General features: G+C 36.6%; 50 protein-coding genes and 3 riboswitches. Of the genes, 8 read left to right on the top strand and 42 right to left on the bottom strand.

Annotation, left to right across the window (positions count from 1 at the left end; all coding sequences use genetic code 11):
- Window positions 1-190: 190 nt before the first annotated feature.
- The 4 genes from ACQKNC_RS20475 to ACQKNC_RS20460 form a co-directional block, all read right to left on the bottom strand.
- Window positions 191-892 carry an aspartate/glutamate racemase family protein gene (locus tag ACQKNC_RS20475; protein WP_427426567.1) on the bottom strand — a complete coding sequence of 234 codons (702 nt, stop codon included), beginning with the start codon at window positions 890-892 and terminating at the stop codon, window positions 191-193.
- Window positions 892-2121: an ATP-grasp domain-containing protein gene (locus tag ACQKNC_RS20470; protein ID WP_427426566.1), complete on the bottom strand. Its 1230-nt coding sequence runs from the start codon at window positions 2119-2121 to the stop codon at window positions 892-894. Before ACQKNC_RS20470 ends, ACQKNC_RS20475 begins: the two co-directional genes overlap by 1 nt.
- 122 nt (window positions 2122-2243) lie before the next feature.
- Complete coding sequence (locus ACQKNC_RS20465; protein WP_427426565.1) at window positions 2244-3230, bottom strand: C39 family peptidase; 987 nt, start codon at window positions 3228-3230, stop codon at window positions 2244-2246.
- A gap of 285 nt (window positions 3231-3515) precedes the next feature.
- Window positions 3516-5018, bottom strand: a complete 1503-nt coding sequence (locus ACQKNC_RS20460) for a class I adenylate-forming enzyme family protein (RefSeq protein WP_427426564.1) — start codon at window positions 5016-5018, stop codon at window positions 3516-3518.
- Between the two features lie 251 nt (window positions 5019-5269).
- On the opposite strand from ACQKNC_RS20460, the gene ACQKNC_RS20455 reads away from it, so the two are divergent.
- On the top strand, window positions 5270-5860 hold the full coding sequence (locus ACQKNC_RS20455; protein ID WP_427426563.1) for a metallophosphoesterase family protein: 591 nt from the start codon (window positions 5270-5272) through the stop codon (window positions 5858-5860).
- A gap of 83 nt (window positions 5861-5943) precedes the next feature.
- Here ACQKNC_RS20455 and ACQKNC_RS20450 read toward each other — a convergent pair whose 3' ends face one another.
- From ACQKNC_RS20450 to ACQKNC_RS20430, 5 genes are all read right to left on the bottom strand, one after another.
- Window positions 5944-6525, bottom strand: a complete 582-nt coding sequence (locus tag ACQKNC_RS20450; RefSeq protein WP_427426562.1) for a DUF305 domain-containing protein — start codon at window positions 6523-6525, stop codon at window positions 5944-5946.
- Window positions 6526-6647: 122 nt separating this feature from the next.
- Entirely contained in the window at window positions 6648-6818 is a 171-nt protein-coding gene (locus tag ACQKNC_RS20445; protein ID WP_427426561.1) for a cysteine-rich CWC family protein, read from the bottom strand.
- A 134-nt stretch (window positions 6819-6952) separates the two neighbouring features.
- Entirely contained in the window at window positions 6953-7150 is a 198-nt protein-coding gene (locus ACQKNC_RS20440) for a gamma-type small acid-soluble spore protein (RefSeq protein WP_427426560.1), read from the bottom strand.
- A gap of 15 nt (window positions 7151-7165) precedes the next feature.
- Entirely contained in the window at window positions 7166-7378 is a 213-nt protein-coding gene (locus ACQKNC_RS20435) for a hypothetical protein (protein ID WP_427426559.1), read from the bottom strand.
- A gap of 41 nt (window positions 7379-7419) precedes the next feature.
- The gene (locus ACQKNC_RS20430; protein WP_427426558.1) at window positions 7420-7653 is read right to left on the bottom strand and encodes a hypothetical protein; all 234 of its coding nucleotides are present in this window, start codon (window positions 7651-7653) and stop codon (window positions 7420-7422) included.
- Between the two features lie 216 nt (window positions 7654-7869).
- On the opposite strand from ACQKNC_RS20430, the gene ACQKNC_RS20425 reads away from it, so the two are divergent.
- Window positions 7870-8364 (top strand): L,D-transpeptidase family protein, encoded by a 495-nt coding sequence (locus ACQKNC_RS20425; RefSeq protein WP_427426557.1) that lies wholly within the window; start codon window positions 7870-7872, stop codon window positions 8362-8364.
- 456 nt (window positions 8365-8820) lie between these two features.
- Here the strand turns inward: ACQKNC_RS20425 and ACQKNC_RS20420 are convergent, their stop codons facing one another.
- The gene (locus ACQKNC_RS20420; protein WP_427426556.1) at window positions 8821-9585 is read right to left on the bottom strand and encodes a DUF2935 domain-containing protein; all 765 of its coding nucleotides are present in this window, start codon (window positions 9583-9585) and stop codon (window positions 8821-8823) included.
- Window positions 9586-9794: 209 nt separating this feature from the next.
- On the opposite strand from ACQKNC_RS20420, the gene ACQKNC_RS20415 reads away from it, so the two are divergent.
- Window positions 9795-11465, top strand: a complete 1671-nt coding sequence (locus ACQKNC_RS20415) for a ribonuclease J (protein ID WP_427426555.1) — start codon at window positions 9795-9797, stop codon at window positions 11463-11465.
- 82 nt (window positions 11466-11547) lie between these two features.
- On the opposite strand, the gene ACQKNC_RS20410 is transcribed toward ACQKNC_RS20415, so the two are convergent.
- Window positions 11548-12183, bottom strand: a complete 636-nt coding sequence (locus tag ACQKNC_RS20410; protein WP_427426554.1) for a restriction endonuclease subunit S — start codon at window positions 12181-12183, stop codon at window positions 11548-11550.
- Between the two features lie 213 nt (window positions 12184-12396).
- Here ACQKNC_RS20410 and ACQKNC_RS20405 point away from each other — a divergent pair, with 213 nt between their 5' ends.
- Window positions 12397-12786 carry a helix-turn-helix domain-containing protein gene (locus ACQKNC_RS20405; protein ID WP_427426553.1) on the top strand — a complete coding sequence of 130 codons (390 nt, stop codon included), beginning with the start codon at window positions 12397-12399 and terminating at the stop codon, window positions 12784-12786.
- 208 nt (window positions 12787-12994) lie between these two features.
- Here the strand turns inward: ACQKNC_RS20405 and ACQKNC_RS20400 are convergent, their stop codons facing one another.
- Window positions 12995-13873: a radical SAM/SPASM domain-containing protein gene (locus tag ACQKNC_RS20400; protein ID WP_427426578.1), complete on the bottom strand. Its 879-nt coding sequence runs from the start codon at window positions 13871-13873 to the stop codon at window positions 12995-12997.
- A gap of 187 nt (window positions 13874-14060) precedes the next feature.
- Between ACQKNC_RS20400 and ACQKNC_RS20395 the strand changes: the two genes are divergently transcribed.
- Window positions 14061-14330 carry a hypothetical protein gene (locus tag ACQKNC_RS20395; protein WP_427426552.1) on the top strand — a complete coding sequence of 90 codons (270 nt, stop codon included), beginning with the start codon at window positions 14061-14063 and terminating at the stop codon, window positions 14328-14330.
- Window positions 14331-14601: 271 nt separating this feature from the next.
- Here ACQKNC_RS20395 and ACQKNC_RS20390 read toward each other — a convergent pair whose 3' ends face one another.
- The 3 genes from ACQKNC_RS20390 to ACQKNC_RS20380 form a co-directional block, all read right to left on the bottom strand.
- Window positions 14602-16005, bottom strand: coding sequence for a SpoVR family protein (locus ACQKNC_RS20390; RefSeq protein ID WP_427426551.1), 1404 nt, complete (start codon window positions 16003-16005; stop codon window positions 14602-14604).
- A 27-nt stretch (window positions 16006-16032) separates the two neighbouring features.
- Window positions 16033-17190 (bottom strand): sporulation protein YhbH, encoded by a 1158-nt coding sequence (gene yhbH / locus ACQKNC_RS20385; protein WP_427426550.1) that lies wholly within the window; start codon window positions 17188-17190, stop codon window positions 16033-16035.
- Window positions 17191-17401: 211 nt separating this feature from the next.
- Complete coding sequence (locus tag ACQKNC_RS20380; protein ID WP_427426577.1) at window positions 17402-19297, bottom strand: PrkA family serine protein kinase; 1896 nt, start codon at window positions 19295-19297, stop codon at window positions 17402-17404.
- Between the two features lie 659 nt (window positions 19298-19956).
- Between ACQKNC_RS20380 and ACQKNC_RS20375 the strand changes: the two genes are divergently transcribed.
- Window positions 19957-20952, top strand: coding sequence for a M23 family metallopeptidase (locus ACQKNC_RS20375; protein WP_427426549.1), 996 nt, complete (start codon window positions 19957-19959; stop codon window positions 20950-20952).
- A 445-nt stretch (window positions 20953-21397) separates the two neighbouring features.
- Window positions 21398-23092: a methyl-accepting chemotaxis protein gene (locus ACQKNC_RS20370; protein ID WP_427426548.1), complete on the top strand. Its 1695-nt coding sequence runs from the start codon at window positions 21398-21400 to the stop codon at window positions 23090-23092.
- 146 nt (window positions 23093-23238) lie between these two features.
- Here ACQKNC_RS20370 and ACQKNC_RS20365 read toward each other — a convergent pair whose 3' ends face one another.
- The 5 genes from ACQKNC_RS20365 to ACQKNC_RS20345 form a co-directional block, all read right to left on the bottom strand.
- Window positions 23239-23922, bottom strand: coding sequence for a hypothetical protein (locus ACQKNC_RS20365; protein WP_427426547.1), 684 nt, complete (start codon window positions 23920-23922; stop codon window positions 23239-23241).
- Between the two features lie 86 nt (window positions 23923-24008).
- On the bottom strand, window positions 24009-25754 hold the full coding sequence (locus ACQKNC_RS20360; protein WP_427426546.1) for a methyl-accepting chemotaxis protein: 1746 nt from the start codon (window positions 25752-25754) through the stop codon (window positions 24009-24011).
- A 331-nt stretch (window positions 25755-26085) separates the two neighbouring features.
- The gene (locus ACQKNC_RS20355; protein ID WP_427426545.1) at window positions 26086-27825 is read right to left on the bottom strand and encodes a methyl-accepting chemotaxis protein; all 1740 of its coding nucleotides are present in this window, start codon (window positions 27823-27825) and stop codon (window positions 26086-26088) included.
- Between the two features lie 102 nt (window positions 27826-27927).
- Window positions 27928-28013, bottom strand: a riboswitch (cyclic di-GMP riboswitch).
- Between the two features lie 468 nt (window positions 28014-28481).
- Window positions 28482-28679 (bottom strand): hypothetical protein, encoded by a 198-nt coding sequence (locus ACQKNC_RS20350; RefSeq protein WP_427426544.1) that lies wholly within the window; start codon window positions 28677-28679, stop codon window positions 28482-28484.
- Between the two features lie 326 nt (window positions 28680-29005).
- Window positions 29006-29503 carry a DUF1456 family protein gene (locus ACQKNC_RS20345; protein ID WP_427426543.1) on the bottom strand — a complete coding sequence of 166 codons (498 nt, stop codon included), beginning with the start codon at window positions 29501-29503 and terminating at the stop codon, window positions 29006-29008.
- 205 nt (window positions 29504-29708) lie between these two features.
- On the opposite strand from ACQKNC_RS20345, the gene ACQKNC_RS20340 reads away from it, so the two are divergent.
- Window positions 29709-29906 (top strand): alpha/beta-type small acid-soluble spore protein, encoded by a 198-nt coding sequence (locus ACQKNC_RS20340; protein ID WP_049668804.1) that lies wholly within the window; start codon window positions 29709-29711, stop codon window positions 29904-29906.
- A 392-nt stretch (window positions 29907-30298) separates the two neighbouring features.
- On the opposite strand, the gene ACQKNC_RS20335 is transcribed toward ACQKNC_RS20340, so the two are convergent.
- The 22 genes from ACQKNC_RS20335 to ACQKNC_RS20230 form a co-directional block, all read right to left on the bottom strand.
- A complete protein-coding gene (locus ACQKNC_RS20335) occupies window positions 30299-31510 on the bottom strand; it encodes an MFS transporter (protein ID WP_427426542.1) in 1212 nt (403 codons plus the stop codon).
- A gap of 407 nt (window positions 31511-31917) precedes the next feature.
- A complete protein-coding gene (locus ACQKNC_RS20330) occupies window positions 31918-33519 on the bottom strand; it encodes an ABC transporter permease (RefSeq protein ID WP_427426541.1) in 1602 nt (533 codons plus the stop codon).
- Window positions 33519-34436 (bottom strand): ATP-binding cassette domain-containing protein, encoded by a 918-nt coding sequence (locus tag ACQKNC_RS20325; RefSeq protein WP_427426540.1) that lies wholly within the window; start codon window positions 34434-34436, stop codon window positions 33519-33521. The genes ACQKNC_RS20330 and ACQKNC_RS20325 overlap by 1 nt, the downstream gene beginning before the upstream one ends.
- A 12-nt stretch (window positions 34437-34448) precedes the next feature.
- Entirely contained in the window at window positions 34449-35012 is a 564-nt protein-coding gene (locus tag ACQKNC_RS20320) for a TetR/AcrR family transcriptional regulator (protein WP_427426576.1), read from the bottom strand.
- A 250-nt stretch (window positions 35013-35262) separates the two neighbouring features.
- The gene (locus ACQKNC_RS20315; RefSeq protein WP_427426539.1) at window positions 35263-36231 is read right to left on the bottom strand and encodes a tRNA dihydrouridine synthase; all 969 of its coding nucleotides are present in this window, start codon (window positions 36229-36231) and stop codon (window positions 35263-35265) included.
- Between the two features lie 508 nt (window positions 36232-36739).
- Window positions 36740-37819, bottom strand: coding sequence for a methyl-accepting chemotaxis protein (locus ACQKNC_RS20310; RefSeq protein WP_427426538.1), 1080 nt, complete (start codon window positions 37817-37819; stop codon window positions 36740-36742).
- 43 nt (window positions 37820-37862) lie between these two features.
- Window positions 37863-38576, bottom strand: a complete 714-nt coding sequence (locus tag ACQKNC_RS20305) for a hypothetical protein (protein WP_427426537.1) — start codon at window positions 38574-38576, stop codon at window positions 37863-37865.
- 42 nt (window positions 38577-38618) lie between these two features.
- Window positions 38619-38993 carry a hypothetical protein gene (locus ACQKNC_RS20300; protein WP_427426536.1) on the bottom strand — a complete coding sequence of 125 codons (375 nt, stop codon included), beginning with the start codon at window positions 38991-38993 and terminating at the stop codon, window positions 38619-38621.
- Between the two features lie 178 nt (window positions 38994-39171).
- Window positions 39172-39258, bottom strand: a riboswitch (cyclic di-GMP riboswitch).
- A gap of 450 nt (window positions 39259-39708) precedes the next feature.
- Window positions 39709-41052: an APC family permease gene (locus ACQKNC_RS20295; protein WP_427426535.1), complete on the bottom strand. Its 1344-nt coding sequence runs from the start codon at window positions 41050-41052 to the stop codon at window positions 39709-39711.
- 13 nt (window positions 41053-41065) lie between these two features.
- Window positions 41066-41782, bottom strand: a complete 717-nt coding sequence (locus ACQKNC_RS20290) for a cysteine hydrolase family protein (RefSeq protein ID WP_427426534.1) — start codon at window positions 41780-41782, stop codon at window positions 41066-41068.
- A 153-nt stretch (window positions 41783-41935) separates the two neighbouring features.
- Window positions 41936-42120: riboswitch (Lysine riboswitch) on the bottom strand.
- 696 nt (window positions 42121-42816) lie between these two features.
- Entirely contained in the window at window positions 42817-43113 is a 297-nt protein-coding gene (locus ACQKNC_RS20285) for a hypothetical protein (protein ID WP_427426533.1), read from the bottom strand.
- Window positions 43114-43506: 393 nt separating this feature from the next.
- A complete protein-coding gene (locus tag ACQKNC_RS20280) occupies window positions 43507-45714 on the bottom strand; it encodes a transglycosylase domain-containing protein (protein WP_427426532.1) in 2208 nt (735 codons plus the stop codon).
- Between the two features lie 334 nt (window positions 45715-46048).
- On the bottom strand, window positions 46049-47413 hold the full coding sequence (rlmD, locus tag ACQKNC_RS20275; RefSeq protein WP_427426531.1) for a 23S rRNA (uracil(1939)-C(5))-methyltransferase RlmD: 1365 nt from the start codon (window positions 47411-47413) through the stop codon (window positions 46049-46051).
- 212 nt (window positions 47414-47625) lie between these two features.
- Entirely contained in the window at window positions 47626-47748 is a 123-nt protein-coding gene (gene cydS, locus ACQKNC_RS20270; protein WP_427426530.1) for a cytochrome bd oxidase small subunit CydS, read from the bottom strand.
- 13 nt (window positions 47749-47761) lie between these two features.
- The gene (locus ACQKNC_RS20265) at window positions 47762-48787 is read right to left on the bottom strand and encodes a cytochrome d ubiquinol oxidase subunit II (RefSeq protein WP_427426529.1); all 1026 of its coding nucleotides are present in this window, start codon (window positions 48785-48787) and stop codon (window positions 47762-47764) included.
- Complete coding sequence (locus ACQKNC_RS20260; RefSeq protein WP_427426528.1) at window positions 48784-50130, bottom strand: cytochrome ubiquinol oxidase subunit I; 1347 nt, start codon at window positions 50128-50130, stop codon at window positions 48784-48786. Before ACQKNC_RS20260 ends, ACQKNC_RS20265 begins: the two co-directional genes overlap by 4 nt.
- A gap of 397 nt (window positions 50131-50527) precedes the next feature.
- Window positions 50528-51442, bottom strand: coding sequence for a diacylglycerol kinase (locus ACQKNC_RS20255; RefSeq protein ID WP_427426527.1), 915 nt, complete (start codon window positions 51440-51442; stop codon window positions 50528-50530).
- A gap of 130 nt (window positions 51443-51572) precedes the next feature.
- Window positions 51573-52133, bottom strand: a complete 561-nt coding sequence (locus ACQKNC_RS20250) for a thioredoxin family protein (RefSeq protein ID WP_427426526.1) — start codon at window positions 52131-52133, stop codon at window positions 51573-51575.
- Between the two features lie 481 nt (window positions 52134-52614).
- Window positions 52615-54042: an Asp-tRNA(Asn)/Glu-tRNA(Gln) amidotransferase subunit GatB gene (gene gatB, locus ACQKNC_RS20245; protein WP_427426525.1), complete on the bottom strand. Its 1428-nt coding sequence runs from the start codon at window positions 54040-54042 to the stop codon at window positions 52615-52617.
- Window position 54043: 1 nt separating this feature from the next.
- Window positions 54044-55507, bottom strand: coding sequence for an Asp-tRNA(Asn)/Glu-tRNA(Gln) amidotransferase subunit GatA (gene gatA, locus ACQKNC_RS20240; protein WP_427426524.1), 1464 nt, complete (start codon window positions 55505-55507; stop codon window positions 54044-54046).
- Between the two features lie 24 nt (window positions 55508-55531).
- Window positions 55532-55819 (bottom strand): Asp-tRNA(Asn)/Glu-tRNA(Gln) amidotransferase subunit GatC, encoded by a 288-nt coding sequence (gene gatC, locus ACQKNC_RS20235; RefSeq protein ID WP_010857153.1) that lies wholly within the window; start codon window positions 55817-55819, stop codon window positions 55532-55534.
- A 409-nt stretch (window positions 55820-56228) separates the two neighbouring features.
- Window positions 56229-57362 carry a CamS family sex pheromone protein gene (locus tag ACQKNC_RS20230; RefSeq protein WP_427426523.1) on the bottom strand — a complete coding sequence of 378 codons (1134 nt, stop codon included), beginning with the start codon at window positions 57360-57362 and terminating at the stop codon, window positions 56229-56231.
- Window positions 57363-57671 lie beyond the last annotated feature (309 nt).

Below are 57671 nucleotides of genomic sequence, written 5' to 3'. Positions count from 1 at the left end.
TATAATCGTTTCAAAAATGTCGTTTTCTTAATCTTCCCCTAACGAAATTTGAGTATGTAGATAAAAAAAATCTGCACGTCTCATCACGGGATTGGTCAGCCTTCAAGCCCTTATAGACACTTGAGCTTCTTTGAAGGTTTACAACTTACCTGCGATAAGCGAACAGATTTTTATTTCGTTCATTCAATTGTTAAACTACTATTTCATAGCCACATGCTAATATAGCACGTTCTGCTAACACGATTAATGAGTCGATATATCTGTCACTTAATTTTAAATCTCGATTGACGATAGATAATTCTGTACATCCTAATACGATACGATCACAATTAAGTGCGAGCATTGCTTCTTCTATCGGCTGCCAATCCTCCTGAGAGACATCCTTTCCAGCCTTTACATAATCATAAATAATAGACATCACTTTTTCTTTCATCATATCGTCTGGGACAACTGGTGTTATACCAAATTCCTCTAACGCATCTTGATACATGCGTGAGGTTAATGTACCAGTAGTCGCTAAAATGCCTACACGTTCTGCACCTAAATCAGAGGCACGCTTTGCTGTTTCTCTTATCATATGTAATACAGGAACTGGAGACCCTTCAACAATCTCATCATAAAAGGTATGTGCCGTATTACATGGAATAGCAATCATATCTGCTCCAACAGAAGCAAGCTTTTTTGCATCTGCGACTATCACTGGTACAGGGTTTTCTTTTGTACTATCTAAAATAAAGGCAGTACGATCTGGGATATTCGTATCATTATCAATGATTGTATGTAAATGTTCCTGATCCTTCGCTGCCTTCGTACGTCTTACAATCATTTCACCGATAAACATCGTTGCAAGTGGACCAACGCCACCAATTATACCTAAAGTTTGTTTTTTCATTAGTTTGACAGACCTTTGTTGTTAAAATATTTCTTATATTGGCGATAAAAGCTTAAATTATCAAGCGTTATATTCAACCAACGCTTCGCATTCATATCCTTATAATTAAAGATTGAATCCGTAGCCATTCCTTGGCGAATAAGGCTTTTCGCTTCTATCACAAGCTGTTCATTTTGTACATATTTAAAAAGGACACCATTCGGCACAATTGTCCAAAGATGCTTGTTCTGAACATATGTTAGCTGTTGCTTGCTTCCGCGGATAAAATCATCTGCAACATATTGCATTAAGTTATAGCCACTTGCAGTCACATAATAATTTGAAAGTTCATTATGTAATTCAATACTTAATAACTTATATTGACCGTCACGTTCATCATACTTCATATCAAACGTGGCAAAGCCTTGGAATCGAATTTCCTCTAGAAACAATTTCACGCGATCCATTAAGTCTTTATCGTATGCTGTCATGATGGCTACATAGCGACCAATTCCCTCTGGAGAATGCTCTTCTAAAATTGGGTTACCTACAGATAGCAGTTTTACCTTACTATCTTGCCCAACATAAGCATTTACGACACACATATGAGCATCTTCACCAGGAATATATTGCTGTATCATTAAGTCATCTCGGTATGCCGATTCCTTATAAATAGCGTGGAAAATAGCATCCTTTTCGTCGTTATCTTTTGCAATATACACTTTTTTCTTGCCTGGGAAAATACATGTAGCATACTTTGTCATATTCAAAGGTTTAATGACAACAGGGTATTCAAAAGGAATATCAAATTCCTCGTAATCATTGACGGTGCAAACATGCATTGCCGGATAGTGAAAGCCGAACTTCGCACAAAGTTCATACATGCTCTCACGTGTTAATAGCTCGTTAGCAAGGGTTGCATCCACATAAGGAATTACAAAATACTCTGCTAGCTCCTCTTTATGTTGCACAATTTTTTTCACGTAAAATTCATCGCAGGCTAATAACAGCAATTTTTTACCTGCAAATTCCTCTGCAATTGCCTTTAACGCAACGACAAAACGTTCTTCAATATGGAGTCTTGGAACTTCACGAAATGTTAATAAATCACTTTGCTGTATTTTCTCCATATTCGTATGATTTAATGCAAGTGGTTTAACGCCATAGGACTCGTAAAATGCTCTCGCCATGCCGTAAGCATTCATTTCATCTCCTAATAGTACCGGTAAAAAAGCGTGCTCAATGGCCATTCTACTCAACTCACTTTAGCTTTTATTTGGCTCTCACCATAACGAGGGGTCCATCCCCAGTGACGAGCCTTTTTTACAAGTGTAACATACTTTCCTTGTACGCCTTATAACTCTTCTTTGAATCATTTATGAACGGCTACAGCTTGTTTACCTAACTCTCTATAGCTTTTAAAAAACTGATCCACATTATAAGTGACAAAGCCTTTTAATGGGTCCATAACAACTACTTTATCGCCTAAATGCCCAGTTAAAACAACAGCATGCAAGTTCATATACGCGGCATGTGGCACTTTTTCACCTTCATAGATCCAGCCCTTAGCTAGCTTTCTTTGGGGCTCTGATAAATCTAATGTAACCCAAGTCACAACAGGAACTCCCTCTCGAACAAGCTGTAAAATTTCGTCCTGCGAGGCACCACTCTTATTTGTCACCTGTAAGTTTGCCTGTTTATCTGCTATTACTGCCTCTGCGGCTTTGACAATCGGAGCTGCAAAGACATACATACCATGTGCTTTATCACGAGGATTTCCTGCAAAAGCCTGTGCCGGATTTGGACCAAATCGTTGTCCGCCTACATTGCTTATTGTTTGCTTTGGTAAATAATTATCAGCCATTTCCAGCTTCGTAACATTCAACCCATAATAATTTAATACAGCTGTTAACGATGTAATTTCACAGCCATGCGGTAATTCAGGATTTTGCATAACAACTGGTACATCTAGCTCCTGCTCGTCCCTTGAAAAATGTGTTTGCAATCGATAATATGGCTTCGTCGCATCATATGTAAAATGTTCGATTGTAGTATAACCATCGTTTTTCGTACTATTTTCAAGCGTAGTTGCAGCAATAGCATATTCCCGTCCATCTATAAGTTTCGAAAATTTTGCTTCCCCCTCTTCAGAGCCAACCGCATCCTCTACTACCTCACCTTTCTTTACATCTGTAGCGGTTATATAAAGGTTAGGTATCGGTGCACCACTATTAAACTCTACTGTTAACACGGTTAATCCTTTGTGTTTCGTTTCCTCCTGCGAAAACGGATTGCAACTTGAAAGTAGCATGATTATCATAATACCTATTAGTAAAAGGCGTTTATACCTCGTCCACAAGACAAATTCCGCTCCTATCTTGTTTGAAGACAATAACTTCAATTCTATTATTTTATTTCAATTTGTCGCAGACTCTATTATACGCTAATTTCATAGACGTTCCTATTTTAACTTCTTTAAGCGGTTGTCCAAACACTTAGAAGTAAAAGCCTCGGACGCAATTGCGCAGAGGCCTAATGATCTTCAAAAACCCTCTATGGGGCGACACAATAGCATCTCTAAATTTGGTGTGCACTCGGTTATGGTATTACTCTGTTTGCTATTTTCAAGTTTCATCAAACCGTTTTATACGTTAGGCGTGCTTACTCTTGGTCGTAATGTATGCTTTAAAACTTTACCAGAAGCATTACGTGGCAATTCAGCTAAAAATTCAATTTCATGTGGCACTTTATATTTTGCAAGCTGAGTCCGACAATAAGCCAAAATCACCTCTTCATCGGAAGACTTCCCTTCCTTCAGTACGACAAACGCTTTCGGAACTTCGCCATATACTTCATGTGGTAAACCTACAACAGCTGCTTCTAAAATTTCTGGCAGTTGATACAAAACCTCTTCTATCTCGATAGGGTAAATATTTTCGCCACCTCGAATGATCATATCCTTTTTACGATCTACAATATAGAGATAGCCCTCTTTATCAAAACGTCCTAAATCTCCTGAATAAAGCCAGCCATCTTTAATTGCTCTAGCTGTTTCTTCAGGATTACGTAAATAACCTTTCATTACTTGTGGTCCTTTGACACAAATTTCTCCTACCTCACCCGCTGGCACAGTTTCTCCAAAGCTATCAACAACACGGACGTCTGTTTGTGCTAATGGTTTTCCTACTGATCCAATCTTTGTCAATGCATCAGCATCTAAAAGGGAAGTGGCCGCAGGAGAATTTTCAGTTTGTCCATACAAGTTTTGTACTTTCACATTAGGGAATGTCTCTTTCACTTGCTTAACAAGCTCATAAGGCATCGGTGCTGCCCCATAACATAATAAACGTAAATTTTTAAATGTATGTTCCTTAAAGTCAGGTGTATTTAAAATAATTGTATACATTGACGGAACTCCAAAGAAAATTGTCGCAGCTGTTGAGGCAAGCTGTTCTATTGTATTTGTTGAAGAAAAAGCCTCTTCTATAACAACAGTACCACCTTTATAAAACATCGGCATCGCAAATACATGAAGACCTGCACAATGAAATAAAGGTGTACAAATAAACATTCTATCCTCATTGGTCATATTCATTGATGACGACCATATATCCGCAGCTGATACAATATTTTGATGCGTTAACATAACTCCTTTTGGTTTACCTGTCGTACCAGAAGTATACATAACAACTGCTGTATCATGAGGCTCCAATTTAACAGCTTTTCTTTGGCCAGTATAGTTCTCAGTTACCTCTTTCATTTCTTTGAGCCCTATTATATGTTGAAATGGATATGCAATAGTTGCGAGTACATCCTCTAACCTTTCATCATAAATAAGTCCTCTAGCCTCTGAATGATTAAAAATAAATTCGACTTCTGGAGCTGCTAATTTTGTATTAATAGGCATAACAACATAGCCCGCTAATTGAACACCGATATAAGCGATTAAAAATAAATCTGAATTGAGCGTATATAATGCAATTACATCATTTTCTTCAAAGCCTTGCTTTTGTAAATATGCTGCGAATTTTTCTGCACTTTTATAAAATTCACTATAGGTTAGCTTTGTCCCATCGTATACCGTTGCAATCCCACTTGGTTGCTGCATAGCATAATTTTGTAGAATGTCTGTCATTAACATCGTCATCATAAGCCCCCCGATTTTTAATTTTCATAATCCTGATATCGTGTAGAATTATCACAAAAGACAAAACTATTAACTAATTTCAGAAAATTATGATTATATTTTATCAAGCTATAAATAAGTTGGCAATTTTTCTACACATTCGAAAATATGACCAATATGTAACTAAATATACTAATACATTTTACTTTTCTATCAATTTCTCTTAGGTGTATGATATTTACATAATGATTTTGAGGAAAGGCCGGATTAAAATGCTGTACGCACTTTTAGGTGATTTACATTCTAATATAGAAGATACTAAGGCAGTTCTTACCCATATTCAGCAAACCGCGAAGGATGCAAAGGTATTGGGATTAGGCGATTTATATGAATGTACTGTAAGTAAGAAAAAGGCACAAACAATGTCGGGTTTACCACTACAAAAAGCTGCAATAGTGGAAAATGATTTTGAAAAATTACTAACATTCCCCTCTATTCGTGGCAATCAAGAGGAGCGTATTACACGTGTAACTGGCATCGAACGGTTTACAGCGCTACCCGAAACAATGGAGATTGTTGGTGCAACACTTATGCATGGACATCAATTTCAATGGAGTGTGACATGGCAGCCAACATTTCCGCCATTCAAAAAAACGCTTCTTTTCTTCGGACATAGTCATGAATCAGGTCTTTATCATCACAATAAAAAATTATCTATTCGTATTCGCTTTGGACAACCAATCGCATTACAAGAAAAGCAATACTGCATCAATGTTGGATCAGTTGTTGATCACCGTGAGTGGTGTCTTTACGATAGTGATAAACGAACAGTAACATTTATGTGCGCTCCTTCTGTCAATTAAGGTCCGTTTTTAAGATTCATGCAAGTCTACATACGACAAAAAAACGCTAAAATCGATTTCGATTTTAGCGTTTTTTCACCAAACTAGCAATTTTCACAATCCTGTAAAGCATCAAGTAATTTTTCCATATTGCAAATTCGATCGCACATCGTTTGAATCATATTTTTAAGGATTGGTATTAACTCTTGGCAAATACAGAACCTTAAAACGTTTTGTGCAAGTCGAACTCCTCCCTGATGGTGAACAATCATCTCTCGAAGATAGTTTATATTAATGTTATTGGAAACTGGTGGTAAGCTCATTGCCTTGAACATAGCTTCAGTAATTTCTTTATATGCGCACATATATTCGTACAATTCATATTCTGAATTTTGCACAATACAGCATCTATTTTGTATCGCTTCTAGACATTCAACAGTCTCTGTACTTGTTTCTATTATTTCTAATGCAAGTTCTTGTACAAGTATATTTGTTGTGTATCGCAAAACATTTTCTGACATTTTAATAGCAGCTACTTGGTGCGGTAAAATTTGCTTAATAAAATTTTCTGAAATGCTACATGTGATGGTTACATAGGTCATGCCCTGAATCATTTTGTCGAGAATCCTTTGGTATTCCGCTAAATAAGCCTGTGTAACATTACTGAGTACAATTGGTTTAGCCATTAGACACACTCCTTTCAGATTAATATATGTCCGATAGGTTGTTGTGCGGTAGACAATTGTACCAACTGATCTCTATTATTTCGTGACAGCAATTGAAGTTTTTTTAGACCTAAAATAAACGATTAATCTTTTTCATATGTATTCAAGCACTTTTGACAAATACATTGCTCTTTAGGTACTTCTTCAAGAATTTCTTGAGGGAAACTTTCTGTCATACACCAGCAATCTTTTTGCCCGTTTACTACCCCACAATGATTTTCTTGTCCACATAACGGACAACTTTTTTCTTCCATTCGTATACCTCCTTACATTTACTTTACATTGTAAAATAAAGTGAAGTTTTAATCAGTGATTTTTTCATCCCATTCCCTCGCTTTTAAGATTAAAAATAGAGGAGTACTTAATTTCATACTCCTCTCCAAATAACTTATTGATTTTTCCCTTGAATCTGTTGTTTTACTTCTTCGACATCTGTATCACTATATATTTCCGTACCAACCCCACCTCTTTGGGCTAGCAGCTTTTTCACTTCATTGTAAGATAAACCACCTTCTGCATTGTTTCTTTTTACTTCATTAATATTTGTTCCAGCAGAAGTAAACTGAACTTCATTATGGTCAGTCATACAAATCCCTACTTTCTATAATTCATCAGGCTGCAATTCAATCAATTCATCGCCTTCTCGTTCTACTTTTTTATTGAGCTCCTTAACTGGTATAGAATCAACGGTTTGCATATCTTCGTGTAAGTCGAAAAGACTTATAGTATCTGATTCAACCATGTCTGGTTTGTTCTTGCTTGCTAAATTCATAAATACTTTTTTCTTATGAGGTATGTTTTCTAAGTCCATCATTGCTCACTCCTTTACAGAAAGTATGTGCAATGTTGAACAAATTATGTGCCTTTCGTTTTTGCACTTTTATCGATACGATGATATTCAGATATTTGAATGACCCGAACATTTCTTGTATGCAGCTCGTGGTACATCCCTCTACTATCCGTAAAGGATATATATTGATCTCGTTCGCTTCGAACTAATGCCTCTGCTTTTTCCTGTGATTCGCTATGAATAAATCTCCTTATATAATGCATTTCATCAAAGAAATAAGTAATTTTAAACTCTTTCATAATAACTCCTCGATTACTGGAAATGTTTTGTTACTGCTTATCATATCCAACTAGCTGCAGTTGTTATCCTCATGAATATATTAAAGTTAGCTTCGGCATAACCTGTATTAAAGCAATTATTTCAGGCCCATCATCAACTTATATACACGGCATATGTTTTAATAAATGTCATCCCTACTTTTGATGATGAGCCTTATTTTATAGGAGGTGATAAATTTGATCCATACAGTTAATGCAGGCGAAACCTTGGCCCAAATAGCTAGAAATTATCGTACTTCGTTAGCGTCCATAATGGCTGCTAATCCTGGGTTAGATCCGAATGTACTTTATATAGGACAACAAATTGTTATACCTGGATTTCCTAATCCAAATACAATCCCTTATAGAATAGATATTTCTACTGAAAATCGATGGCTACGGTTATATAAGGATAATATTCTTCAAAAGCAATACCCAATTGCGGTTGGAAGGATGTTACATGGTACACCAGCTGGCAATTTTATAATCATTAACAAAGAACCAAATCCCGGTGGTCCGTTTGGGACAATGTGGATGAGTTTATCTAAAGAGCACTACGGAATTCACGGAACGAATAATCCTAGTTCAATCGGTCATGCCGTTTCACGTGGCTGTATTCGTATGCATAATAAGGATGTCGAAGAGCTTGCAAGCATTGTCCCAATCGGCACTGGAGTTTTTATTCATCCTTAAAAATCAACAAGGCTATCTCTTAACAAGATAGCCTCATGTTGTTAAAAAAACATTATACAGATGTAATTCAAGGTGTCATATTAAATAAAGTATGACCCTTCGGCAATGCGAGGGATTGATTTCCGTTCCGGCTGGGCGCTTTTATCGCTGCCGCTTCGCTTTCGCACAGAAAACATCCGCTTCGCTGCAGGGTCTCGGGCCAACAGATGTTTTTTGCGCGAAAGTGTAGTGTTAACGTAGCGGAAGCAAAGTGTTTTTGTCTGTGCGAAAGCGTAGTGCAACGTAGCGACAGCAACACACCGATTTTGGTCACGAAGGCGTTATCACAGGACGTGATGGTTTTAGCCTTCGTTCCTCTAAATCTCTAATCCCCAAGGAGTCGCCCAGCATCCACTCCAATCAATCACTTCACATAGCATGTGTTTTTTACACTCTTAAAATAACGTCTCATACAAATTAATCTTCACCTCTAGATTGTGCGAGCTTCGATAAATAGTATTGCTCCTCTCTTAGCATATGATCCGCTATTAAAGCTGTAAATGTTCCTAATACTTCTGCACTTAACTCCATCTCCTCTAACTCCCGTAAAAAAGTTTTGAATAATTCCATTTCTATATCTACATCTCGATTAAAGCGAGTTAATGCGGGGAATGAGTCTATATTTGAACGCAAATATCCTGTAAGCTCAACTGCTTTTAAATAAAACTCTTCAAAATGTTGAGCAAAGATAGTACTTTTTTGCCTCAATCTTCTTTCTACACCATCCAAATCGTCATGAATGATACCTGCATGTCCTGATGCATCTAAAAGCCATACTAAGTGATGATGAAGCTCATGAAAGATTGGCGGGACTTCTCCCTTCTTCAAATAACTAAGTACATTTTGATACTCCTCTAGTTCATTCACCATGTGATTAATAAAAGTAGGTGATAGATGAATATTAATATTTCCCGTTAATTGCTTTCTAAGGATATAAAATTTAAATTGCTTTAGTTGTTCTACAGTCTCGTCGACTGTAAGTGAGAAGGAAGCAGCATTATTGGCATCTATCGAATTAACATAGGCAAGAAGCTGAGAAAATTGATGAATAAATGAACTCGCTCTTTTAATATCCTCCGTTTCCGATGGATACAATGAATCATGAATAAATTGAGAATGATCTTTAAGTATCCTTAGCCAAAACTTATGTTCAAACATCGCATGCTGTAAGTAATTCGACAACCAGTCACATCCCCTTTAGTCTATACGTTCCTCTATTCTATTCTTCTTGAAAATCTAATATTAATGCTTAGTGAAAGTAAAACCTCAAATTGTCTTTTCGTATAGGATGAAACGCTTAAAGCTATACTACATAATGCAGAAGCAACAAAACAAATTCAATTTTCATTAAAGGTACATCCAAATACCTTTAAACTTAGGAGGGGATATGCTTGTCCACAAAAGACACATTATCAATTTTCGCCTTAGGTGGCATTAATGAGATTGGCAAAAATATGTATGTAATACAGTATGGGGATGATATTTTAATTATCGACTGTGGCGCTAAGTTTCCAGACGAAAGCTTACTAGGTATCGATTTAATAATTCCTGATATTACGTACCTACTGGAAAATAAAGAGAAGATCAAAGCATTAATTGTGACACATGGACACGAGGATCATATAGGTGGTATCCCTTATATGTTAAAAAAAATAAATGTCCCGATTTATGCGACACGTTTTACTCTTGGGATAATTGAGTTAAAGCTGAAAGAGCATAAACTTTTAAGAGAGACAGAATTAATAGAAATTCATTCAGATTCATCATTAAATTTCGGACAAGTTGATGTTAGTTTCTTTAGAACAAGCCATAGTATACCTGATTGCTTAGGAATCGTTATGAATACCCCTGAAGGAAATGTAGTACACACTGGAGATTTTAAATTTGATTTAACGCCTGTCAATAATCAGTTTGCAGATATTCATAAGATGTCTGAGATAGGATCAGAAGGTGTACTAGTACTTATCTCTGAAAGTACGAATGCTGAACGACCTGGGTTAACCCCTTCAGAGAAGCTTGTTGGTAATCATATTGAAGATGCATTTTTACACGCCGAGCGTAAAATCGTTATCTCTACTTTCGCTTCTAATGTTAATCGCATACAGCAAATTGTAAATGCAACGATTGCTGCAAATAGAAAGCTTGCATTACTTGGCCGTAGTATGGTGAATGTTGTAGATGTTGCCCTTGAGCGAGGCTATTTAAATGTCCCAGAGGATATGTTAATTGATGCACGTGAGGTGAAATACCTTCCACCTGAAGAAGTAGTTGTACTATGTACGGGTAGTCAGGGTGAACCATTAGCTGCACTCTCTCGCTTAGCAAGTGGAAATCATCGCGAAGTAAAAATTCTACCTGATGATACAGTTATTTTAGCTTCGTCCCCTATTCCAGGGAATGAGAAGAGTGTTTCACGGATTGTTGATAATTTGTTCCAGTTAGGTGCAAAGGTTATTTATGGCTCGTCTAGTCATACAGGTATGCACGTTTCAGGTCATGGTCATCAGGAAGATTTAAAACTAATGCTGACGCTAATGAAGCCCAAATTTTTCATTCCGATTCATGGTGAATTCCGTATGTTACATCAGCATCGTTTGCTAGCTGAGTCCGTCGGTGTCAAAAGAGGGCATACGTTTATTATGAGAAATGGGGATGTTGTTGATATTGAAAACTCAATGGCTAGGCAAACACGTAAAATCCCTTCAGGTGATACGTATGTCGACGGTATTGGTATCGGTGAAGTCGAAGGAGTTGTCTTACGTGATCGCAAACAGCTGTCAGAAGATGGTATGCTTGTTATCGTTATAACGCTTAGTAAGGTAGATGGTGCCTTTATTTCAGAACCAGATACAATTTCGCGAGGCTATGTTTATGCCAAAAACTTTGAGGAGCTGTTAACTAAAGTAAATATTCTGGTCAAAGAAACGGTAAATGAGCTTCAGGAAGAAAGTAAGCAGCAAATACATGTCTTAAGAAGAGAAATCAAAAGAGCTGTCGGTCAATACCTATTTTCACAAACAAAAAGAAAACCAATGATTTTACCTATAATTATCGAAATTTAAAAAAGTCGGTGTGGGGTTTTTGCCTTTACACCGACTAAACTCATTTTATCCGATTCCAGTGCGGATGAAGAACCGTTTCATTTTATTTAAGCTCACCCTTAAAAATTTTATGTAGCATAATATTGTAAATATGCTGAGCCCTATTAAACCCATGATGTAAATTTTTTGAGTGATGTTCTATTTGCATTGAACAATCGTCAAAATGCTGTGGTAGCCCCTCTACTGCTGTCATCAAAGAATCTTTATTTTTTATTAAAAGCTGAATCTTATTTAAAATTTGCACCTTTCTATGTTGGATATCTATCATCGGAATATCAATGGATATATGGTATAAATGATGCCATTCTTTATTAATTTGATACCATCTGAGAAAGTGTAATAAATAATCACTTAAAATAATTGTTTCATTTGGAATAATAGCGACAACATCATTTGCAATACATATTTCGGTTTCACATTGATAAATATATTTATTTGAGCCCTTCAAATTAGCTTTAGTAAGAATGATGGTTTTAGCTGGTACTGGTGCACACTTAAAATACTTTTCAAATGTAATATTAACTTTTGGTAATTGTTCAATATCACCATCTAGCATTAACTTTTTTAAATTTCCTGCTGTAATTAGGGGTACTCCGACGTTCGTAAAATTCTTTTTCCTCGGCACTATTTTTCCCTCTTTTATTATAGCAACCTCATCTAATCGATAACGCTTTACCATGCCTGAATCCTCCAATCCTTAACTTAATTAGTTACACCCTAAAACAAGCTACTGAAGAATCATCAACACTATTTTGCATAAGTCTTTTTTCTCAATAAAAACTTACTACCAATCATTGTACCATTTTACTGTAACATTATCTCTATTATACCACTATAATGGTATAGGCATTTTTAATGTTTTTCACTAGCTTTTTACTTAGAGGTGAATCATATGTCAGACTTTTTAAAGCTAGTAGGCGAACAACTTCGTATTATTAGGGTTTCTAAGGGGCTTAGTCAGGAAGAAGTAGCAGAAAAAACGGGAAAACTTGGTTTTAGTAAAGGACGAATCTCAAATATTGAACACGGGCAATCTAATATCACATTAAGTACTTTAGAAACGCTGATGAAAGCATTAGATATTGTGCCTGAGGAGCTTTTTAATTTTCAAAAATTATCTGGTGTTACTGATATTGAAGAAAAGAACCTTATGCTTGACATACATCGATCAGTATTAAGGGAGCGCAATTTAGACGAGGTGAAATACGTAGTACGCATTACGAATGATTTTTTAAATACTATTGATTCACAATCAAAGAAAAACAGCTCCAATGGTCAATGACGTTGGAGCTGTTTTTGTGGCCAGCTAAAAAATATTTTTCGAAATTTCTTGATACACTGCTTTAATGTGTCTAATATCCACCTACACATGGTATACGTTTTAACGAATGTCATCCATAACTTTGGTGATGAGCCCGTTTTATCATGGTGGCATGCTATTGTTTCGACCATGTTAAAAATCCATTTAGCCTAAAACCAAATGGATCTATCTATTCCATCCCAAACTTTTGACGATAACCACATTTTCTACACAGTTCCTCTACTGCTTCTCTACGTGAAAATCCGTCGACAATATTATTTGCACGTTCACCCTGAACAATATCAGTGAAGGATTTTTCGTTTACATTCCCCAAATTAATAACTCCCTCACCATCAAGACAGCACGGCACTACTGTACCATCTACTAAAATAGCGGCTTGGCTTCGCAGCGCATGGCAAAAGCCTTTTCCTTCATCCTCAGGTTCCAGCAAGCTTGGCCACTTGAATTCATGATCCTGATTTAAATAAATATTATTAGCAATCTTTACACCTTTACCGGGTTGCACTTTTTCTTCGATGCGATAATCAAGATTATATTCATTTTCTAGAATTTCGAGCGTTTCACGATTTCTTCGTGCCGCAATATCCGTTACATGATCCCTTTGTAAATTCCATAAACGATATGAAATAATTGTATTATATTCTTTTGAAGCACGCACAAAATCCAAAATATCCCCTAAATATTTCTCACGATTTTCCGATCCTTCATGACCGTCGAAACTATGCAAAGAAAAATTGATTTGACGTAAGGCTGGTTTCCCTAGTATCTTTTCATGATTCTTTTTAATCAGTGTACCATTCGTTGTAATATTAACTTTAAAACCTTTCTCATGTGCTGCGTCAAGAAGCTGATCAATACGTGGATGTAAAAGCGGTTCCCCTTTTACATGCAAATAAATATATTTCGTGTGAGGACGTATTTCATCCAATATTTTATTAAATTGTTCCACTTTAATAAGTCCCTTTGCACGAGCCGTTGGAGGACAAAAGCTACATGCTAAATTACAGACACTCGTTATTTCTATATAAACCTTTTTAAATGTTCTCAACGTTGATTCACCGTTCCAGTTCTTCATATATTCAAACTCTATTCATTTTAACAAATTTTACGATAAGGAACAGTTTTTCAGCCTCCATCCTCTCACATTATTTATACAACTTAGGGCTACATAAACAAGTATGCTTGAGAAAGATTAATAACTTAAGAGTAATGCTAAAATGAAGGAGGTGAAAATTATGCCTGATAATGAACATTCAAAGGATCCATCTAAAAATCATATTACCATCAATCTTACTATTAATATTGGCAATAAAGAAATCCATCTTAATCAAAGGGCTGAAGGTGGAGGACAAATCAATAAGGATGTAGGTACTAATGCCAATCGAGGCGGTCAAAATGCCATAAACGACAGTACTAGAAATATAAACTCCCAATTCGCCGATGAAAACGACAGAAGCGGTATTGCTGATGACAATAATGATGAAGTGGCGGACAACAAGGAATAAAAGTAAAAGACAGCAGAGTAATCGACAGCGATATCCATTCATCTTCGAATCATAGTGAAAGTAGTGAAGATGAAAATGAATCCTCTCCATTGCTAGATGAAAATATAAACGAATAAAGTTTATTTAGATTCATCACGCCCAGTAGGAACGGAAATCCCCCCTCTTTATAACGATAAGCCTTTTTTTGAAACAGCAAAAACTTCTATCTGTAAAAATAGCTCATACCAACAGATAGAAGTTTTTTGATTTGGTTATCCAAAAGAATCACGTCTCACACATTGCGTTTATAATTTTTTGTACCATCATAGGAATAAAGCATTGGCTTTCCATCCACATATGTTTCTAAATGAACAGGACGACCCCATAGCTGATAAATATATGGCAAAACGTTTTCTAAATAGTGTGGATCGAGCTCCATGCCCTCATAGCCATGTACTAAATAGAGTTCTCCGTTGCGAAGGTAATCTCCATTTTTAACGAAGATATATGGGAATCCCCCGTTTACACGCATCGATACGAGCTGATCTCGTACCATTTCATACTCCTTATCTGTAATACGGTATTCATTGCCCTTTTTCTGGAACAAATAAAGATCCTCTCGCTTTGCTAAATCCTTCGTTAAATAGTTACGGATAAAGGATATATCCGACTCTATCTCTCGAACCTCAAACATTTTCTCCCGTCCAGAGTTCGGTTGTACACCTAGCTTTCTCATCTCTTCCGTTGGATGATTATAGCGATCTTCAATATCCTCGAAAATTTTCACACCAAGGTAATAAGGATTAATGGATGTCTTTGAAGGCTGCACAACACCTGCATTTAATTTAGCATATTCAATTGTTTCCGCTGTTGTTAGTTTAAGCTCACGCATTATACGTTGATGCCAAAAGGAAGCCCAGCCCTCATTCATAATTTTTGTCTCTAATTGTGGCCAAAAATAAAGCATTTCCTCACGCATCATCGTTAATATATCTCGCTGCCAGTCCTCGAGCTCTCGACTATGCTCCTCTAAAAATAGCAATAAATCTTTTTCTGGCTGTGGCGGGAAGTGCTTTATTTTTCTCCTTACTGATTTATACTCTTTTTCCTTATCATCTAAACTCCATAGATCATCATACGGTGATTTTGCTTGAGGAATATCCTCTTCATATTCATCCTTTGTATTCCAAGACAATTTTGGCCGTAAAAGGGATGGATCGATATGCTCCTGAATCGCTAAAACCGCATCTAAAAATTGCTCGACTTCATCCTTTCCATATTCTCTTTCATAGCCAGCTATCCGTTCAGCTGTTGCAGTCATGCTCTCTACCATGTCTCGTCTAGTATTGGAGAAGCGTACATTATTTTTAAAGAAATCGCAGTGCGCCAATACATGCGCAATAATTAATTTATTTTGTGTTAACGTATTTGTATCGAGTAAAAATGCATAACATGGGTTTGAGTTAATCACTAGCTCATAGATTTGACTTAGCCCTAAATCATATTGAAGCTTCATTTTATGGAATTGTTTTCCGAAGCTCCAATGTGAAAATCGAGTAGGCATACCATATGCGCCAAATGTATAAATAATATCTGCCGGACAAATTTCATAGCGCATTGGAAAGAAATCTAAGCCAAAACTTGAGGCAATTTCTGTAATTTCATCAATCGCTCGCTCAAGTTCTTTCTTTTCCACTTTTCCGCCCCCTCCTTTGAACATGATTTAAGATTCACTTTTTTTGAAAAAGCTCTTTAAGGCATCATATACATCGCCTTTTTTTCTTATAATATGATACCTAAATTTGGGGTCATCTACTTTTTTGTAAGTGTACATAAGTGTAGAAAAGCGGTTATGCTGATTGACTTCACCATATCCGAACATACTAGATACTTCCATTAATTCTGCCACTAGTTTCAGGCACTTTTCATTATCCATTGATATATTTTCACCATCTGAAAAATGTACTGGATAAATATTATAGCGGGAAGGATTATACTTTTCTCGAATTAGTTCTAATGCTTTTATATAGGCAGATGAACAAATCGTTCCCCCACTTTCTCCCCTCGTGAAAAATTCTTCTTCCGTCACTACTTTTGCTTCTGTGTGATGTGCAATAAACTCAATTTCCACGGTTCCATACTTCGAGCGCAAAAATTTTGTCATCCAAAAGAAGAAGCTTCTAGCGCAATATTTTTCGAAGGAGCCCATCGAGCCACTTGTATCCATCATTGCAAGGACCACTGCCTTCGATTCAGGTTTTTCCACTTCATCCCAAGTTTTATAACGTAGATCCTCATTATGAATTGGTGTAATTTCTGCTTTTCCTTGCATAGCATTACGCTTTAGCGCATTGAGAATTGTGCGCTTTTTATCAACATTTCCCATTAAACCTTTTTTCCGAATATCGTTGAACTCAATTTTTTCCGTTTTAATATCTGCTTTTTCTTTCTGCTGTAGGTTTGGTAGCTCAAGCTCGTTAAATAACACATTTTGAACCTCTTCAATGCTTACTTCAGCTTCATAATAATCATGGCCAGGCTTGTCACCAGCTTCTTTTCCTTTACCATTAGCCTGATTGCCTCTGCTGGCATCACGCGCAACCACGTCACCTACATTACTGTCTCCTTGCCCTTGCCCAACATGCTTGGAGTTATCATAGTTATATCGAATTTTATATTCATCAAGTGAACGTATAGGTATTTTAATTACCTCGCGACCATTGGACATGACAATACTTTCTTCACTAACTAAATCGGGTAAATTATTCTTAATAGCATCTTTTACTTTTTCCATATGCCGTTGCTGGTCCTGGTGCCCTTTACGATGGAGGGACCAATTTTCCTGAGAAATGGCAAAACGTTTATTTTCGTTTTCAGTCATTTTTATCCTCACCCATCTATCAAATTCTTTTTCTATACTATGCTAGTAAATCGCTTTCTTGAACTTTTTTGGAGAAATCAATTACACTTCGTGGTTACATCACTTATGGTAAAAAATAAGTGAATGAAGATAAAAGGAGTGCCCTAAAATGGGACACTCCTATTCACTCCTATCAATAGTCTTATAGTTTCCACTGAATAGGTCAGAGCCACTAACGATTTAACAGACTACCTACATATTGCAATAATTCATTAGCAGATGTTGTATTATAGCCGTGTTCATCAACAAGTCTTGCTACAACCTCATTTATTTTCTTGAGCTGTGATTCATCCGGCATTTTTGAGGATGTTGTAATTTTCACGACATCCTTGAGATCCGCAAATAATTTCTTCTGTATTGCTTCTCGTAATCTTTCATGAGAATTATAGTCAAAACGCTTTCCTTTTCGAGCATAAGCAGAAATACGAATTAATATCTCCTCACGGAATGCTTTTTTCGCATTTTCCGAAATGCCAATTTGCTCCTCAATAGAGCGCATTAATTTTTCATCTGGATTCATTTCCTCACCAGTCAATGGATCGAAAATTTTATTTTTATTACAAAACGCTTCTACATTATCAAGATAATTATTCATCAATGTTTTTGCAGACTCTTCATACGAATAAACGAATGCTTTTTGCACTTCATTTTTGGCAATGTCATCATACTCTCTTCGAGCAACTGCAATATAGTTCATATATTTTTCTCGATCTTCCTGAGAAATGGAAGCATGCTGGTCAAGCCCATCCTTTAGTGCACGCAGAACATCTAACGCATTAATAGATGGTACCTCTTTTCGGATAATAGCTGAAGAAATACGATTAATGATATACCGTGGATCAATACCGTTCATGCCTTCGTTCGGAAACTCTTTTTTAAGCTCCTCTAAGTCAACGGAATTAAATCCCTCCACATTTTCTCCGTCGTACAGTCGCATTTTTTTAATAAGATCCACACCTTGTTTTTTCGGTACTTCAAGTCTTGTCAGAACCGAAAAGATTGCTGCGGCCTTTAATGCATGTGGCGCAATATGAACATGTGACATATCGCTTTCCTTAATCATTTTTTCGTAAATCAATTCTTCCTGACTAACTTTTAAGTTATACGGAATAGGCATGACAATAATACGTGAATGTAACGCCTCATTCTTTTTATTTGAAATAAATGAACGATACTCCGTTTCGTTTGTATGCGCAACGATTAACTCATCTGCACTAATTAATGCAAATCGACCTGCTTTAAAGTTACCTTCCTGCGTTAAAGACAATAAATTCCACAAGAATTTTTCATCAAGCTTTAACATTTCTTGGAATTCCATCATACCTCTGTTTGCCTTATTAAGCTCACCATCAAAACGATAAGCACGAGGGTCAGATTCTGAACCAAATTCTCCTATTGTCGAGAAATCAATGCTACCTGTTAAATCAGCAATATCCTGCGATTTTGGATCTGATGGCGTAAATGTTCCTATGCCCACACGTTTGTCTTCAGAAAAAGAAATACGTTCGATCATCACATTTTCAATGCGTCCATCGTACTCCTTTTCAAGACGCATCGTATTTAAAGGCGATAAACTTCCTTCAATTCGTATACCATACTCTTCGTAAAAATCATTACGCAAATGATGTGGAATTAAATGTAGAGGATCCTCATGCATTGGACATCCCTTAATTGCGTAAACTGCGCCTTCATCTGTTCGCGAAAATTGCTCAAGTCCGCGTTTCAACAAGGTCACTATTGTTGATTTACCACCACTTACTGGTCCCATTAATAACAAAATACGTTTTCTAACATCCAATCTCCGCGCTGCAGGATGGAAATATTCCTCCACCAGTCTTTCAATTGCTGTTTCAAGCCCAAAAATTTCTTGCCCAAAAAATTCATACATTTTTTGCCCATCGCGTTCCTCTACACCAGCACTTTTTATCATATTGTAGACGCGTGAATGGGCCGTTTGAGCAACTTCAGGTCTTTCCTTGATGATGTTTAAGTAATCTGCAAATGTACCTTCCCACTTTAGCCGATTTTCTTCTTCGCGATAGCTTTTCACTTTATCTAAAATGTTGATAGCCTTCCCTCCATTCAGGGCTTGATTTATAACATAGTATGAAGGAAATGACATTATGATACCCAATACTTTTTCTTTGTTGAAGTTTCTTCTTATTTGGTTATAATTTTCCCCTGCCGGATAATAGGAATTTAAACGCTAAATAAAATAATTATGGCTCTTCGGCAAAACGAGGAGTTGATTTCCGTTCCGGCTGGGCGTTTTGTTGCTGACGCTTCGCTTTCGCACAGTTAAAACATTTGTCGCTGTCGCTTCGCTTTCGCACAGTTAAAACATTTGTTGCTGTCGCTTCGCTTTCGCACAGTTAAAACATTTGTTGCTGACGCTTCGCTTTCACGCAGAGCAAAAATTCCTGAGGGCGTCGGGGCAACAGATGTTTTTTCCGCGAAAGCAAAGCGGCAGCGGCACCGAGGTTGGTCACAAAGGCGTTATCACAGAATGTGATTGTTTTATCCTTCGTTCCGGCAGATCCCCAAGGAGTCGCCCAGCCGGAACGAAGATCAACTTATTTCCAACAAACGTTACTAGAAACAGTTATTGTTATATCTGATGATTTATTTCACAAAAATTGCTCATTTCTACCGCTTTGTTTTCCCACAAAAAGTGCTGAATGAAGATAAAAAATTCGGTTATTCTAACTTTAGAAAGGAGGTCCATTATTGATTCGCCATTTTATATTCCTTTTATCATGGATGTTATTGTGGAGTTTTACTCTCCCCACTGTTGCTTTAGCAAAAGAAGAACCTACCCAAGAAGAAATTGTACAGCAACGCATGGCCTATTACGTACAATTTGACGAATTACTCATTCCGTGGCATTTCTTAGCAGCCATTGATCAATATGAACGAAATTTGCAATCAGTTCGTAAAGATATTCCAAAACGGGATGGTATCATTGCCATTCAATTTTCTGATGAATATTGGTCAGGTGCTTTAAATCCTGTAAGAGATGATATTCGCCCAGATACAATTAGTTACTTTGGCGGAATGGGGTTAGACGGCAATGGTGATGGATTTGCCAGTCCAAAGGATGATGCCGATATAATATTCTCCATGGCTACTTTCTTAAGTAAATTTGGAACAACTGATGAGGATTTTAAATTAGCTTTATGGGAGTATTACGGAAGTGAACAGGCCGTAAATCAAATCTTCACCATTTCCAAAATGTACAGTCATTTCAAATCTACTGAGCTCGATGCCCACACATTCCCAATCCCTACTAATTACGATTACAGCTATCGTAGTACATGGGGTGCTAATAGGGGCTGGGGGGGACGCCGCATTCATGAAGGAACAGATATCTTCGCTAGCTATGGTACTCCTGTGCTTTCTACCTCTTATGGAGTAGTGGAAATAAAGGGCTGGAACCAATTTGGTGGTTGGCGCATAGGAATTCGAGATAATCATAACTCATATCATTATTATGCCCATCTTGGTAGTTATAATAAGAAGATTAAAGTAGGAGATCTTGTCGCACCTGGGACTGTTCTCGGTTATGTTGGTAGCTCTGGCTACGGTAAAGAAGGGACATCAGGAAAATTCCCACCTCATCTTCACTATGGGATATATAAGTTCAATGGACGTACAGAATGGGCATTTGATCCATATCCATCATTATTACAATGGGAGCGACTAGCTAAAAAAGAAAAACAATAATCAAATACGCCTTGGCGTATTTGTTGCTGTCGCTTCGCTTTCGCACAGAAAACATTTGTTGCTGTCGCTTCGCTTTCGCACAGAAAACATTTGTTGCTGTCGCTTCGCTTTCGCACAGAAAACATTTGTTGCTGTCGCTACAACAACATTTTGCTGAATGAAGATACATTTAGGAGCACTTGGTGCACTTTTGCAGCAAGTGCTTTTTCATTAGGTAGGAAAAAATACTTAAAGATATTAAAAAAAATTCAAAATTGCACTTAAGACATATATTTTTTACTACCTACCTCGTTAACACAAAAATGTTATTGTACTAAATAAACTATTTTTAAAATTTACATTAAAAAGGTTTATTTCTATAAAGATTTAGTTATAAAATAATATTTGTAATATAACAATTTTTATTTTAAAGACCATTGAAAATTAACACAAAGGGTGGGAAAAGATGAAAGGTATTTTTCAGTTTAAAACACTTAAAGCTCGAATATTAAGTTCATTTCTTCTTTTATTAGCATTAGTTGTTTGTTTTACAACTTATACTTACATTTCTAATAATAAGATGGAAAAACAAGCAGAAGGTTTAGTGAAAGAAGATTTAATTGTCTTAGCTGCAAGTAAAAATTTAGCAATGTCTATGAGTGTTCGTCTCTCTGCAGCTTTAAGCTATGTTGTATCAGGTAAAGAAAAATACATAGAAACTTTTAATGAATATCGACAAATCGCTGAGGAAAGCAATAGTATTATGTCGAAATACGAAAATACACCTGAGCGAGAAGCGCTAGTAGAAAAAGCACGTACATGGAGTAATCGCGTAAATACCGAAGTATTCGATGTTTATAAAAAAGGCGATAAAGAATTAGCATTAAAAAATCTAATTGCTATAAATAATCTTGTAACTGAAGTTCGTACTGGTTATGAAGAATTGGCCAATAAACACTCAGATGCCATTAATAAGGTAGGAGACAACGTAGTATCAACAAGTTTAAGCAATAAAACAGTTGGAATAATCTTTAGCATTGTATTAACAATTGCAGGTATCCTAATTGCCATAGTCACTGCTAACAATATTTCTAAGCCTATTGTGACTGTCTCAAAGCGCATGAGCGAATTAGCGGATGGCAATTTGCAACATGAACTACTTCCAATAACTCATCATAATGAAATTGGTCAATTAATGCTTTCCGCAAATGATATGAATGAAAAATTAAAGCAAACGATAAGCTCAATCCATGCTGTTTCCGAAACAGTAGCAGCTAGTAGTGAAGAGCTGGCCCAATCTTCTAATGAAGTACAAACGGGTACAGAACAAATTACCGTAACTATGCAGGAGCTGGCCTCTGGCACAGAAACACAAGCATCTACAGCAGGTGATTTAGCCGAAACCATGGCTTCTTTCCAGCGTAGTATTCATGAAACAACACAGGAAGGCATTGAATTAAAAGAGCATTCAAGTCATGTACAAGATTTAACAACTACAGGTAAAGGCTTAATGATACAATCAACACAACAAATGGCAACCATTAATGAAATAGTTTTAGATTCAGTGAAAAAAGTTGAAGGCTTAAATGTGCAGTCTGCTGAAATTTCCAAACTTGTTTCTGTCATTGATGATATTTCAAACCAAACAAATTTACTTGCCTTAAACGCTGCCATCGAAGCAGCTCGTGCAGGAGAGCATGGTAAAGGTTTTGCTGTTGTTGCCGATGAAGTTCGTAAGCTTGCCGAACAAGTTCAATTCTCTGTTACTGATATTTCAACAATCGTCAACCGTATTCAAGGTGAAACAGGCAATGTAACAACCGCTCTGCAATCCGGCTATGAGGAAGTAAAAAAAGGAACCGCCCAACTAAATCAAACAAATGAAACATTTGACCAAATTTCGGAAGCCGTTGAAGAAATGATTCTTAACATAAATACCATTTCAAGCAATTTAAACAAAGTTGCTCAAAATTCTGAGTCTATCAATGTCTCAGTTGATGAAATGGCTTCTATTTCTCAAGAGTCTGCAGCTGGAGTAGAACAAACAACAGCAACTGTAGAGGAAACAGCCGCTACAATGGAAGAAATCTCAAGGAGTGCAAATCAGCTCGCTGGTATGTCTGAAGAGCTAAATATTCAATTACAGCAATTTAAAATTTAAGGTTCGGGTGTTAATCCAATCTGTTTCGGACGATACCTGATCACTTCAAGCAGCACTTCAAGCAGATATCTGAACATTGTAATCTTTCCTAGAAAAAGCTATCTCGACAATTACGTTCGAGATAGCTTTCTCTTCTAAATAATAGTTTATTGCCAATGTCTAATTGGAACCCTTTCAAGCTCATAACGTTTTATAATAACACTGATCTTCTTAAACCAATCCTCACATAACTCTAGCGCTTCTTGATACTCATCCTCTTCTCTGGATATAGGCTCACTATTATCCATAAAAACATATTCTAGAATAGGGTCAGATAGGTTATCAGCTACAATTTTCAATGTCAATTGAGACACAGTGTTATACTCCGGGTCCTCTTCATCTAATTCTTCTTCCATATCCATATCTTCACCAAGTAATGAACCACTAATTAAGTTATTGCTTGTCCTTGCAATATACATTTCGTCTTCTACTATAGCAACTTCATATATTTTATTGAATGGGATTTCTTTTTTTATCAATTCCTCTTCTAAATCTTCTCGACTTACAAGGAAAAGTGTATTAGAAGGTTCATTTAATAATAAAGCACTTAAACAATCATTTGAGATGATGCAATGTGTATGAGGGATAGCCAAAAGCTCTTCTTCACTTGCCTCTTTCAATTCATTTAATTCATTGATATAGATATATCGCTCTTTCACATACCGAATAACACCTGCTATTAATAGCCCTAGACCAATTAAAGAATATACCTTACTAAATATAGCCGTTTCGACTGAATTTGCTAGTAATAAATAGATTATCCCTAGACATAAAAGAAAAAAGGTCTTCATCCATATCCCACCCTCAAAAAGATAATCGATAGGATTATTTCATCCTTATTAATAGAAATTTTATTCTAACGATTATCTTTTCATTCTTAATTTCTATGGGAATTATCTTCGTTTTTAGCATCTACATCAAACTTTGAAACGGATTTTTCAAGTTCTTCTGCCATTTTGTTCAGTATTAAAATAGAATGGAGAATATCTTGATTGTAGCTTTCTTGTTCCATCGTACGTTCTACAACACTTTCTGTTGCCTTTGCAGCCTTATTAGCAAGCATCGTTGTTTCCAAAACTCCTGCTGTAATCTCCTCAGAAAATGCAGACATTTCTTCTGAAGTTACAGAAACTTGTTTTGTATGAGATACTACGCCCTGAATAGATTGAAGAATACTTTCAAATGATTTCCCAGCTTCTTCAACAGTTTGTAAACCATCTTCTACATTTTCTGTTACAACATTCATAGTTTGCACCGTTAAGCTCGTATCCTCATTTATTTTAGAAATCAAATCTGATATGCTATTTGCCGATTTTTCTGACTGCTCAGCAAGCTTTCTTACTTCTTCAGCTACTACGGCAAAGCCCTTTCCAGATTCACCAGCTCTAGCTGCTTCAATCGCAGCATTTAATGCAAGTAGATTCGTTTGTGAAGCAATATCACGAATCATATTAATAATAAGTGATACTTCATTTGATTGACTCTCTAGTTTTTTTATTGCATGTGCGGATAATTGAACTGATTCATTAATAATATTCATTTGATGAATCACTTTTTCAATGTTTCCATTTCCAAGCTCTACATTTTGTAAGCTAATAGATGATAATTGAGATACATTTGAAGAAGCCTCGGCAATTTGTTGAATGCCCTCTGACATTTGCTCTAATGTCGCAGAGCTTTCCTCTGAGCTTTTATACTGTGCATGCGCTCCAGCCGACACTTCCTGGATGGAGGCCGAAATATGACTAATCGCTTCAGTTGCCTTTTCACTACTTTTTGCCACTCCGTTAGTCGTTTCGATTAGCTGTTTAGAATTAGAATTGATTCCAATGATAATATTTTGTAAATCTAGTACCATTTGTTGAAATGCATTTGTTAAAACACCTATTTCATCTTTTCGATCTGTTTCTATTTTTACGGTTAAATCACCATTGCCAACTTGTTTTACTTGTGATGTTAGTTTTCTTAATGGTTTCGTTAAATAATTTGTGAAGAAATAAACGATACAGATTCCTACTATTAAAACAATTAGCGTAATCAATATAATTTTCTTTTGATTAGCATTCATGTCCGCATATACTTCTGTAGCATCTAAGTCTGCCCCTAATAATCCTATAACTTCTCCAGCAGTATTTTTTATCGGTGCATAGATAGCAAGCACAGCTCCGTATTGTGGATCATTTGATAGTTGAAATTGTACTTTACCTGTTTCAAATACTTGCTTAATTTTAGGATATGATTCGGGTGATTCCTCTTTAACACCAATCGTTGAATCCTTTTTCGGTTCGCTATCTACCATATAATAGTAGTCATATCCCTTACCATTTTTTATCCGAGTCATCGTATACAAACTGGATACCTTATAAAGCTTTTTAACAGAGCTTAATTCTTTTTGCAATTTATAATAATTGTCATCTTTTTTTGCTCCAATTTCAAATCTTTGAAAGCCTTTAACATCTACTTTGGAGATTGCCCGATCAATCATATTTAAGTTTTGCAGACCAACTGTCTCTTTCACTAGATTCAACGAAGAACGATAAATAAGAAAACTAATCAGTAAACATGATATAACAAGTAAAATTGAAAATACCATTAACATTTTGATTTTTAAGCTATTTCGCATCGATGAACTCCTTATAATTATTTTTTTATTTCATTTTCCACGTGAATATTTACTCCAAAATAAGAATATTTGTAACTATAAATTATACAATATCCCACCAGTACAATGTCATTATTTACCAATAAATAGAATTTTCTTACATAAACTAGCTATAACTAATCATTTTTAAGTGTCATTTTTTCAGCACAAAAAAAAACGAGAACATTGAAATTCAATGCTCTCGTTTCATCTTGTCTACAAAAGAATAAATGTAAAATAATACAAATCGATAAATAAAAGTTGATTTCACTTTGTCTTCAATTTCCTCGTAACTCCGTGAAAAATCAACACATCATTCATTCTCCAATTTGAATTTTGCTACAAGTACCTGCAATTCTTCTGCAGTGTTTCCTAATGAATACGATGCCTCTTTCACCTCTTGCATAGTTGTCAATTGCTCTTGAGTTGCATTTGACACATTAGACGAAAATTCAGATGACTGCTCCGTAGATTGCTTAATATTATTGACAGATGCTGCAACTTCCTCCGAAGAAGCAGAAATTTGTTGAGATGCAGCCGAAATTTCACGAATCTGACTTGCAACTTCTTCTGATGAAGCGAGTATTTCTTTAAAGATTTCCCCTACTTCATTTGTAAACTCCATACCAGCCTTTACATCTTCTTTACCTTTTTCCATTACAGCGATAGAAGCGTTAGAATCAGCTTGGACTGTACTAATTAAATTGTATATTTCCGTTGCAGATTGTGATGATTGTTCCGCTAATCGTCTAACCTCGTCAGCGACAACAGCGAAGCCTTTCCCGTGCTCTCCTGCTCTAGCAGCTTCAATTGCCGCATTTAATGCTAGTAGGTTTGTTTGATCGGCTATTGCTGTAATAAGACTTACAATATCGCTAATTTTTTTCGTATTGATATGTAATCCGTTTATCGTTGTCCCTATTTGTTCAACAGAATCATTAATCAATTCCATTTGTGCAATGACTTTCTGAACAATATGGTTTCCACGTTCTGAAGCTTGAGAAGCAGAAATAGATGATTCAGCAGCTGTATTAGCAGAGTCAGCAATTTGCTGGATGCCTGTCGCTGTTTCCTCCATAGCAGCAGCTGTTTCCTCAGTCATAACCATTGAAGCCTCAGAATTTTGCGTGATTTGCCCCATGTCTTGAGCAATATTTGTTGCACTATTATATGTCTGTGCTGCATTAACAGTTAGCTGGTTAGCTGCTGAAGATACATTATCAGATGTATTTCTAATATTTAAAATGATATGTTGTAAACTTGAAACCATCGTATTAATAGATTCAGATAAACTTCCGATTTCGTCCTTCGTTATTTCTAAATCCACATTTACTAATTCCCCATTCGCTACTTGATTTGCAGCATTTACTACTTTCTTAAGTGGTTTTAATAGACGATCAATAACTATGTAAAGTAAAACTAATAAAATTAAAATTCCAATAACAGCTATAACAATCTGTTTTATAACACTGGTTTTAATGATCGTATTTATGTAGTCCGCAGAATAATCAATACCTAATAATGCAATGAGCTTTCCATTGTCATCTTTAATTGGGCTAAATACAGTTCGCCATGAACCATAAGGGTCTTGGTAAATATCGGTTACCTCAGTACTATTATTCTCAATTGCCAAATTAGCTGTTTTCACATGTTCATCTGCTAAATCAGTATCGACTTCACCAGCTTCATTTATATCGTTCAAATTAGATGTATAGCCTATCGGTTTAATACCACTTGCATCCTGCACATCCCAAATATAGCTCCACCTCATAATTCCTTGTTCTTCTTTAATCTTATCGAGTTGTTTTTGAACTTTCTTAAATATAGCATTAGTCTCTCCCTTTTCAGTCAATAAATCTTTAATATCATCACTATCAAGATTCATAGCTGTCAATAAACCAACACTTTTTAACTCTTGTTCTAAATCACCAGACATTCGATTGTTTAATTCTCTAATACTTTGCGTAGTAATAATAGCAATTAGAAGCAAAACAATAATAGAAACCGTTAGTAAAAGTTTGTATTTTAATGGAACATTTTTCAACAACTTCATGATTATTACTTCCTCCTTTATCGTATTTTTGGCAAAAAAATAACCTATTTCAAAAGAAACAGGCATCAAAGAATATAACTAGCAATATATGTACTTGACTAGTACTCCTGCTTAGCCAGCATAGCATACACTACCTTAGACCTATAACTTCGCGTCTCTACCTAACAGTAGATTTACCCATCTTTTCCCTCACAAAATTAACATAATGGGTAAAAGTAGTCAATGTCACTAGATAAAAATACACATATTTTTTACAATTTTAATATTATAAAATGAGTACTATTACATAATTTTCTCAGCTCATCCATAATACTCTTCAGAGACATCCGCCGGAAACTTTAGGCCAACACGACGTCGGTCACTCAGGCGTTTTCACAGGATGTGAAGTTCTTAGCCTGAGTTCCTCTTTTCAGCAGATGTTTGTTCACCCACTGAAAAGTAACTTAAACCCGCGTTTATCTCACCACCTATTGAGGGGAGACTTCTGTACCAGTCGCTACGCTTTCGGTCAAAAGACTTTTGTAGCTACCGTTTCACTTACGTTACATAAAACATTTGCTGAAAGAAGTTAAAAACAGCTACAACGTAATATTGTAGCTGCTACTATAATTTTAAATAATCAATTACCCCTAAATGATTATTCATATTAAAGATCGTTATCTATTTAGTACCATGACTAAAACTGACGGTATGAATGATAAAGCAAACATGCATGAATACCACATAGATGTACGGCGTAATGAAAAACGAACTTTTTTCTTTTCTGCATAAAAAATATCTAACATAACTGAAGCAACAACAAGTGGGATAGTAACACATGCGATAGCAACTAATAAAATGTCTAAACCAAACATAAAAGCACCCCTCTGTTCGTGAACATTTATTTTCCATCTTTGTGACAACTTTATGTCAATATTAGTGTACACAATTTCGCCACAAGTTGTCAATTAGATTTAACTAAGAAAAAAATGCTTTTTATAGAAAATTTTCATCACAACAAAGGTATTTACGTAAGGATTTCAAAAAAAAGCAGCTACAAATTCGCAGCTGCTTTGTTAATCATTAATATATTGGATGTTTACTAAAATTCCCACTTGATTATTCAGGAAAGAACGTTTATTATAGCGCCTTGACTTAACGCTTCTTTTTAATAAGGAACAGACTTTAATATTGAGCCATTTTACTCTTCTCTATATTTATATGTCAGCCCTCTTAAAAAATTTCTCACAAAGCGATCGCCACATTCTTTATAATTACGATGACTTGGACTTCTTAAAATGGCACCTAATTCGCCTTTCGAAACGCTAACGCCTCCGTCATATAAAATATCGAGCATTTCCTCACTCGTTAAGGCTAACGCAATCTTCACTTTCTTTAATAACATATTATTAGGGCTTTCTTTCCCAGAAACAGGTAGTGGTCCTTCTAGCTGACCAGACTTAGGCTTTTGCGACCCTCGTTTAAATGTAATAAATCCATTTAAAAATGCCTCTACCATTTTATTATTACATTTGATGTATTCTTCTGGTGCTTCTTCCTCATCATTAACTTTAATAAGCATGTTCAATACTTCTTCCTTCGTAAAGTCCATGCCGCCTAACTTAAAAATTTCAACCATATCTTTATTTTTGATATCTAGTGCATATCTTAAACGAATTAATATATCATTGTTCGTCATTTAAAAAACCTCCATTTTGACTGTAAAAGCGCTTCTAACAATCCTATCCTCGAAACTGAAGCATACTTTATTATAGCAGAGACATACACAATTTTAGCTAGCTTTCCAAAAGTTACTTTCTATAGTATTTAGAATGTGCATTTTACTTTTTAACATGTATGATTAGCTAACTCTCGACCATTCTAATCTCAAGGAGGTGAGATAAATGGCTAATCGTAGTTCAAATAAGCTTCTAGTTCCTGGTGTACATGAAGCTGTTGATCAATTGAAATATGAAATCGCACAAGAATTTAATGTACAATTAGGGCCAGAAGCCTCTTCTCGTGCAAACGGTTCAGTCGGAGGAGAAATCACAAAACGCCTCGTAGAAATGGCTGAAAAACGTTCAAAAGGTTTATTATAATAATAAATTTCAAAAAGAACGAATCCCTTTTTTAAATTGGAATTCGTTCTTTCATGCTTTAACATCTTTCAGCGGGTGTCCAAACATCTGTACCTGTCGCTACGCTTTCGCACAGAATGAACCCCTTTTGCTGACGCTACGTTAGCACTGCGCTTTCGCACAAAAAACATCTGTTGGCCTAAAGCCTCCGGCGGATGTCACGGAATCGAAAAGGAGTTCTTAGAGGATGTTAGCCTAAAATCATCGCACCCATGCGATAACGGCTAACTGACCTGCATCGGTAAAAACGCCACGTCCTGTGGCATTACCGAAATGACCGACATCTTGTCGGCCCTCACGCAGGCCTAAGCACAAAGCCGATTCCGAACGCAATTATGCCAGGCATAATTGATTTAATTAATTTCAACTGGTTGTAGAGCCTTGCTTGCCCCTTTTAGAGTTAGCATAACGATAAAGGAAATGCAATATAAGGCAGCTAAGTAGATCATTACGACCGTCATATCATAACTTTGAAGAATATAGCCGACAAAGATCGGTGAAAATCCTCCAATTGCTCTACCGAAGTTAAAAATCGTGTTTGTTGCTGTACTTCGGATTTGCACCGGATAGAAGCTACTAATTAAAGCTCCATACCCTGCGAACATGCCGTTTGAGAAGAAGCCGACAATCGCGCCACCGATTAAAATTGCGACACTTCCTGTGGCATAAGAGTATAAAAACACAGCACATGCGGAAGCAAGTAAAAAGAAACCAAATGCACGCTTTGCGCCAAATCGGTCCATAAATCGTCCAAATGTTAGCATCCCGATAATCATGCCTACTGCTGTGCTAATTGTCCAAAGTGCCGAGCTTGAAACGGAAAGACCTTGAGATTTTTGCAACATTGACGGCAACCAAATCATTAAGCCGTTGTAACCAGCAATTTGAACTGTTGCCATAACGATTAATGTGATGGTCGTCATCGATGTTCTCGGCGTTTTAAATAGTTGTGCCAGCTTACCTTTTTCATGTTGCTTATCGATTTTTTTATTCTTCTGAGCAGCCAACCACTCTGGTGATTCCTCAAGATTTTTTCGTACAATAAAAGCAAAAATTACAGGTACCACACCAACAAAGAATAAAGCTCTCCATCCTAAAGTAGGAAGAATAACGGCACTTAGTAATGCTGCTAAAATAACTCCGTATTGAGCACCTACACTAACATATGAAGAGGCTCTTCCTTGCTTATTCTTCGGCCAAGCCTCAGCAACAAGCGCCATACCAATGCCGTATTCGCCCCCTGCACCAAGACCTGCAATAAATCTATAAATATAAATTTGTTCAATATTTGTTGCTAATCCAGTTAAAGCTGTACCAATTGCAAACAACAAGACGGTATAAGTAAACACTTTTACCCGCCCATACTTATCAGCTAAAACCCCGAAAATAATACCACCCAACAGCATGCCAATATTCGTTATAGAAGATATCAAACCACCCGTTGCGAGATCAATGTTAAATTCCGAAATAATCATTGTCATCGCAAAGGAAATAAACATAATGTCCATTCCTTCCAACGTTAAACCAGCTACTGAAGCTACCACTGTTTTCTTACGATAATCCATTCTTACTATCCTCCAGTTTTCATTGTTAAAGATCTCTTTTAGCCTATTTGAGGGAATGGATTATTCAATTCTTTTCCATTCTCTTTTGAAGCCTCACGGGACTCCCTTTAAAAGAGGTATAATTAGCAAAATAAAAGCCCTTCTGTCACAGAGGACAAAAGGGCATGCGAAAACAAAGATATTGTTAGCTTTAAAAATATCATGTAGCCCTTTTCAGCCTCTCTGGACCGTATTAAAGGAAATTTATTTCGTTCATTTATATCGTTCTACATTCTATAAGATTATTATTGAAAAAGCAATGTATTTTTAAGAAAAGAGATAAAAAATATCGAAGGTAAATTGAGATCACCCCTAAAAGTTAGACAATAAAGTGGTTTGGCATGAACATCGAATTGTGTTTTGTAATGCTAATTTTTAATATCACGCTTCCGAAAACCAATAAAGCTGATTATCATTAATCCTACCCCAATTGCACTTAATAGGAATAACGGCATAAAGGTTGCCTCCTCTATAGGTACATGTGGAACATGACCAAATGGAGATAGCTTCCCTAACCAACTCGGAAATTGAATCAAGTTTCCTAAATATAGGACAATAAATGAATACATAAAATAAAACCAAATCAAATAGGTAAGCCTTGGTAAAAACCCATTAAGTACTGCAGTGATACCAATCATGACAAGTATTGCCGGGTAAAATACAAGAGCTGAGCTATAAACCATGCTGAATTCAAGACCATGTTCTACAACTGCTGTACCAGCTGCCCATAGACCAATTGCGGTAAGGGAAATCATCACAAAACTATTCACAATTGCTAGTATTAAGTATGATCCCATTAGCTTAGTCCTCGATACAGCCCTACCTAATAAATGCTCCAGTCGCCCCTTTTTTTCTTCAGCACGTAGTTTATTCATAGCCAAAATAGGAGGAATTGTTGCTATTAAGGAAAGAATTATCATTAATGTCGGAATAAATTGTTCAACTAAGGAAGCACCTTCTGCTTGCTGCAACAATTGTTGATACATTTCATTTCCTTTAAAAAAGGATTCCAAATCACCAAATATAGATCCATAAGATGCTCCAAGTATAAATAAGCCAATTGCCCATGCAATAAAGCCTGTTCGCTGTAATCGAAATGCTAGACCAATTGGGCTTTGTAAAAGGCGAGATGCATTACTTTTCCCTGGTTTGGATGCTATGAACCCTTGTTCTAAATCGCGAATACTATTTAGGTAAATTGCAATTATAAATAATAGGATAGTAAAAGCCAGCATTAATAATATTGGCCCCCAATTATTAGATGAATATACTTCTGCTTTCGATACCCATCCTAATGGAGAAAGCCATGATAATTCTTCATTACTTATATCAGTGATTGCTCGAGAAAGATAAGCAAGAAGTAGTACTGCAACCGACCATCCAATCGTACCTCGGGAACTTTCTGAAAGTTGGGCAAAAATCGCTGTCACTCCTACAAAAATGAACCCCGTTCCGCCTAACGCAGCACCATAAAGTAAGGATCCTTCTAAATCCATACTTTCAATTCCTAGTACAAATAATCCAAAACCTATAAATAATGCTAAAACAATAAATGTACCACTTGCTACAATAAATGATGCACTTAAGTAAGAAAGGCGCCCTGATGGTAAAGAACGAATCATTTCAATGAGACCGTCTTCTTCATCTGCTCTTGTATGCCGTGTGACAAGTAAAATAGCCATTAAACCAACAATTACCGCAGTTATTAAGAGCATTTGATGGGCTGTCATTGCACCAATAGTATAATTTTTCAGATCACCAGTCCCTACCATTGCCGTTATTGCGGGATTGGCCATTGTTTCAGTAACGGCATCTCTATCCTGTTGCGTTTTATATAAATTTTCAAAAGCAGGAGGTACGATTAATGTGAACAACATTATTCCAGCTATCCATAATGAAACTCTTGTTCTATCTAGACGGAAAATTAATCGAGATAGTCGACCTGTATTGGCAAATTTATTTTGATCCATTAATGGACACCTCCTGTTTCTTTCCCTTCTGCATTATTTTTGCTCTCATAGTGACGCATAAATAAATCTTCAAGAGTTGGTGGTGCACTTTCCAACTTTACAATTCCAAATTGACTAATATGTCTGATGGCACTGTCCAGTTCTTCCGTATCAACTTGAAAGGTCAAACCTTGATTAGTTTCTTTTATATCATGTATTCCTTGTAACTTACTTAATGATGAAATGGGTTTCTTTGTCTCAACAAGGATATGTGTTCTTGTTAAGTGACGAAGTTCATTTAACGATCCAGTTTCTATTATTTTACCTTGTCGAATGATTCCCACTCTATCACACAATTTTTCTACTTCAGAAAGGATATGACTTGAAAGAAGCACACTTTTTCCTTTATTTTTAATCTCCATGACACACTCTTGAAAAACTTGCTCCATCAGCGGATCAAGGCCCGAGGTTGGTTCATCTAAAATATACAAATCTGCCTCTGATGAAAATGCCGCTATTAATGCAACCTTTTGTCGGTTTCCCTTAGAATACGTTCGGCATTTCTTTGTTGGATCTAAATCAAATTTTTTTATTAATACTTCTCTTTTACTTTTATTATTGGTTCCCCGTAATTTAACAAATAAATCAATTACCTCTCCTCCTGTTAAATTGGGCCATAAATTGACATCACCCGGTACATAAGCCAATCTCTTGTGGATTTCCACTGCTTCATTCCAAGCATCTTTACCAAATAATTTAACTTCTCCATCAGTTGCCTTTAAAATACCAAGTAATACCCCTATCGTCGTTGATTTACCAGCCCCATTAGGACCAATGAATCCAAAAACCTCCCCACTCCGTACCTCAAAATTAACACCGTCTAAAGCTGTAAACTTCCCAAACTTCTTCGTTAAATTTCTAACTTCCAACACGTTCATGATTGATCCCCCTTATTTGTAAAAACTATATTTCAAAATTTCAGAATATTTTACCCATTCTTCGAGATACTCCTCCTTAACTCCTTCAAAGCTGTTTAATTGATTAATTACTTTCTCCCCAAATCCGAACATTGTCCAATTAAGAATATCAATCGCTTTTTGAATATCGATGTCCTCACGAAATTTAGAGTAGTCTATATTCTCATATATTTTTGTAACTCCCTCTTCGAAAATAGAATTAACTTTTTGTTTAATCTCCTCCTTCACTTCATCAGATTCCTCATGGACTGAAGAAAAAAGAAAATCAAATACCTGGGGGAATTTTCTTTGTATATGCAATTTTTTTAATCCTAATTTCTCAATTCTTATAAATATATCCGTTTCATTCAAATCTATATGCTCATATATTTTCTCAATGACTTGAATAGAGTATTCAATTAAATATAAATAAAGATCTTTCTTACTATTAAAATAATTAAATAATGAACCTTTAGAGATTCTTGCCTCTTTTACAATTTCATTTGTTGAAGCTTTGTCAAAACCACTTTGCACAAATTCTTTTATGGCGGCATTAATAATACGCTCTTGTTTTTCTGTTTTTAGGCTGTTAAATATGGAATTAATGATAATTATCTCCTTTCTTTAATGACCGATGTGGTCATATCCAATTTAACAAAAAATGACCATTGTGGTCAAATAAAAATTAAAAGGAATAAAGGACACGATTTTCTACCCGTCGCATCTCAACTTTTACATCAAGGTTAGAACTGTATTAGGCAACAAAAAAGAGGGGTTCTTTGCCCCTCTTTGATATCAATGGTACATCTTAATCAACATTGTTTGATCCAAAGTTATCAAGCAATGCACGCACTTCATCTGTTGATTTCGTGTTCATCAATTGATTTCTTAATTCACCAGCTCCACGGAATCCTTTAACATAAATTTTGAAAAAGCGATGAAGCCCAGAGATTGAACGTGGCAGTGCTTCCGCATATTGATCTTGAAGATCAAGCTGCAGTCTTAAAAGATCAAGGTACTCTTTACTGCTATGCTCTTTTGGCTCCTTTTCAAAAGCAAAAGGATTTTTAAAAATACCTCGCCCGATCATAACGCCATCAATACCATATTGTTCAGCAAGCTGCAGCCCAGTTTGACGATCAGGAATGTCTCCATTGATTGTTAGTAGCGTATTTGGTGCAATACGGTCACGTAATTTTTTGATTTCCGGAATTAACTCCCAATGCGCATCTACTTGGCTCATTTCCTTTCTTGTACGTAAATGAATAGAAAGGTTCGCAATATCCTGTTTTAAAATATGCATTAGCCACTCCTTCCACTCATTTACATCCGTATAGCCAAGTCGTGTTTTCACGCTGACAGGCAGTCCTCCCGCTTTTGCTGCTTGAATAAGTTCTGCCGCAACGTCTGGACGCAGTATAAGGCCACTACCTTTCCCTCTCGATGCCACATTCGGAACAGGGCAGCCCATATTAATATCGATGCCTTTAAATCCTAGTTCTGCCATGCCAATACTCATTTGACGGAAATATTCGGGATTGTCCCCCCAAATATGTGCCACCATTGGCTGTTCATCTTCTGTAAAAATCAAACGGCCACGCACACTTTTCATGCCCTCTGGATGACAATAGCTATCCGAGTTTGTAAACTCTGTGAAAAATACATCCGGTCGACCGGCTTCACTAACTACGTGACGAAATACAACATCTGTCACATCTTCCATTGGTGCAAGTACAAAAAATGGTCGTGGTAAATCACGCCAAAAATTATCTATCATTTTAAACTCAAATCCTCTCACTATGGATACAACTTCAAACTCTCAGTTAAAAAATATAAAGCCAAATATTCCACTTCTTTTACACTTATATCATGCTCAATAACTTATTATCAACACAAGTACATTTGGCATTTATAATTTGTGAAAAGCGGCAATGTTTATTTTAACGAAAATCGGTCCTGAATGGTATAAACAAAAAAGCAGATGGTATAGATTTTTTCTATATCAACTGCTTTTCTATTATACCAACTCCACCATGCTATCGCTTCATACTGTGGTGAGACTAGCTAATCGTGGAACTGTAAAATAACAGTAAAAGCAGACTGCCAATTAGAGATGCAATATCGCATTTCTAAACCGTCTGCTTTTTAATTTCAACGAATATTAAGTTAGCTAATCCAAAGAAACACACCCAATAAAAGCGATGTTCAAAAACACGCTTAAATTAGGTTTATTCAGCCAAGTACGCACTGCATTCACAATGTGACCCTATTTTTGATCGACCACTTTAGCTTTCCACACCATGATTTAATGAAGAAAGTAATTTTTCTGCATCATTTTTTAAATCTACAAGATACTCTGCTTCTTGAACTAGTTTTTGCATTGTATTTAATTCATCATCGCTAATTCCAACTAACTCTTCAAACATTTCTACTGATTCTCGCGAAATGAAAGAAATATCCCTCATTGCTTCCATAATTTGCAGAGAACTTGAAGATAATTCTTCTGTGCTTGCAGATGATTCCGCATTATTTTCAGCAATAATTTTTGTAGTGTCTACAATTTTTTCGAACATATTCTCGATTTCTAGTATTTTAGTATTTGTTTGTTCAAACTCTTCTGTTCCTTGCTTCATTGATATGACAACTTTGTTCGTCTCTTCTTGAATATTTTTTACAATATTCGAAACTTCATCAGCTGACTGACGCGATTGTTCAGCCAATTTACGAACCTCATCAGCAACTACAGCAAACCCTTTACCGTGTTCTCCTGCACGAGCTGCTTCGATAGCCGCGTTCAATGCTAATAAATTTATTTGCTCTGAAATCCCTGTAATTACTTTAACAATATTACCAATTTCGTACGATTTTTCTCCAAGTATATTGATTGCATCAAATGTCGTATTAATCGTTTGATTAAAATGCTCCATTTTCACCAACGAATCTTTTAACTTTTCATTACCTTCTTGCGTTAATTCTAACGTCGTATTCGATTGTTCTGAAATTTGGTTAGATCTTATAGATAGCTCTTCAATAGCCACTGTGATGTCTTCGATAGAAGTAGCACTCTCTTCAGTAGCGACTAGTTGCTTGTTTAATCCTTTACCGACTTCATCGATTGCGGCCCTTACAGTATCAGCCTTCTCAGTTGCGTAATCTCCATGTTCTAAAAGATTTTTACTTTTTTCATTCACATTATTTGCGAATTTATTAAATTGTTCACTTACTTGATCTGCTGATAATTCATTCATTCCATTTAGTGCCTCTTTATTAATATGGGAATGACGTATAAGTGAAAAATATCGGTAAGCAAAATACAAAGATGTACATAATAAAACTACAATAATCCCTAACATAATAGCTTCCATGAAAAAAATTCTCCTATTCTACTTACGTATGAGTGATGAAATTTTATAGTTCTCTTACAATGATGTAAATACCATCTGCTACAGTCGATGGAATACTGCTTAGATTTTCATTACTTTCATATTTATGAACAATATAGTCCCCTTCTACGTTTACGTATTTTGTCAGGCCATGATACTTCTCCAGCAAACGCATTGACTTTGGATTTGTCGCTTCAGCTAATACTAATCTTAAGCCTTCTTCTGTTGCTTTTTTTATTAATACATCGCCTAAACTTTGTACAATATCATGACGATTATGCTCAGCAATTACACCTAATAAAAATAAATGTAATACTTCTCCATCTTCCATATCTTTTCCATAACGTTTTTTATAATCTCCTAGGAAACGTTCATCAATATCCTCTAATACACGCATAACAATATTCATATCAGCAAACGTGCCTTCAAACATATCCCCTTCGATAATTTCAAGGACATTCGTATCTCCAACTAGTGAGCCTACAACATTTTGCTCTTTATCTAGTGCAACAGCACAGTATCCTTGATGAACATTTGCTTCAATATATTCCTTCGTAAATTGATAGAAATCTTCGTAAGGTAGTTTTAAGGCGTACCCGATAATTGGCTCTTGCACCCATTTACCAGCAACATCTACCCCAATAAATGTTTTTGCTAAACATTCTGCTGCCTTTTCAATTAAATCCGGTTGGTCTTTTGTAAGTATTTCATATGTATATAATTCCTGAATTGTATGCATCGTAAATTCCTCTTTCAAAATGTGACTATAGTTATTTAAAGATTAACCCATTGGTAATTGCGAAACATTGTCGACTACGGTTCCTGGGAAATTAACTCCCTCTAAAGCATTTCGCACTTGCACATATGCAATTTTAGAGGCTGGATTAACAATAAATATATCTTTAAAGCCTAGTGATGCATAAAACATTAATGTTTGTCCTAGATCTGCCGAAACCTTTGAAGGAAGAGGTGATTGATATGTTGCATCAACAACAAATGTATATGTATTTTTCTGTACTTTTGCCACTGTCTCTTCCAAATCTTTTAAATACTCCTCTACAAGAGCTGCTTTAATAAACCCTATTATTTGGACGTGTACTTCTTTTTTTGCTTCATAAATTGCCATTTTATATTTCTCTTTATCAACGACTATCATCTCAAATCTCCTTTTTATAACGTTCTTAAAACTGTTAGCATTTTTGTAATAAATATTACTAAATACATACATTTCTCATCTGTCGCTACGAACTGATTGGAATCAGTCCTTTTAATTTTTTTCCACAAAAAAAACTATCCCTGAACATTATTAGGATAGCCAAAAAATCACTTATTATCTTGGCAACCCGACTATCATTATCCAAGAGAATTTTAGACTCGTAGCTTTGCGTCCTTACCTTTCGATAAGTTTGCCTTTTTCAATTTTTTAAAATAACGCTGACATATTATATTTAAATTATAAATGTTTTGTCAAATTCTGTCGATAGTAGGTAATTTTCTCTAAAGAATATCGGATAAATTAGAGAATTTTTCCGTATATTTAAAGGAATGGACAAGAAAATACTGTTTGATGATTTTACAAAGAGGGCATCTCTTATTCTGCCCAGATTATAGGAAAAGCAAATGGCTACATGTTCTTTCACATTCATCTAATAAGAAGAATTAAATCAACAGAATACTAGAAAAAGTCATATAGAGTTTTGTATTTAATTGATGTTTGTTCTGACAGTAAGTTTTATCATTTTTTATTAAAAAATACACCTATCCCCAGATATTCCTGTATAAAAATAAATCAGCTACCTAATATCGATAAAAATTACCAATACTAGATAACTGACTTATCTCAGAAATTCACTCTAAGCTCTTTCGGTATTTTATAAATCCGTAAAAGTTGGTGGTTTCTTTTTGAAGCCTTTCGTCGTAATGAAAGCATAGATAAAACCGATTGCAAGCCAGATAAAGCCTATCTTCAATGTCATCGGTGATAAATTAATAAATAAGTAGAAACATATACCAAATCCTAGCCCTGGAATTAATAAATATCGAATTATTTTCTTTTCTTTTTTACGGAAGAAGTAATACACGATCACTGACAAGTTGACAAACATAAATCCAGTCAGGCCTCCAAAGTTCATTAATTCTGCTACGAAATTTACTGATAAAAAAAGTGCTCCTAAAACACTAATCACACACATCAATAAAATATTGTATACCGGTGTTTGATATTTTGGATGTAAATGTGTGAAAAACTTTTTCGAAAGTACCTCATCACGACCCATACTAAACATTAAACGAGATGCACTTGCTTGTCCTGTTAAACCAGCTGTCACAGTCGATACAATAATCGCAACCGTATAAAGAGTTGCAAGAACTGCACCACCTGCTTTTTCAGCTATATCAAATAAAGCCGTATCAGCTGAGCTAAAGTTTGTAACATCAGGCCATACGAGCTGAGCTACATACGCTTGCCCAATAAAAATAAGTCCTCCGATTAAACAAGCTAAAATAGCTGCCTTCCAAATATCATCTTTTGGATTAACTGCCTCTTCTGAAAGAGTAGTAATCGAATCGAACCCTAAAAACGAGAAGCAGGCCATTGCTGCACCAGAAATAATTGCAGACATAACGAATTTTTCATCGTTGAAGAACGGCACAACAGTAAAGAGCGACGTACCACTTTCCCCACCGACAATTGTCTTCACACAAAAAATAACAAAAATAACGACTACAATTCCCATAAACATAACGAGGATTTGATTTGTTTTTGCTGCGATGCCAATACCTAGAATATTTACAGTAGTTATAATACCTGCAATTAATAACACCCATACCCAATACGGAACAGATGGTATTAATGCATTCGCATATGAAGCACCTACCATAAATACAATGAGTGGCACTAGGACATAATCCATAAACATTGCCCAACCTGCAAAAAAACCTAAATGCGGATTGATCGCACGCTGTGTATATGTATAAGTTGACCCTCCATTTGGAAAAACAGCAGCCATTCGACCGTAACTATATGCAGAAAACATCATTGCAACCATCGCAATCAAGTAGGCTAATGGCAACATCCCACCTGTAGTCTCTGCTGCAAAGCCATAAATATAAGCTGGCGCAATCGGTGTCATAAAAGCAATACCATAAATGACTAAATCTTTTAATGTTAAAACACGTTTTAACTGTGGTGTATGATCATTTGGTGTTTGACTCATAGTCCATTTCCTCTCACACATTCATTGGTTCGTGTTTTGATAGTTCTTCCGTTACTAAATCAATTACTTCATCTGTACTCATCACTTGGCAATAAATTTGATTCATAATCATAATTTCAGCATCATGAAGCTGTTGCGTTGCAGCTGCACATGCATCTTCAACTAAAATAACTTCAAAGCCTGCGTCAGCTAAGCTTCGAACTGTTGAAGCAACACATTGATCTGTTACAACACCTGTACAAACTACTGTTTCAATGCCCATATTACGCAGTAAAAATTCATAATTCGTTCCACTTAATACGCTATCTGTCGTTTTATTTACAACAATTTCGTCATCAAGAGGCTTTAATTCATCCACCATCTCCGCTCCTGGGTCACCGATTGGCAATAAAATATTGTTCCATCCTGGACGGCGTTGTACAGGAGAACGATCTCGTCCATCTTTATGATGGCAAGCAATGCGACCAAATGTTACTTCTAATTTATTAGTACGGAAAAAATCTAAAAGCTTTTTATTGTTCGGAATCGTTAAATTGTCGATACGATCAAAAAAGTATTCCCACTGATCAAACATGCCCTTTTCTCTTGCAACCTGCGCGTCTAATCCGTCTCGGCTAATAAACTGATGTTGCATGTCTACTATTAGTAATGCTGTTTTATCTGGGTTCACGTTTACTTTTTGACCGTCAGTCGGTAAAAATTCATAATATAATGTTGATGTATTCTCCATAATATTCCCTCCAAAATACCTCTAATTCCAAAATGTATAGACAAATAAAAAACAGACTCTTTGTGCAAAAGAATCTGTCTAACACAAAAATGACCTACTCATTTTTAGAAACTTAAAATGAATCGACCATTTAAAATTCCCACTGTTTGTCTAAACAGAGATAGCACAACTTCATAAACACGTAAGTTTACGAAGACAGTCCTGCAACTATTCGCTACAGACCCAGTATATGATGGCGAGAACTCACCACATACTTCGGCGACACTTCCTTCTACCTAACTTCTTCATCTTCTCGGACTCCATTAGGTACTGTTAACTGTCGCGCCTCTACCTCACTATCAGAAAAGTGAGGTTTATTAAATTATTTGAAATAATTATATTATTACATTTTTTATATGTCAACTTTAAAATCTACTATATTTTATAAGATTTATCGCGCACAACCACAAAAAAATGACAATCAAAACACTTTTACACAATAACTATTTACAATAAATATAACAATATATCAATAATTGTATACGCATTTAATTATTCACCTCATGATTTTTCATTACCTATAAACCATTCCCTTCTTAACGCTCACGATTCACAATATATTTCATAAATTACCCCAGCGATAATTTTTTTGAGGATAAAATTGATCAATACGCTTTTCAAGTTATAAAAGTAAAAGCAGACGGCCAATTAGAGGTGCATTATCGCACTTCTAAACCGTCTGCTTTTTATGTTTCAACAAATATTTAATTAGATATACCAAAGACACACCCTAATAAATCATACGTTGAAAAACACGCTTAAATTAGGATTAGGCAGCTAGTTCAAGCTATGCACAGCATTTACAATGTGTGGATTGTATGTGACACATTGGTGATGGTGGGTTAAATTAAAAAATGACTCTGCTCTGCTTTAGCGAAATACCAACTTACTGTATCTTCTACTTTCACTTACAAAAAGAGCATCAATTCCTTTTTGATCAGCGACTCTATTAAGTTAAAGAAATATTTTTCATTATGTATCTAAGTTTGATTACCTCAAGTCTTTCTTTTTTCTTCTTTTCTCCTTTTTGATTCTTTTACATAATTAATATAGTTCCCTGTTCCTTCTATTGCTGAAACTGCAATGATAGCCCATTCTAGTGCATTAACATCTCTTAGCGATTCCTTTCCATAGAATAATGTGATGCTAGCAATAAACCCATAGAGAAGTGCTTTAGAAAAATACTCCCAAATAGGAGAATAAATTTCTATATTAATTTTCCCGTATATTTTGTCTATTAAGATTGCCATTCCTAAAATTATAACTACGGTTATAATAATTTCCGTCTCCATAGTCCGCCTCCATAAAAAATTTTAACAAATGCTTCATTATATAATTTCTTCGAAAATATCTTTAATCCTTTATATAACGAAAAAGAACGAATTCCACTACTGGAAATCCGTTCTTTTATCATTTCTTTATTATTAAACTAACTCCAACTAATCTCTTGGTTATAGGGAACAGGTCAACCTTTTTTATTGTTTTAACAGGTATGTGGAAACATATCTACTACGATTTTTTCAAAGCCGGAATCTTAGTATCTTTAACATTCACACCTAAGATTGTAACCCCCAATACAAGAGCACCTCCTATGAAGAAAACCCAGCTCAATGATAAAATGAACGAAAGTGAAGATGAAAATTTTGCAGTTACTATCGGCAAAAAGTTAAAAGACATTCTTTCGTCTAACCATGCTTTTGTTCCTTTTCTTCTTCCTTTTTCCGACGCTTCTCTTCTTCTTTTCTATGTTTCTCTTCTTCTTTTCTATGTTTCTCTTCTTCTTTTTTAAGTTTCTTTTCCTCTTTTTTGAGCTTCTCTTTATTTCCGCCATTATTAGGATGAATTATTACATTGTTGTTTTTAGGTGGCTCTTCTGCAGAATCAATTCCTTTTATATAAAGTTCATTTTTCACTCTATAGACACTTTCTGGTTGCTGAAAATTTGCTGTATCCGTTCCGATTGCTTCCATCATTGCTTTAAACATTAACTGTGAGATTTTCGTCGTATTTCCAGTCATATAGTTACCTTGCCCGTTTTGAGCGTAACCCGTCCAGACAGCCATGGTGTATTGAGGTGTATACCCTGCAAACCAGCTATCATTTGTAGCAACGTTTGGATATCCATATTTAGCTCGAGTTTTTTCATCAAAATTGGTTGTACCTGTTTTCCCGGCAACATCCAGTCTGGGAACATTTGCAGTTGTTCCTGTCCCAGTATTTACGACTGTACGTAACATATCAGTTACCATATAGGCAGTGTAATCCTGCATAACACGTTTTGTTTTCTCCCCAAAATTAACGACTGCGCCATCCGCGAAAACAACCTTTTGGACGAAATGTGGTTTATTGTATAATCCGTTGTTTCCAAAAGCACTGTAGCCCCCTGCTATGTCTAAAGGACTAACGGTATTGCTGCCGATCGAGTATGATTCATATACTTCATTACTTTTAAATGTAATGCCAAGTTGTTCTGCAAAACTCTTAGCCTTATCCATCCCAACTTCTCTCAATGTGAGCAGTGCCGGGATATTGTATGAATATTGCAGTGCCGTCCGCATAGTCAGCATTCCATGATATTGATGATCCCAGTTGGAGATGGGCTCACCCGTTGAATAAGTTGTCTGATGGTCGTTAATCAAATGAGCAGTGGACCATTTTAAGTTTTCAATCGCCGGTCCATAATCAAATATAGGCTTAAAGATTGATCCTGGTTGACGTCTGATATCGACAGCAAAGTTGTGACCTGAAAATTGGGCTTGATAGTCATTTCGACCACTTCCGATTGCCCTGACTTCACCGGTCATGGTATCTAATAAAACGAAGGCTCCCTGAAAATTCTCATCCGGATAGGCAATGATTTCACTTGTATTCATCATTTTTTCCGCGAAATCCTGTGCTTTTGGATCCAGGGTTGTATAAATCGACAATCCGTCCTCGCTGATGTCTACATCCTTCAGTTTTCCCTTTACCTCTTTCACAGCTGCATCCAAAAATGCTTCATAAGGCATACTTTGCTGCGCATTTTTTGCTACAAGTCCCTCTGTTACAGGAACTTTTTCTGCTTCCTTCATTTGTTTTTCCGTAATATAGCCATCTCGAAGCATCGAGCTTAATACGATGTGACGGCGCTTCGTGGCTGCTTCTTTGTTTTCCGGTATGGTTGGATCATAATTGTTCGGACTCTGTGTCAGTCCGGCTATCATCGCCGCCTGCGCAAGCGTCATTTTTTTCAAATCATCGGACTCAATTCCGTAATAATTCTTTGCTGCCGTAGCCACTCCGTAAGAGCGGTTTCCAAGGTAGATTTTATTTAAATACATCATTAAAATGTCCTGCTTAGAATATTTTTTTTCCAACTGATACGCTAAGTCCCATTCTTGCACTTTGCGTTTCAGTGTTTTCTCTGGTGACAAGAAAGAATTTTTAATGACTTGCTGTGTAATCGTACTACCTCCCTGAGATCCGAAATCTCCGGTTACATTCACAAAAATTGCCTTGGCTGTCCGTTTGAGGTCGATCCCAAAATGTTCGTAAAAATGGGAATCCTCGGTGGCAATAAAGGCATTTTCCAACACTTTTGGCACTTGGTCGTACGTAATTTTTGTCCGTTTTTCCTTCCCGTATTCATAAAGGAAGTTTCCGTCTTTATCATAAAATTTAGTAGAAAGCGGATCCATTAGCTTAGCAGAATCTAAGGTAGGTGTACCCTTCATTATTGAAGCAATCGTAATGGCTCCTACTCCTGTTGCAACAAGTCCGACTACCAAACAGACAATGACCATTTTTTTAAATAACGATCCCTTTTTCAGTATACCGATACTTCTATGTTTATTTTTGTTTGTTTTTTTCGCTTTTTTTCGTTCCTTACGAGTTTGATACCCTTCTTCTGACATTCCTATTCTCTCCCATTTAAATACAATTACAGTTAATATATGCGCAACAGCCTGTGTCGATATAATCGTTTTGTGTGATTTATTTTCAAGTCATCTTTTTCATGAATTCCTATATAACGGTTTAAAGAACGAGTGATCCACTAATCCCCATGGTTATTTCTTTAATTTTTTGAGTGCCTAACATTATTAATGCCCTCATAACAATATCCTGACAATTAATTCTATCATCTGGTACTAATAGTTGATACTATATTTTTTTACTAACCTGGCCAAATAACACCTTTATTACTAAAAAAAAGAACGAATTCCACAATCGGAAATTCGTTCTTTTTCTTTATACTAATTCCAACCACGCTACTGCCTCGCAATGTGTCGAATGCGGGAACATATCCACAGGTTGAATCTCCTGTGTTTGATAACCCCCATCCTCCAAAATTCGGAGGTCACGTGCTAGTGTAGCTGGATTACAGGACACATAAACAACACGCTTGGGACTTTGCTCTAAAATTGTTTTTAGAAGCGCCTCATCGCAGCCTTTGCGCGGTGGGTCAACTACTAGGACGTCTGCTTCTTTGCCTTCCTTATACCAACGTGGAATAACTTCCTCTGCTGGGCCGGCCTCGAAATACGTATTCGTAAAGCCATTTAGTGCTGCATTGCGTTTAGCATCTTCGATAGCTTGTGGAACAATCTCAACACCCATAACAGCCTTTGCTTTTTGTGCAAGGAATAATGAGATGGTACCAATTCCACAGTAAGCATCAATTACTCGTTCATCACCCTGTAAGTCAGCGTAGTCTAATGCTTGTTTATATAGGACTTCCGTTTGCTCAGGGTTTACTTGATAAAATGAACGGGCTGAAATTTCAAAGCGAACGTCGCCAATTGTATCGATAATAACGTCCTTGCCCCACAGGTTCACGGTTTCATCACCGAAAATAACGTTCGTTTTGTCGCTATTAACGTTTTGCATAATTGATGTTACATTCGGAACAAGCTTCTGGATTGTTCCAACAGCGGCTTCTTTTTGCGGGAATTTTTTCTTTTTAGTTACGAAAACAACCATAACTTCACCAGTTGCTCGTGCTTTACGAATAACTACGTGGCGCAGCATTCCCTCATTTGTTAACTCGTTATATGGTCGAATACCTATTGTCGCTAGTTCCTTTTTCAAGCCTGCAAGAATAGCGTCCGCTTCCCCTGTCTGAATTAAGCAACGCTCCATATCCACAATGCTATGGGACTTCGTTTTGTAGAAACCAGCAATTGCTTGTCCTGCTTCATTTGAGGAGAAAGGTATTTGTGCTTTATTACGGTAATGCCAAGGCTCTTCCATACCCTTCACAGGCAGAACAGGCGCATCAATTTTACCAATGCGCTGCATGACATTACGCACCATGTTTTCTTTCCATTTTAACTGCCCTTCATAAGACAGGTGCTGTAATTGACAGCCGCCACATTGCTTGAAATATTCACAAGGCGCATCTACACGATCGGGTGATGGCTTAAGAATTTCTACAACCTTCGCAAAGCCATAATTTTTTAACGTTTTTAAAACATGTACTTCCGCCGTTTCATTAGGAAGTGCACCTTGGATAAATAATGGATAGCCATCTACCTTTGCGACGCCATTGCCATCATGTGTTAAATCTTCTATATAAACTGTTAGTCGGTCATTCTTTTTCACGGGTGCTGACATTCGTACATCCTCCATTTCAATCTCTTTATTGTAGCATGTTGCGGCGGATGAAAAAAGAACAAGGCTTCATACTAACTGCCCGGGCTTGTCGAAAATGTGATCAGGTCTGGTTCTGAACTGCTCGGGTATGCAAAAAAGTGATCGGCTCCGCGTACTCGAGCACTGAACGAACGGATACTTCTTCCCCTTTACACGAGTAGAAAAAAGAGCCGCTATTCGCGGCTCTTCTCCTCTTTCCTCACTGTGTGGTAATCTCTTGGTGCCCACCAGAAAGCAGCAACTAATCCAAGGATGACGACTATAAATGGCGCATAAAAAATAAAAAAACTTTCCATAGTTTTATCCCTCCTATGCATGATTGTCTTCTTTTCCTGTCACGTAATTTTTGTTGAAGAGGAATAATTTCAACAACAAGAATAGTGATGGAACAAGTAGACACAGTCCTAAAATAAATGCTATGACGAGTGCAATTGCCATTTGTGTACTTGTAAAGCTATCGTAAATAGTTAAATACGGATACAGTAAATAAGGATATTGAGCGATCCCATATGCGAAGAATGCTACTGCAAATTGGGCAATCAATAATCCAACTGCAAGACCGTAATTTTTTCGCATCCATATTAACAATACAGTAATAATAAACAGCACGGCTGATATGGCAAACATCCACCATAAATTAACCATATGATTGTAACTTTCAGGGTTGATGGATTTCATTTCGTACATAATACCGAGCGCACTCACCATTAATGGTATCGCCCAAACAAGTGCGTATTTTCGCATTAAATTTGATGCTTCCCTATCCTTTGCTTTATGCGCATACCAAGTTAAAAACACGGCTGAAATATAAAGTACAGCTGCAATACTCAACACGACAATACTCCAAGCAAATGGGCTCGTATACAATGTCCAATAGTTTAAGACAGGTTGCCCTCCAACAATATCAACATAGCCACCAGCAGCAATCGCGAATACAACAGAAAGTGAGGCTGGAATAAGTAAGCCTGCTATACCATACGTCAACGTGTAACCAATATGTCCACGTGTGCCATATGATTCAAACGCATAGTAGGAGCCTCGAATTGCAAGGAGCACTAGCGAAATACTAACTGGGACAAGTAAAATCGTTCCATAATAGAAAGCTGTTTGTGGGAAAAATCCAACAATCCCAACAAAGAAGAATACTAAAAAGACATTGGTTACTTCCCAAACAGGCGATAAATAACGCTTAATAATATTCGTTAAAATGTGATTTTTTCCGATGAGTAGGCTGTATGCATTAAAAAAGCCTGCACCGAAATCGATTGAAGCTACAATGACATAGCCAAATAGGAAAATCCATAATACTGAAATACCTAAAATCTCTAACGTCATAAGATGTCACCGCCTTTTTCAGCATGGCGATCTTCTATTTCACGCTCAATTGGATTCTTTTTGAACATACGAACTAAAACCACCATACTTCCTATTGCTAATACGGCATACACACCAGTGAACAGTAGCATCATTAAATCCACATGGTCACTCGTTGTGGCCCCTTCTGGTGTTCGCATTAATCCATATAAGATCCAAGGCTGTCGTCCCACTTCAGCAAGCCACCATCCTGCTTCAATTGCAATAATGGAAAGTGGTCCACCTGCAACAACAATCCATCTAAACCAACGTGAATGAATAAACTGCCAATCACGTGCTTTCCCGGTTACGTAAAGCAGTGAAACGAGTGCCATGAACATGCCAATCATCACCATGAGATCAAAGAGGTAATGAATATATAGTGGTGGTCGATCTTCTTTAGCAAATTGATCTAAACCAATTACCTCTGCATTTGGATTATTATGTGCTAAAACACTCAAAGCATAAGGTACTTTAATAGCATATTTTATTTCTTCTCCATCTAATACACCAAACAGTATAAGGGAAGCTTTGTCTTCAGTTTCAAAATGCCACTCAGCTGCAGCTAGTTTTTCTGGCTGATATTCTGCTAAATACTTTCCTGAAAAGTCTCCAATAATCGCTGATGCAATGGAGAAAATCAAACCAATCTTCATAAGTAGTAATAAAGATTTTTTATGGTATACATGCTTAGAACCTCTAAGTAGACGATATCCTGCAATAGATGCTAACACAAATGCGGACGTCATATACGCTGTTACGAGAACGTGTGCTACCTTTGTCGGCATTGCTGGATTAAACATTGCTATAAAAGGTTGAATATTCACAAGCTGACCGTCTACAATGTCAAATCCTTGTGGCGCATTCATAAACGCATTAACAATTGATATAAACACAGCTGACATAGATGCACCGACAGCAACTGGAATTAACAGCAACATATGCTTTTTCTGACTATCGAAGCGATCCCAAGTATATAGGTAGATGCCTAGGAAGATGGCTTCAAAGAAAAATGCAAACGTTTCCATAAAAAGTGGTAATGCAATTGTTTGACCGGCAAGCTGCATAAAATTCGGCCAAAGTAAAGACAACTGTAAGCCAATTGCTGTCCCTGTTACAACTCCGACTGCAACAGTAATAACAAAGCCTCGTGCCCAACGTCTTGCCATTAAAATATAATGCTCATCATTCTTTTTGTACCCAGTCCATTGTGCAATCATAATCATTAATGGGACACCAACACCAATCGTTGCATAAATAATATGGAACGATAAAGTTAGCTCCGTTAATGCTCTACTCCAAAAGACTGCTGATTCATTCACCATTTCATTGCCCCCCTAACCTCCAAATACTCTTCCAAGTATGGAAAGTAGCATAATAATTGCAACACCAAAGCTTAGCCAAATGAGCTTTCTTTCCTGTGACTTATACAAAGGCACACTTCCTTTCCCTTATCTCTACCCCATTTTCCACTATTGCAACGAAAAAAACCTTTATAACGGACCGAAATTTCGGCCTATTATAAAGGTTTCAAATTTTGTTCAAGTAATATACGCACATTTGCCAAACATTTTTCTTATTTCATTCACAATACCAATTAAAGGATACAAATATCCTTTAATTAGTATTTCATCCTTTAATACCCAATCGATAAAACATACTTTCACATAAAATTAAACAGGGCACCCTCCTAAATTAAAGAGAGCCCTGTTTAAATGTTCGTTACATACGGTCTTCCTCACGAATATCTGCTAGTGGAACAAAAATTTCAATATGGCGCTTTAAGTTTTCAAATGTTGCAGGCGCATCCCCACCATACTCACCATCTAAATTTAAATGTATTTCGTCTTCAGTAGATACTTTTACGACACTTGCCTTTTTATAAATTACACGATCATCATTTAAATGCTCGCCTCTTAATGCCATTGCGGCAAGCTGAATAAATTCAGGCAGGCTTACTTTTTTCAATACTAATAAAGTAAAGTAGCCATCGCTAATACTTGCGTCAGGTGCAAGCTTTTCAAAGCCACCCACTGAATTTGTTAAGCCACATAAAAACATCATGGCATCCCCATCAAACACTTCACCATCATATTCGATACGCATGTGGGAAGCTTTAATTGATGGGATCATTTCTACTGCTTTTAAGTAATAAGCTAGCTGTCCAAGCATTGTTTTCATTTTACTTGGCACTTCATAAGTTAACTCTGTAATACGTCCGCCAGCGGCAATATTGATGAAATAGCGTTCCCCATTTAATAAACCAACATCAACCGGCAACGTTTCGCCTTTAATAATGATCTCAACAGCAGCTTCAATATTTCGAGGAATATGCACAGCACGGGCAAAGTCATTCGTTGTGCCCATTGGAATTAAACCTACTTTCGGGCGGTTCTCAAATGAACTCACACCTGAAACAACTTCATTTAATGTGCCATCTCCACCAACTGCAATGATTATGTCAAAGCCACGTTCAACTGCATTTTTTGCTGCAATGATTGCATCGCCTTCACAGGTTGTTGCGTGACAAGATGTCTCATAGCCTGCTACCTCTAATTTTGCCAATACTTCTGGTAGATGCTTTTTAAACACTTCACGCCCAGATGTAGGATTATAAATGATTCTTGCTCGTTTCATAACATACCTTCTTTGCTTCATAAGATTCTATTTCTTTTAAACGAATTATACGTTTAAATGTTGCGTTGCTAATAGTCCACAAAAGCAAGGCATGTCCTCATTGTCTGACATGCAGCCTTGTGCTTTACAATTATCGCAATGCAGCTGTTACTTGTTTTTTAAAATCCTCATAAACAAATGTCCAATATGATTTATTCGTAATATTCTCTTCACGAATTTCTGCATATAGCGCTTTTTGGGCATCTTCAAATGTAGGATCTTCTTTATCAGGTAAAGTAGCTCGTTTACTCACTACTAGTTCCTGTAATTCTGGTGCACGTGGTCCCCATTTTCCAACAACCTGCCCAGCATCGTCTAATAAAATATAAACCGGAATTGCACGACCACCGTTTGTTAAATAGCGATCAATTAAATCTGTATCAGCATCACGTAGTACTGCGCACATTTCTAATCCTGCTGCCTCTGCAACTCGGCGAATAATTGGATTGTTTAACATTGCGTCCCCGCACCAATCCTCAGTAATTGTTAAAATTTTTGGTTGCTTGTCCTTTAGTAGTTCGATAAAACCATCATTTAGTGGCACTTCGAAACCATCATAAATACGAAAGCTTTCCTCTTTTAACGTCGTCATATTTTCCATGTATTGTTGAATCGAAATCGCATCATTGAAATATTGTTGTTCAGTTTTCATTGATAGGCCTCCTAAAGTTATATCATGTTCTATTCTATATTTTGCTATGAATACTCTTTTTAGACAACTATAAAGTGTTAAGTTGGTATTTTTTAGCTCATCACTATAACGTGTGGTTGATTTCCGTTCCGACTGGGCGCTTTCCTGGGGGCGTCCAGTCGGAACGGAAATCAACTTATATAAAGGCATAAATCTAAATAAATCTAAACAAATGTCATCCACAACTTTTGGTGATGAGCCATTTTTTAGTATAACCCCACATCAAATGCTGAGAAAACACTTACCTAATCGTCCAAGCGACTGACAAACCTCTTCAATTTGTTGACATAAGTACTGTGCAGGACCGTCAGGGCATTCACTTCATCTTACAATTGTATGGATACCTCAAACAAAAAGGATAGTACCTTTAGTATGTATTACTTTTTAAAAATAAAAAGCCAAGAAAACAAATTTGCTCTCTTGGCCTTCTGTTTAATTGCAATTAACGTTTTGCAATTTCTTGTTGTAATAATTTATTGACCATTGGTGGGTTCGCTTGACCTTTAGTTGCTTTCATAATTTGACCAACTAAGAAGCCGATAGCACGATCCTTACCGTTTTTGAAGTCTTCGATTGATTGTGCATTGTTGTCTAGAACTTCTGTAACGATAGCAAGTAATGCACCTTCATCAGAAATTTGAACTAAACCTTTTGCTTTAACGATTTCTGCTGCTGAACCGCCGTTTTCTACTAATTCAGTAAATACTTTTTTACCGATTTTAGAAGAAATTGTACCGTCAGTGATTAATTTCACCATTTCCGCAAGATTTTCTGGCGTTAATGCAGTATCTTTAAGGTCTTTTTGTTCTGCATTTAAGTATGCAGAAACATCACCCATAAGCCAGTTTGCTGAAAGCTTTGCATCTGCACCTTTAACTACCATAGCCTCGAAGAAGTCTGAGATTTCTTTTGAAATAACAAGAACTCCTGCATCATATGGTGTTAAGCCTAATTCATCAGCATAGCGTTTTTTTCGAGCATCTGGAAGCTCAGGAATTTCTGATTTTACTCGCTCTAACCATTCATCAGAGATCGATAGACGAACTAAGTCTGGCTCTGGGAAGTAGCGGTAATCATCTGTTCCTTCTTTCACACGCATAAGAATTGTTTTACCTGTTTTTTCATCGAAACGACGAGTTTCTTGATCAATTACCCCACCTGAAAGAAGGACATCAGCTTGGCGTAATTCCTCGTGCTCAATACCACGGCGAACATAGTTGAAAGAGTTAAGGTTTTTAAGCTCTGTCTTTGTACCAAATTCTTCTTGACCATATGGACGAATTGAAATGTTGGCGTCACAACGTAGTGAACCTTCTTCCATTTTACAGTCAGATACATCTGTATATTGGATAATTGATTTTAATTTTTCTAAGTAAGCATACGCTTCGTTTGCTGTACGAATATCTGGCTCAGAAACGATTTCTACAAGTGGTGTACCTTGACGGTTAAAGTCAACTAAAGAGTGGTCACCAGAGTGAGAAAGCTTCCCTGCATCTTCTTCCATATGAAGACGCGTAATACCGATACGTTTTGTATAGCCGTCAACCTCGATATCAATCCAGCCGTTTTTACCGATTGGTTTATCGAATTGAGAAATTTGATAAGCTTTCGGATTATCTGGATAGAAGTAGTTTTTACGGTCAAATTTTGTTTCTTGCTCGATTTCCATGTTAAGTGCAAGTGCTGCACGCATTGCGAAATCTACAACATTTTTATTAAGTACAGGAAGGACACCAGGATAGCCTAGGTCGATAACTGTAGTATTTGTATTTGGTTCAGCACCGAAGTGAGCTGGTGCTGGTGAGAAGATTTTTGAGTTCGTTTTTAACTCAACGTGTACTTCTAAACCAATGACTGTTTCAAAGTTCATGTTATTTTCCCTCCCAAATTTGAGGAACTTGTTTATGGAACTCCGTTGCTTGTTCAAAAGCATGAGCTACACGGTAAATTGTTGCTTCATCGAAATATTTACCGATAATTTGTAAGCCTAGTGGTAGACCATTTTCAATACCACATGGGATTGAGATGGCTGGCACACCAGCTAAGTTCATAGGAATCGTTAAAATATCATTCGCATACATCGTCATTGGATCATCAACGTTTTCACCAATTTTAAATGCTGGTGTAGGAGAAGTTGGCCCAATGATTACGTCAAAGTCTTCGAATACTTTGTCGTAGTCTGCTTTGATAAGTGTACGTGCTTGTTGAGCTTTTTTGTAGTAAGCATCATAAGTACCTGCACTTAGTGAATAAGTACCAAGCATGATACGACGTTTTACTTCATCGCCAAAACCTTGTGCACGTGTTTCTTTATAAAGGTCCATTAAGTTATTAACGTTTTCTGCGCGGAAACCATAACGGATACCGTCAAAACGAGAAAGGTTAGAAGACGCTTCAGAAGAAGAAAGAATATAGTACGCTGCAAGTGCATATTTCGAGTGAGGAAGTGATACTTCTTCTACTGTAGCACCTAAGCCTTTTAATACCTCTAATGCATCAAGCACTGATTGACGTGCTGCTTCACCAACACCTTCACCAAGGAATTCTTTTGGCACAGCGATACGTAAGCCTTTTACGTCACCTGTAAGAGCTGCTGCGTAGTTTGGTACTTCTACGTCTGCAGAAGTTGAATCGTTTGCATCTAATCCTGCGATTGCTTCAAGTAAAAGGGCGTTATCTTCAACATTACGTGTAATTGGTCCGATTTGATCTAAAGAAGATGCAAATGCCACTAGACCAAAGCGAGATACACGTCCATATGTAGGCTTCATCCCTACAACACCGCAATAAGCTGCTGGTTGACGGATTGAACCACCCGTATCAGAACCAAGTGAGAATGATACTTCACCTGCTGCTACTGCTGCTGCAGACGCACCTGAAGATCCACCTGGTACGTGGTTTAAGTTCCATGGATTTTTTGTTGTTTTATAGTATGAGTTTTCATTCGAAGAACCCATTGCAAACTCGTCCATGTTTAATTTACCGATAGTGATCATACCGGCTTCACGTAGTTTTTTAACTACTGTTGCATCGTAAATTGGCATAAAGCCTTCTAGAATTTTAGAAGCACAAGTTGTTTCTAAGCCTTCTGTAACGATGTTGTCTTTTACACCGATAGGAAGACCAAAAAGTGGTCCACGCTCTTCAAATGGCACTTTGTCCATTTCAGCTGCTTGTGCAGTTGCTTTTTCTTCGTTTGAAGCAAGGAAAGCTTGTACATCGCCGTCAAGCTTCGCCACACGTTCGTATGCTTCTTTTGTTAAATCAGCAATTGTTAGGTTACCCGCTTTAATGTCAGCTTGTAGCTCCTTTGCTGAACGTTCAAATAACGTCATGAGGAATCCTCCTATGTTTTAGTATTACATGATAGCTGGTACTTTTACTTGACCATCTTCTTGTTCTTTTACGTTTAACATCATTACTTCACGGTCTAAGCCTTTTGTTGCCACATCTTCACGCATTACGTTTACTAGTGGTAAAACATGAGTTGTTGGTTCAACATTTGTTGTATCTAACTCGTTTAATTGCTCTGCGAAGTCTGTAATTTTACCAAGCTGTTCAGCAAATTTCTCTGCTTCCTCTTCCGTAATTGCAAGACGTGCTAAATTTGCAACGTGCTTAACTTCTTCTTTTGTTAATTTTGCCATTTTTCACACCTCCGAATACTCATTCAATTCATTGTTTTAGTCGATAACAATAGGGTTGAATAAAGTTAACCATGCAAATAATCATAACATTTTTCATATTAAAAATCACAACTTTCACCAAAAATAAAGAAACTTTCACTACTATGACGAAGTGTTGTCTTTAGGGACTGTTTTTAGAATCCTTCATATAGACTTCGCTTTTCGCGAGCGAAGCATGGATCGCGTCGCTGTACTCTCTTTTATAAGTCGATTTAAGGGCTCTATCCGTTTTTGCTCTTGTATACGTCGATCCGAGGAGTCTTTCCGTCGCTTTTGCTTTTCTATCCATCACTTCGATTCTTCCAACAAATATAATTGAATCTCATTTTTCTCCCACAAAAAAAATAGTCAGCACGAGGCTGACTATAAATTAATAGATATGGACGTATGGTTCCTTTTCGTTGGCATTCTTTACGATTAATGCCTCTGGGCCGTTAATCGATGTAATACTTACTTCCACATTGATGTTATCAAATTGATTGATAAGAACACCTGTTAAATATTGTGTAAAGCCTATAATTTCAAGCTTGCCAAAGAATTGGATTGGAATTTCAATCGTTAGCTTTTGAATTTTTTTGTTTTGATAAAAGCCTGTTCCTATCACACTAGTATAGTTTGAAAAATATTTATCTACATCTTGTTTAAAGTACTTAAAGTTATTGCTATCATCTCGGTATACATCCTGTGATTCACTCGTTGGGAACAGTACATATTCTTCATCATTAGCTTTCCAATCGGATACGTCGTTTTGTCCTGCTTTTGCTACGCCATAACTAAAATACGTTCCTGGAATAATGTCATTGCGAGCCTTTTGTTTAAACAAGCCTACTACAATCGGTATATCTTTCAATTCATCACGAGTTCTTAGGCGAGACACAATTTCAGCGGCCATCTTCTTTCCTTGCTCAACAAGTTTTGCCTCTGGAATTGGTTGCTCAAAGTAATCTCCATACTTTTCTTTTTGATAGTAATAAATAGAATTTAAGGCAAGTCCTATCGATATACCGCCTAATTTTACTTTATTATCACTAGTTTTTGTTAAATAATTTTGCTCAACAATATGTGATAAATAGATTGGAGCCTTTGTTGCACGTTCTTCTGCAGGCATTGAGTCCGTCGTTGGAGGATTTAAACCCTCCTTCTTTTGTGAACTACGTGCAAGCCAATCTGACACTGTACTTTCCGCTAAATATTGCCCTTCTTGGAAGAAGTAGTTTTCTGTGTCAAACTCAGTTTGAGAAAGACGCATTAAACCTGTTTCTACTTCCTTCATATCATATTTCGTAAAGATATTTGAAACTACTAATCCTCTGCTAGCACTTTGTTTATAAGGTGTTAGCGTTCTATAGTATGAATCATCAATTTGTATGCTTGGAATAATTGTTGTTTCCGCTTTTTCCTGTTGCGTATCCTGTGTAAGCTCTGTCTCCTTCTCTTTAGAAGGCACACAGCCGACTAGCATTGCAGCAGCGACAATTGCTGGAATGAGTCGAAATGACTTCATTATTTTAAGACTCCTTTACTGAAATTAAATTTCTGCTCGACGAATTGTTCATACTCGTGGAAAGGACAATTCATCTTACTTTACTATAATATTGGATCATCACCATAACGTGTGGTTGATTTCCGTTCCGACTAGGCGCTTTTATCGCTGCCGCTTCGCTTTCACGCAGAAAACATTTGTTGCTGCCGCTACGTTAGCACTTCGCTTTCGCACAGAAAACATTTGTTGCTGCCGCTACGTTAGCACTTCGCTTTCGCACAGAAAACATTTGTTGCTGCCGCTACGTTAGCACTTCGCTTTCGCACAGAA

The organism is Lysinibacillus sp. NPDC094177, assembly GCF_050279145.1.
GTDB lineage: Bacteria > Bacillota > Bacilli > Bacillales_A > Planococcaceae > Lysinibacillus.
Note: the sequence above shows the minus strand (reverse complement) of the source record. Positions and strands in the feature narration are given on the sequence as shown.

Coding starts and splice junctions, on each gene's coding strand:
- ACQKNC_RS20475 (WP_427426567.1), bottom strand. CDS start 892: ATGAAAAAACAAACTTTAGGTATAATTGGTGGCGTTGGTCCACTTGCA.
- ACQKNC_RS20470 (WP_427426566.1), bottom strand. CDS start 2,121: ATGGCCATTGAGCACGCTTTTTTACCGGTACTATTAGGAGATGAAATG.
- ACQKNC_RS20460 (WP_427426564.1), bottom strand. CDS start 5,018: ATGACGATGTTAATGACAGACATTCTACAAAATTATGCTATGCAGCAA.
- ACQKNC_RS20455 (WP_427426563.1), top strand. CDS start 5,270: ATGCTGTACGCACTTTTAGGTGATTTACATTCTAATATAGAAGATACT.
- ACQKNC_RS20450 (WP_427426562.1), bottom strand. CDS start 6,525: ATGGCTAAACCAATTGTACTCAGTAATGTTACACAGGCTTATTTAGCG.
- ACQKNC_RS20445 (WP_427426561.1), bottom strand. CDS start 6,818: ATGGAAGAAAAAAGTTGTCCGTTATGTGGACAAGAAAATCATTGTGGG.
- ACQKNC_RS20440 (WP_427426560.1), bottom strand. CDS start 7,150: ATGACTGACCATAATGAAGTTCAGTTTACTTCTGCTGGAACAAATATT.
- ACQKNC_RS20435 (WP_427426559.1), bottom strand. CDS start 7,378: ATGATGGACTTAGAAAACATACCTCATAAGAAAAAAGTATTTATGAAT.
- ACQKNC_RS20430 (WP_427426558.1), bottom strand. CDS start 7,653: ATGAAAGAGTTTAAAATTACTTATTTCTTTGATGAAATGCATTATATA.
- ACQKNC_RS20410 (WP_427426554.1), bottom strand. CDS start 12,183: ATGGTAAAGCGTTATCGATTAGATGAGGTTGCTATAATAAAAGAGGGA.
- ACQKNC_RS20405 (WP_427426553.1), top strand. CDS start 12,397: ATGTCAGACTTTTTAAAGCTAGTAGGCGAACAACTTCGTATTATTAGG.
- ACQKNC_RS20395 (WP_427426552.1), top strand. CDS start 14,061: ATGCCTGATAATGAACATTCAAAGGATCCATCTAAAAATCATATTACC.
- yhbH (WP_427426550.1), bottom strand. CDS start 17,190: ATGACTGAAAACGAAAATAAACGTTTTGCCATTTCTCAGGAAAATTGG.
- ACQKNC_RS20370 (WP_427426548.1), top strand. CDS start 21,398: ATGAAAGGTATTTTTCAGTTTAAAACACTTAAAGCTCGAATATTAAGT.
- ACQKNC_RS20365 (WP_427426547.1), bottom strand. CDS start 23,922: ATGAAGACCTTTTTTCTTTTATGTCTAGGGATAATCTATTTATTACTA.
- ACQKNC_RS20360 (WP_427426546.1), bottom strand. CDS start 25,754: ATGCGAAATAGCTTAAAAATCAAAATGTTAATGGTATTTTCAATTTTA.
- ACQKNC_RS20355 (WP_427426545.1), bottom strand. CDS start 27,825: ATGAAGTTGTTGAAAAATGTTCCATTAAAATACAAACTTTTACTAACG.
- ACQKNC_RS20350 (WP_427426544.1), bottom strand. CDS start 28,679: ATGTTTGGTTTAGACATTTTATTAGTTGCTATCGCATGTGTTACTATC.
- ACQKNC_RS20345 (WP_427426543.1), bottom strand. CDS start 29,503: ATGACGAACAATGATATATTAATTCGTTTAAGATATGCACTAGATATC.
- ACQKNC_RS20340 (WP_049668804.1), top strand. CDS start 29,709: ATGGCTAATCGTAGTTCAAATAAGCTTCTAGTTCCTGGTGTACATGAA.
- ACQKNC_RS20335 (WP_427426542.1), bottom strand. CDS start 31,510: ATGGATTATCGTAAGAAAACAGTGGTAGCTTCAGTAGCTGGTTTAACG.
- ACQKNC_RS20330 (WP_427426541.1), bottom strand. CDS start 33,519: ATGGATCAAAATAAATTTGCCAATACAGGTCGACTATCTCGATTAATT.
- ACQKNC_RS20325 (WP_427426540.1), bottom strand. CDS start 34,436: ATGAACGTGTTGGAAGTTAGAAATTTAACGAAGAAGTTTGGGAAGTTT.
- ACQKNC_RS20315 (WP_427426539.1), bottom strand. CDS start 36,231: ATGATAGATAATTTTTGGCGTGATTTACCACGACCATTTTTTGTACTT.
- ACQKNC_RS20310 (WP_427426538.1), bottom strand. CDS start 37,819: ATGGAAGCTATTATGTTAGGGATTATTGTAGTTTTATTATGTACATCT.
- ACQKNC_RS20305 (WP_427426537.1), bottom strand. CDS start 38,576: ATGCATACAATTCAGGAATTATATACATATGAAATACTTACAAAAGAC.
- ACQKNC_RS20300 (WP_427426536.1), bottom strand. CDS start 38,993: ATGATAGTCGTTGATAAAGAGAAATATAAAATGGCAATTTATGAAGCA.
- ACQKNC_RS20295 (WP_427426535.1), bottom strand. CDS start 41,052: ATGAGTCAAACACCAAATGATCATACACCACAGTTAAAACGTGTTTTA.
- ACQKNC_RS20290 (WP_427426534.1), bottom strand. CDS start 41,782: ATGGAGAATACATCAACATTATATTATGAATTTTTACCGACTGACGGT.
- ACQKNC_RS20285 (WP_427426533.1), bottom strand. CDS start 43,113: ATGGAGACGGAAATTATTATAACCGTAGTTATAATTTTAGGAATGGCA.
- ACQKNC_RS20280 (WP_427426532.1), bottom strand. CDS start 45,714: ATGTCAGAAGAAGGGTATCAAACTCGTAAGGAACGAAAAAAAGCGAAA.
- rlmD (WP_427426531.1), bottom strand. CDS start 47,413: ATGTCAGCACCCGTGAAAAAGAATGACCGACTAACAGTTTATATAGAA.
- cydS (WP_427426530.1), bottom strand. CDS start 47,748: ATGGAAAGTTTTTTTATTTTTTATGCGCCATTTATAGTCGTCATCCTT.
- ACQKNC_RS20265 (WP_427426529.1), bottom strand. CDS start 48,787: ATGACGTTAGAGATTTTAGGTATTTCAGTATTATGGATTTTCCTATTT.
- ACQKNC_RS20260 (WP_427426528.1), bottom strand. CDS start 50,130: ATGGTGAATGAATCAGCAGTCTTTTGGAGTAGAGCATTAACGGAGCTA.
- ACQKNC_RS20255 (WP_427426527.1), bottom strand. CDS start 51,442: ATGAAACGAGCAAGAATCATTTATAATCCTACATCTGGGCGTGAAGTG.
- ACQKNC_RS20250 (WP_427426526.1), bottom strand. CDS start 52,133: ATGAAAACTGAACAACAATATTTCAATGATGCGATTTCGATTCAACAA.
- gatB (WP_427426525.1), bottom strand. CDS start 54,042: ATGAACTTTGAAACAGTCATTGGTTTAGAAGTACACGTTGAGTTAAAA.
- gatA (WP_427426524.1), bottom strand. CDS start 55,507: ATGACGTTATTTGAACGTTCAGCAAAGGAGCTACAAGCTGACATTAAA.
- gatC (WP_010857153.1), bottom strand. CDS start 55,819: ATGGCAAAATTAACAAAAGAAGAAGTTAAGCACGTTGCAAATTTAGCA.
- ACQKNC_RS20230 (WP_427426523.1), bottom strand. CDS start 57,362: ATGAAGTCATTTCGACTCATTCCAGCAATTGTCGCTGCTGCAATGCTA.